We start from the raw sequence: 57,183 nt of genomic DNA, 5'->3' as shown, positions 1-57,183 counted from the left end.
ACGAAGAGCGCCGCCATGGCGGCCAGCGTGCCGGTGCGGACCAGGCCGACGTCCGCGCGCGCCTCGTTGCCCAGCCAGGCGTACGAGGACCAGGAGAACCACAGCAGCAGGATGAGGATCAGCCCACGGAGCATGGTGACGGCCGTGGGGGTCTGCGCCATGAACTCGACGATCCGGGTGAGCGCGAAGACGAAGACGAGATCGAAGAAGATCTCGAAGTTCGTCGTCCGGTGCGTCTCCTCGGTCGTCTCGTACCTGGTCCGGGAGATGCGCACCCCGTCATCCTCGTGGCGGCACCGGGGCGACGAGGCCGGTTCGGCGAAGGGGAGGGCTCAGTCCTGGTGTTCGGCGCGCTCGATCTCGGCGAACGCCGCGGCGAGGTAGGCGTCGAGGGACCGGCCGGTGCCGGCCGCCAGGTCGGCGACGAGCAGCGGGGCGTGCCGGGCGATCGCCTGTGGATCGGGCGGAGCGTCGTCGCCGTCCGGGTCGTACACCCCGAGCGCGCCGGCGAGCAGGACCAGCAGCACGTGCGGATCGACACCCGAGCACCACTGCGCGGCACCGCGGGCGCAGCGCTCCAACACCTGCCGGACGTCGTCGCCGGCCACGCCGTCCGGGTGGCTCTCCTCGAGCAAGAGCCGGACCACCGCACCGAGCACCAGCCCGGACCGTTCGGCCGTCGCGAGCCGGGCCACCGCCTCGTCGTACGCCGGCACGTCGCGCTGCTGCGCGGCGGTGACCGCCTCGACGGCGCTCTCCGCGATCTCCCGGGCCGATGCGGGCAGGTGGCGCCAGGTGGTGGTCACCCCGCCAGCATCGCAGAGGGTTCGGACATCGCCTCGGGTGGTCTCCGTCACGAACCGGCCGGCACGGCGCAGGCCGGCCGTTAATCGAGTCGCAGGTTGTCGCAGCCACCGCAGAGAATGCGGTCATGCTGCGCCGCGCCCTACCCCGCCGTTCCGAAGCCCGACGCATCCTCGTCGGCACCCTGCTCTCGGCGATCGGGCGTGGTCTCACCCTGCCGTTCCTCTTCATCTACCTGACCGACGTACGGGGGCTCACCGACGCGCGCGCCGGCCTGGTGATCGGCTGGTACGGCGCGGTCACGCTGGCGCTGTCGCCGCTCGGCGGCACCCTGATCGATCGTTTCGGTGCGCGCCGGGTGGTGCTCCCCTGCCTGCTGATCGAGGCGGTCGGCACCGGTTCCCTGGCCCTGGTCCACTCGACCGGCTCCGCGTTCCTGGTGGCCACGGTGATCGCGGTGGGCAGTTCGGCCATCTGGTCGGGGCAGAACACCATCCTCGCCTCGCTGACCGACGACGGGGAACGACAGCGCGTCTTCGGCCTGAACTTCGCCCTGCTCAACCTCGGCATCGGCATCGGCGGGATGACCTCGGGCGCGATCGTCGACACCGGCCGCCCGGTGACCTTCCAGATGATCTATCTGCTGGACGCGGTGAGCTATCTGATGCCGGCCCTGATCCTGCTCACCCTGCCCGGCGTCGGCCGCCGGATCAGCTCGGCCCCGGCCGGCGAGCGGTCGTCCGGCGGCGGCTACCTCACGGTGCTGCGGGACCGTCCGTTCCGCCGACTGGTGATCTTCGGCCTGATCCTCACCACCTGCGGCTACGCGCAGATCGAGGTGGGTTTCACCGCGTACGCCATCCGGGTCGTCGAGGTGAGCCCCCGGGTGGTGGCCTGGGCTCTCGCCGCCAACACCGTGATGATCGTGCTGGCGCAGCTGGTGGTGATCCGGCGCTTGGAGGGGCGCAGTCGCACCGGCGCGCTCGCCGTGGTGGGCGCGGTCTTCGCGGCGGCCTGGCTCATCCTCGGCGCCGCCGGGGTGGTCGGTACGAGCAACGCGATCGTCGCCGCGCTCGGCGTGATGGCCTGCTCCGCGATCTTCGGCTTCGGCGAGACGATGCTCTCGCCGGTGATGCCGGCGTTGACCAACGCGCTCGCCACCGACGAGCTTCGGGGCCGCTACAACGCGATGAGTTCCATGATCTTCGGGGTGAGCGGAGTGATCGGTCCGGTGACCGCCGGTCCACTGATCGGGGCGGCCGACGGCAAGGTCTGGGTCGCGGCCGTCGTCGGCGGTTGCCTGCTCGCCTCGTTGGTGGCGCTCTCCCTGCGCCGCCTGCTCGCCCCCGCCGTGGACGGCCGCGTCGCCGCAGACCAGAGCGTCTCGAAAACGCCCGAGCCGACCCCGGCCACCGCCTGACCCCCCGGCCCCCGCCCCGCCCGGGCCTGCCCCCGCCCCGCGGTTCGTGCACTTTCACCGAAAGTGTCGTCTCCGGGGCACGCGAGGCAGCACTTTCACCGAAAGTGTTGTCTCCGGGCCAGGCGAGGCAACACTTTCACCGAAAGTGCGCGGACAACTCCCGCGCGCGGGACGCGGGGCGCGCGGCGCGCGCGGGGTGGGGGTGGCGGCGGGTCCACTGGGGAGGGCGGAGACGGCTCGGGCCCCGGAGCGGGGTGCTCCGGGGCCCGATCGTTGGCGGGTCGTCCGTCAGGCGGCTTCGGCGGTGGTGCGGATCCGGTCCAGCGCCGGGGCGGAGACCGGGCTCTCGGCGGTCAGGTACGCGACGAACGCGTCCAGGTCGATCAGGCCGGTGACCAGGTTCGTGCCGGCGGTGAGGGCGCTGAAGCCGTCACCTCCACCGGCCAGGAAGTTGTTCACCGTCACCCGGTAGGTGGCGGCCGGATCGACGGCGACGCCGCCCAGCGTGAGGCTGCCCCGGACCACCCGGGTGCCGGCGCACGGATCGGCAGCGCCGCCCGTGGTGCCGTTCGGGTCGACCACGTAGCGCACGCTCGACGACGGATAGAGGACCCGGTTGACCGCGAACTGCTGCTCCAGCACGCAGTAGAGCTGCGCGCCGGTGAGGTCGAGCGTCACCAGGTTGTTGGCGAACGGCTGAACCGTGAACGCCTCCTCGTAGGTGACCGGGCCGGCGTCCAGGTCGGCGCGGACACCGCCGGGGTTCATGAACGCGGCGACCGCGTCCTGCTCGTCGTCGGTCGCGGCGAGCTGCGCGTCCGCGATCAGGTTGCCGAGCGCGGACTCGCCCGTCGTCGTACCGAAGAGGGTCTCCTGGCTGCGGGTGATCGGCGCGGTGGTTTCGCCGACCTGGCGGTCGGCGACCGGCCCGAGGACGGTGTTGTAGCGGTCGATCAGCGCGGTCTGCTTCGGGTCCTTGGCCACGTCGCGGGTGACCACGACGTTCTCGGCCTTCGCGCTGAGCACGTCACCGCTGCGCCGGTCGATCTTCAGGTCGATGTCGGTGACCAGCCGGCCGAACGAGCTCGCGCTCGTCACGAGCTTCCCGTCGATCTCGCAGTTGTACGCCTGGTGCGTGTGCCCGCTGACCACCACGTCGATCGACGGGTCCATCCGTTCGGCGATGTCGACGATCGGGCCGGTCATGCCGACGCAGTCGTTGATTCCGCCGCCGGCGGCCTGGGTGCCGCCCTCGTGCAGCAGGACGACGATCGCCTCGACGCCCTTGCGGCGCAGCTCCCGGGCGTACCGGTTGGCGGTCTCCGCCTCGTCGGCGAAGCTCAGGCCGGCGACGCCTTCCTGGCTGACGATCTGCGGGGTGCCCTCCAGGGTCATCCCGATGAAGCCGACCTTGACGCCCTGGACCTTGTGGATGGCGTACGGCGGGAGCAGTGGCCGTCCGGTCGAGGTCTTGAACGCGTTGGCCGAGAGGTACTGGAAGCCGGCGCCGCGGTACGGGGTGCCGTCGGCGCAGCCGTCCACGGGGTGGCAGCCACCGTTCTGGATCCGCAGCAGCTCGGCGGCGCCCTCGTCGAACTCGTGGTTGCCGACGCTGGCGTAGTCGAGCCCGGCCATCGACAGCGCCTCGATAGTCGGTTCGTCGTGGAACGCTGCGGAGAGCAGCGGCGAGGCGCCGATCAGGTCACCGGCGGCCACGGTGACCGTGTTCTTCTTCTTGGCGGCGGCCCGCAGCTCGGCCAGGTGGGTGGCGAGGTATTCGACGCCACCGGCGGACTGACCGTCGATGGTGCCGCTGGAGCCGCTCGGTGGTTCGAGGTTGCCGTGGAGGTCGTTGAGCGCGAGCAGGGTGACGTCGACGGGCTTCGGGCCCGCCTCGGCCTGCTGCGGCGTGCTGGTGACCGCGCCGAAGGCGGCCACCGCGAGCACGGTCAGGCCGACGGCGGCCCGACGCATCGCGGGGATGGTCATGGAACTCCTCGAAGGACTCGGGTACGAGGCCCGGACGACCGGGCCCTGACCGGCACAGTCGGAAGGCGGCAGCTGTCGGAGGTTGCTGCCGTGTGGCCCAGCCTCTCATCGATCGGCCCGCCGGGCGACCGGTGAGACCTGCGAATACGTCGATAACTCGCGGTGTCGGCCGGAGAAGCCCGAGGTGACGGTGCGGCCCGGCCCGAATACACCCGGGGCTGCCGTTGCTCAGAAACCGCAGGTCTCTCCGGCGGAGTGGCTGACTTGGACGGTGTGGGTGACACAGCCGCCGTCGGCCACCAGGTGGAGCAGGAACCCGGTCGGCTCGGTGACCCAGCTGATCGGCTCGTCCGGGGTCATGGTGAGCGACACCTGTCGCCAGGTGCTGGGGGCGGTGGTGAGCACGGTGCCGGCGAAGGCCGCGGTGACCGGCCGGTGCAGGTGGCCCGCCCCGACCCGGACCACGTGCCGGTGCCGGCCGACCACCTCGGCGAGCGCGTCGGCGTCCGCCAGCCTGATCGCGTCGAGGGCGGGCACTCCCACGACCATCGGCGGGTGGTGCAGGAACACCAGTGCCGGCACGTCCGGCCGCCCGGCCAGCACGCCGTCGAGCCAGCTCAGCTGCTCCTCGCCGAGCTGCCCGCCGTCCGCGGCCGGCACCAGGGAGTCCAGGACGATGACGCTGGCCGCCTCGTGGTCGACGTGGTAATACGCGGAGTAGCCCCCACCCAGCCACGGCGTACCGCCGAACTGGTCGAGCAGCGACTCGCGGTCGTCGTGGTTGCCCGCCGCCAGGTGCACCGGAAGCGGGAAGTTGCCGATCACCTCGCGGAGTACGAGGTACTCGTCGGGTCGCCCGCGATCGACCAGGTCACCGGTGATCACCACACAGTCGGGGCGCGGCCGCAGCGCGAGCACCCGCCCGAGCGCCTGGTGCAGGCCGGTCGCGGGGTCGGCGGCGAGCGGGCCGGTGGTCAGGTGCGGGTCGCTGAGCTGGGCGATGAGCATGGCACGCCTCCTCGCAGGCGGGGTCTTCACGCTATCGTCGCGCCGTCCCGCGCGGGGCCCCGCCGGATCCACCGGCCGTATCCACAACCTGTGGATGGCACATGTGTACGAAGACGCTGCGCGATCTTGATCGGGGCGGCGCCGGTCACGTCATGAGTACGCTTGGTCGCAGGTTCGGCACCGGCCGACCCACCCCTACCTGGAACGACGAGCGAGTGGATCACCAGCGGATCATCCGTGACGTCACGGCCGACCTCCCCACTGCCCCGACCGTCCTCGATGCCTGCCAGCGGTTCGTCACCGCCCTCGCCGGGCACACCCCGGCGGCCGTCTCCGTGCTGCTCCAGGTCCAGGACCGGTTGCGCTCCGTCGCGGCCACCGGCGCCTGGCAGGTCTTCTCGACCGTGCCACCGAAGACCGGCATCGTCGGCCGGGTGTACGCCACCGGCGAGACCGCGGTCGTGCCCGACGTCACCGCCGACCCCGACCACCTGCCGGTCCGACCGGACGTCGTCGCCGAGATCTGCGTACCGGTGGTCGACCCGGCCGGACGGTCGGTCGGCGTGCTGGACCTGCAGTGGAGCACGCCGCTCGACCTGACGCCGTGGCGGGTCACCGCCGAGCGGCTGGCCGCCCGCCTCGGCGCCCGGATCATGGCGCTCGGCGGCCCGCCGGCGGAGAGCCGGAGCGAGAAGCTGCTCCGGCACGCCGCCGCGCTCTCCGCCGCGACCACGGAGTGCGACCTGATCACGGCGGTGATCTGCGCCGCTCGCGACGTCTCCGGGCTCGCCGCCCCGGTGCTGCTGCTGACCGGCCGGGGGCAGACCCGGCTCGGCAAGCCGCCGCACACCCCCGGTGAGCTGGAGAACCGGATTCGCGCCGAGCTGACCGAGGCCGGGCCGGCGGCGCTCGACCGGATCGTCGGCCGGGTCCACCGGTACGGCGCCGGCTACACCCTCGGCGAGGCCGGGCAGCCGCCGACGGCGGAGTACGTTCCGCTGGCCCGCGCGGGCGTACGCGCCCTGGTGGCGGTCCCGCTCGGGCCTCCCGACGGCGGAGGGGTGCTGCTCGTCGCCGACGAGCGTCTGATCCGCCCCGATCCCACCACGGTGAGCCTGATGGAGCTCCTCGCCGGCCAGGCCTGGAACAGCCTCGACCGGATCCGTACCCTCGACCGGCTGCGCGAGCAGGCCAGCTCCGATCCGCTCACCGGGCTGCGGCACACCGGGCCGTTCGGCAAGCGGATCGCGGCGGCCACGCCGGGGCGTACGGCGCTGCTGGCGGTCGACGTGGACGGCTTCAAGTCGGTCAACGACACGTACGGCCACCAGGCCGGCGACCGGCTGCTGATCGGCCTGGCCCGGGCGCTGGAGGGCGCGCTGCGGCACGGCGACGAGCTGTACCGGATCGGCGGCGACGAGTTCGTCGCGGTGATCGAGGTGAACCGGCCGGAGGAGGCGGTCCGGATCGCCGAGCGGCTCACCGAGGCGGCCCGGCGTACCGGGCACACGATCAGCGTCGGGGTGGCGCTACCGCGCCCCGGCGAGTCCGCGGAGCTCACTCTCCGCCGCGCCGACCAGGCTCTCTACACGGTCAAGCGGCAGGGCCGCGACGGCGTACGCCTGGCCCCGGCCTGACCCACCCCGCACGATCACCCGGTCGGGCGGCCCGCCACGAGCGACGGGGTCAGGGGCGGGCCAGCTCGACGGCGAGCAGTTCGGCGATCTGGGCGGTGTTCAGGGCCGCACCCTTGCGGAGGTTGTCGCCGGTGATGAAGAGGTCGAGGGCGCGCGGGTCGTCGAGGGCCCGACGGATCCGGCCGACCCAGGACGGGTCGGTGCCGACCGCGTCGATGGGCATCGGGAACTCACCGGCGGCCGGGTCGTCGACCAGGATCACGCCGGGGGCGTTCCGCAGCACCTCGCGAGCGCCCTCGGCGTCCACCTCGGTGGCGAAGACGGCGTGCACGGCGACCGAGTGGCCGGTCACCACGGGCACCCGTACGCAGGTGGCGGAGACCTTCAGGTCGGGCAGGCCGAGGATCTTCCGGGACTCGTTGCGGACCTTCATCTCCTCCGAGGACCAGCCGCCGTCGGCCGGCGAGCCGGCCCAGGGCACCACGTTCAGCGCGAGCGGGGCCGGGAACGGGCCGAGCTCGTCGCCGACCGCCTGGCGGACGTCGCCCGGCCGGGAACCGAGCACCCGATCGCCGGCGATCTTCCCGAGCTGGGTGTGCAGGGCGTCCACGCCGGCCTGACCGGCGCCGGAGACCGCCTGGTACGAGGAGAGCACCAGCTCCCGCAGGCCGTACTCGCGGTGCAGCGGGGCGACCGCGACGATCATCGCGAGGGTGGTGCAGTTGGCGTTGGCGATGATGCCCTTCGGCCGGTTGCGTACCTGCTCGGGGTTGATCTCGGGCACCACCAGCGGCACGTCCCGGTCCATCCGGAAGGCCCCGGAGTTGTCGACGACGATCGCGCCCCGGTCGACCGCGACCGAGGCCCACTGCGCGGAGACCTCGTCGGGCACGTCGAACATCGCGACGTCGACGCCGTCGAACGCCTCCGGCGTGACGGCCTGGACGGTCAGCTCGTCGCCCCGGCACCGGACCTGCCGCCCGACCGATCGCTCGGAGGCGAGCAGCCGGATCTCACCCCAGACGTTGCGGCGGGCGCTGAGCAGCTCACACATGACGGTGCCCACGGCACCGGTCGCACCGACGACGGCGAGGGTGGGCAGCTCGCCCATCGGCCCTACCGCCCGGTGCCCGCGTAGACCACGGCCTCGGTGTCGCCACCGAGGTCGAATGCGTCGTGGATGGCACGGACCGCCGCGTCGAGGTCGGTGTCCCGGCAGACCACGGAGACCCGGATCTCGGAGGTCGAGATCATCTCGATGTTGACGCCGGCAGCGCCGAGGGCGGCGAAGAAGCCGGCCGCCACCCCCGGGTGGGAGCGCATGCCCGCGCCGATGAGGGAGACCTTGCCGACGTGGTCGTCGTAGAGCAGGCCCTTGAACTTGACCGACTCCTGGATCTTGCTGAGCGCGGCCATCGCGGTCGGACCGTCGGTCTTGGGCAGTGTGAAGGAGATGTCGGTGCGCCCGGTGCCCTCGGTCGACACGTTCTGCACGATCATGTCGATGTTGATCTCGGCGCTCGCGGCGGTGTCGAAGATCCGCGCGGCGGCGCCCGGCTCGTCCGGTACGCCGACGATCGTGATCTTCGCCTCGCTGCGGTCGTGGGCGACCCCGGTGATCAGCGCTTGCTCCACAGGAAGGTCCTCCATCGATCCGGTGACCATCGTGCCGGTGTTGGTCGAGTATGACGAACGGACGTGGATCGGCAACCCCGCCCGGCGGGCGTACTCCACGCTGCGCAGATGCAGGACCTTGGCGCCGCAGGCAGCCAGCTCCAGCATCTCCTCGTAGGTGATCTGCTTGATGTGCCGGGCGTTGGGCACGATCCGCGGGTCGGCGCTGAAGATGCCGTCCACGTCGGTGTAGATCTCGCAGACGTCGGCGTGCAGCGCCGCGGCGAGCGCGACGGCGGTGGTGTCCGAGCCGCCCCGGCCCAGCGTGGTGACGTCCTTGGTGTCCTGAGAGACGCCCTGGAAGCCGGCGACGATCACCACCGAGCCCTCGTCGAGCGCGCCCTTGAGGCGGCCCGGCGTGACGTCGATGATCCGCGCCTTGCCGTGCACCGAGGTGGTGATCACGCCGGCCTGGGAGCCGGTGAACGAGCGGGCTTCGTACCCCAGGTTGTGAATGGCCATGGCGAGCAGCGCCATGGAGATCCGCTCCCCGGCGGTGAGCAGCATGTCCAGCTCACGGCCCGGCGGCAGCGGGCTGACCTGGTTGGCCAGGTCGAGCAGCTCGTCGGTGGTGTCGCCCATCGCGGAGACGACCACCACGACGTCGTCGCCGGCCTTGCGCGCGGCGACGATCCGCTCCGCGACCCGCTTGATCCGCTCCGCGTTCCCGACGGAGGACCCGCCGTACTTCTGCACCACGAGTGCCACGACGGTGCGCTCCCTCCCAGTGACCCTGAGCGTGCCGACGCCGCCGGTCACGGGGCCGGCGGCGCGCGTCAGACCTCCCCAGGGTATCGGGCCGCTCGGGCCGCCGGGTCAGGTGATCCCACCATCCGGCCCCGACGCCCCGGCCCGCACCGCCTCGCAGCCGCCGCGACCAGCGTCGATTCGGACACCGGGAACACCCGGTCCGAGAAGGGCCTCGGCGCGCCGGTCCCGGTCGCCCTCCGCGACACGCCGATCGCCGATGGCGGGCGGACCGGCGCAGCGGGCTCGTGCGCCGGAGAATGAGGCGGTGTACGACCTCTCCCGACCGAACCGGCCCGCGACCGGCCCGCGCACCCTCGACCGCCACACGACCGGTACGCCCACGGTCGAGGCGGTGGCGGCCCGCCCGCGACTGTCCGCCCCGATGGCGCTCCTCGCGCTCGCCCTGCCGGCGCTCCTCGTCGCCTGCTCCGCCGACCCGCCGCCGGCTCCCCCACCGATCAGCGCCGGCCCGGTCGCGGTCGACGCCGCCCGGGACGAGCTGGCCGCGCTCGCCGCGGCGGCGCAGGACCGGCACCTGACCGCCCACTACCGGTTCAGCCGCGGCGGCGAGTCGGACCGGACGATCGTCGTCACCAGCGCGAACGACGGCAGCTGGCGGGTCGACGTGCCCGGTGGCGCGCTCGGCGGCGCCTCGGACATCTCGCTGGCGGCCAACACCGAGGGGCTCTTCCAGTGCGCCCTGCCCTCGGCCGCCCGCCCGGAGCCGCCGGGCTGCGTACGCCTCGGCGACCCCGACGACGCGATCCCGCGCCGGCTGGATCCCCGGGTGCAGCACCCGTTCACCGACTGGCTGGAGGTGCTCACCGACCGGCGCGCCCCGCTGTCGGTCTCACCGGCCCAGCCACTTCCGGACGCGCCCGGCGCCTGCTACTCGGTGGAGACCACCTCGGCCTCGCTGAACGCCCCGCTCGACGTGGGCATCTACTGCTACGACCGGGACGGCACGCCGACGGCGGTCCGCACCGAGTACGGCACGCTCACGCTGGCCGGTACGCCCGCTCCGGCACCGTCCACCGTGCAGCTGGCCGGTCCGATCGTCGAGGGTGAGCCGCTCGGCACGGCCGCGCCGCCATCGCCCGACTCACCCGACTCACCCAACTCGCCCGATTCGCCCGATTCGCCCGACAGCCGGAGCCCCCAAACGCAGTGATCTTCATACCGTTACGGGTGCTATTGCCCACATTCGGCACCCCAGGTCGCTAGGGCGAATCGACCATACGGGACGCTTCATCCCATGCCCGACCTCACCCCGCTGCTCGCCTTCCGCTGGAGCCCTCGGGCGTTCGACCCGAGCACCGAGCTCAACCCGGAGGAGGCCGCCTCGCTGCTGGAGGCGGCCCGCTGGGCCCCCTCGGCGGGCAACCGCCAACCCTGGCGGTTCGCGCTCGGCCACCGCGACGACGAGACGTGGAAGCGGATCCTGACCTGCCTGCCGGTCGACGACCAGGGCTGGGCGCGGCACGCCTCCGCGCTGCTGGTGGGGGCGCACACGGGCGACGACGAGCGGGCCGCGTACGACCTGGGCCAGGCCGTTGCCCACCTCACCGTGCAGGCCACCGCGCTCGGCCTGCACGTGCACCAACTCACCCGCTTCGACCGGCCGGGCCTCGCCCTGGAGCTCGACCTTCCCGGCGAGGTCCACCCGCTGGTCGTCGCGGCCGTCGGCCGGATCGGTGACCCGTTCACGCTGCCGGAGGAGCTGCGTCGTCGGGAGGTCGGCCTGCGGCATCGCCACCCCGTCGCGGACCTGCTGCTCGCCTGACTACCCGATCGGGTCACCGCCGCGGCTGGCCCGGAGCAGAACCCTCGCGGCGTCGGTGTTGCGATAGAGGACGTGCCGGCCCTGCCGGGACCGGGAGACCAGACCCGCGGCGTGCAGCGCGCCGAGGTGCTGGGAGACACCTCCGGCGGACATCGCGGTGAGTCGGGCCAGGTCAGTGGTGGTGGTCGCCGTCTCGAGCAGGTGCAGCAGCGCGGCTCGGCCGGGGCCGACCACCCGCGCCAGCGAGTCGCCGGGCGGCGGCGGGGTCGCCTCCCAGAGCGTCCCGACCGCCCGCACCGGGTACGCCCCGGCCGGCAGCGAGTCCTCCAACAGGTTCCACAGCACCTGCTGCCCGCTGAACACCGTCGGGTTCAGCGCCAGTCCGCGACCGCGGAGGTCGAAGTCCCGTTCGAACGGGTCGTCGCTGACCACCCGGTCGCCGAGCCAGCGCAGGCTCGGGTGGAGCTGTTCGAAGAACCGGCCGGCGCCGTTCTCGGCGAGCTGGGTGGCCCGGTACGCCACGTCGGCGTCGAGCACGGCCCGCATCCGTGGCCAGTCCGGGGCGATCGCCTCGTCGTACCAGACCCGCACCGCGTCGACGAGCTGCGGCAACAGCCCACGCGGGTCGGCGAGGAGCGCCTGCCCGAACGGGTTCAGCGGCCGGCGCGGGGTGGTCGCCAGCAGGTCCTGGACCACCACGGCCGGTGGTGTCGCCGAGATCTGGTCGAGCTGCTCGGCGATCTCCACGTTCGGTCGGGCCGCCGGGGTGAGGAAGTCGGGCAGCCAGCAACCCCGCCGGGCCAACGCCCGCAGCGGTCGGACCCGCTCGGCGACCTCGGGACGGCGCACTGTCACCCGGGCCCGGTCGATCCAGGGCAGGTGCACCGCGTAGCGGACCGGACTGGCCAGCGCCCACATGCTCATGACCGTCTCGTTGATCGGTGACACGGCGAGCCGGACACCCGCCACGTCGGCCAGGCTGAACCGCAACTCGGACACGCGCCCTCCCCCGGGAGCAGGATTCGGCCCAGCCTAAAAGGCTCGACCGATGTCGTGGGGCCCGGTTCACTTCCCGGCCATGGGGACCAGAGACACCATCCGTACCGCTGTCGCAAACGTCGTACCGCCGGCCGGCTTGACCCGCGCGCTGGCCGTGCAGGCCATGGTCTATGCCGTCGGCAGCGGCCTGTTCCACGCCGGCAGCGCCGTCTTCTTCACCCGGGCGCTGGGGCTCAGCGCCGCCCAGGTCGGGCTGGGCCTGTCCATCGCGGCAGGGGTGTCGCTGCTCGGCACGGTGCCGCTGGGCGGGCTCACCGACCGGTACGGACCGCAGCGGGTCTGGATCATCGGGCTGGTGCTGAACGCGGCGCTCTTCGCGACGTACCCGTTCGTGGGCGGCTTCGCCGGTTTCCTCGCCGTGGTGGTGGCGCTGGCGGCGGTGGACGCGTCGACCGGCGTGGCCCGCCAGGTCTACTCGATCAACGCGCTCCCCCCGGCCGAACGGGTCACGGCGATGGCGTACCAGCGTTCGTCGTTGAACGTCGGGTTCGGGCTGGGCGCGGTGATCAGTGGTGTGGTGCTGGCCGTGGACACGATCGAGGCGTACCGGGGAATGGTCTGGTTCATCGCGACCGTGATCCTGGTGACGGCCCTGTTCGTACGACGACTGCCCCGGCTGCCGCAGGTGACCCGGCCGGTGGAACCGATGGGTCGGCTCGCCGTGCTGCGGGACCGGCCGTTCATGACGGTGTCCCTGCTCTCCGGGCTGCTCACCGCGCACGGAGTGCTCTACCTGACGGTCATGCCGCTCTGGATCCTCACCCACACCGACGCCCCGAAGGCGGTGATCGCCGCTCTGGTGCTGCTCAACACGGTTCTGATCGTGCTGCTCCAGGTGCGCGTCAGCCGGGGCGCCGACACCGCCGCGGGTGCGGCGCGGGCCTCCCGTCGTGGGGGTCTGCTGATCGCCCTGTTCTGTCTGGTCCTGCCGATCTCCGGGGTCACCCGGGGGCTGCTCACCGTGGTGGTGCTGGTGGCTGCCGCGACGCTGCTGATCCTGGCCGAGCTGATCGAGTCGGCGGGCACCTGGGGGCTCACCGCCACCCTGCCGCCGGACGACCAGCGCGGCGCGTACGTGGGGGCGCTGCGGCTCGGCGAGCAGGTGCAGTACCTGATCGCTCCGGCGGGGTTGACCGCGCTCGGGGTGACCACCGGGGGCTGGGGCTGGTTCCCGGCGGCGGCGATCTTCGTGCTTATCGGGCTGGCGATCGTACCCGCGGTGGCCTGGGCGGGACGGACGCCGAGGCTGGGCTCCCCGGCCCCGGAGCCGGCCATGACGCCGGTCCCATAATCCGGACCTACCTTTCCACCCCCGGTTCCATCACGTACGGTGACTTGGTCATGTGGCGGGCGCTTCTTCTCCTTGGCCGCCGCGACGAGGCCTGACCGGCCGGCACCTCGTCGCGGAGTCGCTTCGCGCCGTCCAGCACATCCGAACTTCCCATCGGCACCGCCGGAGCATCGTGGCCCGGCACCAGCCGACACCTTCCGATTGCTGACGCCACCTGTTCAGGAGACCACTCCGTCATGACTGACACCGTCACCGACGTCGAGACCGATCCGTTCGCCCGGCAGCGCCCCAGCGGCATGCCGTTCCAGCGTTACGAGCCCTACCAACGGCAGTTCCGCGTCGACCTGCCGGACCGGACCTGGCCGACCCGGCACGTCGGCGCCGCACCCCGCTGGTGCGCCGTCGACCTGCGCGACGGCAACCAGGCCCTGATCGACCCGATGTCGCCCGAACGCAAGCGGCGGATGTTCCAGCTGCTCGTGCAGATGGGCTACAAGGAGATCGAGGTGGGCTTCCCGTCGGCGAGCCAGACCGACTTCGACTTCGTACGGCAGCTCATCGAGCAGGACCTGATCCCGGACGACGTGACGATCCAGGTGCTCACCCAGTGCCGGGAGCACCTCATCGAGCGGACGTTCGAGTCGCTGCGCGGCGCCAAGCGGGCGATCGTGCACTTCTACAACTCCACCTCGACGCTCCAGCGCCGGGTGGTCTTCGGCCTGGACCGTGACGGCATCACCGACATCGCCACCACCGGCGCCCGGCTGTGCCGCAAGTACGCCGAGATCCACACTCCGGACACCGACATCCACTACGAGTACTCGCCGGAGTCGTACACCGGCACCGAGCTGGAGTACGCGCTGGAGGTCTGCTCCAGGGTGATCGACGTCATCGACCCGACGCCGGACCGCAAACTGATCATCAACCTGCCGGCCACCGTCGAGATGGCCACCCCGAACGTCTACGCGGACTCCATCGAGTGGATGCACCGCCACCTGCCCCGCCGGGACAGCCTGGTGCTCAGCCTGCACCCGCACAACGACCGCGGCACCGGCGTGGCCGCCGCCGAGCTGGGCCTGCTGGCCGGCGCGGACCGGATCGAGGGCTGCCTCTTCGGCAACGGTGAGCGTACGGGCAACGTCGACCTGGTCACCCTCGGGCTGAACCTCTTCGCCCAGGGCATCGACCCGATGATCGACTTCTCGCGGATCGACGAGGTCAAGCGGACCGTCGAGTACTGCAACCAGCTGCCGGTGCACGAGCGCCACCCGTACGCGGGCGACCTCGTCTACACCGCCTTCTCCGGCTCGCACCAGGACGCCATCAAGAAGGGCTTCGACGCCCTCACGGCGGACGCCGCGGCGGCCGGAACCCCCGTCGACGAGCACCCCTGGGCGGTGCCCTACCTGCCGATCGACCCGAAGGACCTGGGCCGCACCTACGAGGCGGTCATCCGGGTCAACTCGCAGTCCGGCAAGGGCGGCGTCGCGTACATCATGAAGACCGAGCACCAGCTCGACCTGCCGCGCCGGCTCCAGATCGAGTTCTCCGGAGTGGTCCAGCAGGTCACCGACCACGGCGGCGGCGAGGTCGAGCCGGCCGCCATGTGGGAGATCTTCGCCCGCAACTACCTGGTGGACCACCAGCCCGAGCCGGCGGTCACGCTGGCCGGCTACACGATCGGCACCGCCGACGGCAAGGTAGAGATCGAGGCCCGGGCCGGCGTCGACGGCGAGCACCGGACGCTCACCGCCGTCGGGAACGGCCCGATCGACGCGTACGTCAATGCGCTGCACTCGGTGGGCGTGGGCGTACGAGTCCTCGACTACCACGAGCACGCGCTCTCCTCCGGCGGGGACGCGCAGGCCGCCGCGTACGTGGAGTGCGAGGTCGACGGCGGAACCGTCTGGGGTGTCGGCGTCGACGCGAACATCGTCACCGCTTCGATCAAGGCGGTGACCAGCGCGGTGAACCGCGCCCGCCGCTGACACCGGGCAGGGGCCTCCGTCCGCCGGAGGCCCCTGCGCCTCAGCTCTTCGCCGGCGGGGTCGAGACCGGGAGCGTGGGGCAGGGCTGGGAGGGTGGCGCCTCCCGCGGCGGCCGGTGGATCAGCAGGAGGGCCAGCACCGAGCCGGCCAGCAGCAGACCCGCACACCAGAGCAGCGCGCCGCGGAACGCGTCGGCCAGGGCGGCGTGCTGCTCGTACCCCTCGCCGGAGAGCCCGACCAGCAGCGGCAGCGCGGCCACCGCGAGCAGGCCGCCGGCCCGGGCCGCGGCGTTGTTGAACCCGCTGGCCACGCCCGCGAACCGGTCCGCCGCCGCGGCCAGCACGGACGCGGTGAGCGGCGCCACGACCAGGGTCAGCCCGGCGCCGAAGAGCAGCACTCCGGGCAGCACGTCCGTCCAGTACGACGCGCCGGGGCTGACCCGCCGCAACAGCAGCAGCCCGGCGGCGGCCACCACCGGACCCACGGTCAGCGGCAGCCGAGGCCCGATCCGGGCCGCGAGCGCCCCCGCCCGGGCCGAGCCCACCAGCATCAGCAGGGTCCACGGCAGCAGCGCGACCCCGGTGAGCAGCGCCGACCAGCCGAGCACGTTCTGCAGGTAGACGGCGAAGAAGAAGGTGAAGCCGCTGAGCGCGGCGTAGACGACCACCGTGAAGATGTTCAGCACCGAGAAGAGCCGGCTGCCGAAGAGCCCGGTGGGCAGCATCGCGGCCTCGCCCCGGTGCCGTTCCAGCAGCACGAACGCCACTCCCGCGACCAGCCCGAGCAGCGCCGAACCCCACACCGGCGGCGCGCCGAAGCCACGGTCGGGCGCGTCGATCAGCGCGTACGTGACCCCGCCCAGGGCCAGCGCCCCGAGCAGGGCGCCGGCCACGTCGAACCGCCGGTGCCGGTCGCCCTCGACGCGGGTCCGCGACGCGTCCTCGTCGCGGCTCTCCGGCACCCAGCGCAGCGTGGCCAGCACCACGAGGACCGCGAGCGGCAGGTTCAGGAAGAAGATCCATCGCCAGGAGAGCGCGTCGATCAACCAGCCGCCGATGAACGGGCCGATCGCCGTGGAGACGCCGGAGAGCCCCGACCAGGCGCCGATCGCCCGGCCCCGGTCGTCCGGGTGGAAGCTGGCCTGGAGCACCGAGAGTGAGCCGGGGGTGAGCAGGGCGCCGCCGGCGCCCTGGAGGAACCGGGCGCCGATCAGCCAGCCGGTTCCCTGCGCCAGGCCGCAGAGCATGGACGCGGCGGTGAACCAGACCACCCCGAGCAGGAAGATCCGGCGTCGGCCGAACCGGTCCCCGAGCGACCCGCCGAGCAGCACGAACGCGGCGAGCATCAGCATGTAGCCGTTGACGGTCCACTGGAGGTCGGCCACGGTGGCGTGCAGGTCGGAGCCGAGCCGGGGCAGCGCCACGTTGACCACGGTGCTGTCGAGGAAGACGATTCCGGAGGCGAGGACCGTGGCGAGCAGGGTCCCGCGACCAGCGGCGGTACCTATCCGCAGGGCAGGTGAGGGTTGAGACACGGGTACCCATCATCCACTCACCATCTGTGAGACGCCACGAAACGCCGAAACCGTGCTTGGGTACTGTGCGGGATCGCCGGAAGCCCGCAAGCTGGAGAGGTGTCGTCTGTGCGTACCAGATCAGGACCGCGCGCGGCCGCGGCGGCCGTGCTCGCCGCGACGCTGACGCTCGGCGTGACCGGCTGCATGCCCGTGGACGAGCCGGAGGCCGCGCCGAGCAGCACCGGCGGCAACGCGGCGGAGATGCTCGGCCAGCTCACCGTCGCCAGCGCCGGCTCGATGAAGGGCTACAGCCGGGCGCGGTTCCCGCACTGGCGGGACACCGGCACGAACTGCGACGTACGCGACACCGTGCTGAAGCGTGACGGGGAGAACATCAAGCTCTCCGGCTGCAACGTGGTCGGCGGCCGGTGGGAGAGCGCCTACGACGGCCGGACCTTCACCGACCCCTCCGACGTCGACATCGACCACGTCGTCCCGCTGGCCAACGCGTGGCGCTCGGGCGCGGACGAGTGGGACGACACCGATCGCGGCGACTTCGCCAACGACACCAGCCGTCCGCAGCTCATCGCGGTCTCCGCATCCTCCAACCGGTCGAAGGGCGACCAGGACCCGGCCCAGTGGAAACCGGCGAACCGGTCGTACTGGTGCCAGTACGCCGAAGACTGGGTAACCGTCAAGCACCACTGGCGGTTGACGGTGACCAGCGCCGAGAAGACCGCCCTGACCGACATGCTGGAGGGCTGTGCATGAGTGCGCGCGGGGGAACCGGGCCGGAGCCGACGACGGCCGGCATGAACGCGGACGGCGACGCCGGAGCGCCGGGAACGGTGCCCGGCGCCGGCATGAACGCCGACGGGCCGGCGGCCGCCACCACGGCGGTGCCCGGCGCCGGAATGCAGGCGGACGCGGAGAGCGGCGTCCCCGCGGCGGGTGCCGGCACCTCCGTCGCGGGTGCCCCGCAGAGCCGGAGTACCGATATCGTGGCCGGTCCGGGTGGGGTGATGACCGACGAGGTCGGCGTCGTCACCGGCGAGCTGACCCTGCGGACCGAGTACACCGACGGGCAGGTCGCCCTCACGGTGCAGTACAAGGACGCCGACGAGTGGTACACGGTCACCGGCGGTCGGGCCGCCCTGCCGGATCCGGCCGGACTGGACGCGGTGCACGGCATCGCCGTCGGCCTGCTCGACCGCCCGGAGGGCTGAGCGCTTCCGGCAGGTCAAGCCGTCCCGCCCGGAGGGCTGAGCGCTCCCGGCAGGTCTCCGGGCCATCCCGCTCGGAGGGCTGAACGCTCCCGGCAGGTTGCAAGGCCGTCCCGGCCCGCGCACCGGGGCTCGGACGCCGGATGCCGCAGAGGCATCGAGCTGCCTCTGCGGCATCACGTTCCGCCGGTGGCGGCCGGCGGCGCGACCACCGGCCGGGCGGTCAGAGCGTCGGGATCAGTTCGCCCGGGTCACCGGGGGCCGCCCCGTCGGCCGGCCGGACCAGCTCCGGCTCCACCTCGTGCGGCCGGATCCGTCCGGCGGCGATCTCCTCGGCGAAGTGGCAGGCCACCCGGTGGCCCGAGGTCACCTCGCGCAGCGCCGGCCGTTCGTCGCCGCAGCGGGTCGGCTGCGCCCAGGGGCAGCGGGTGTGGAAGCGGCAGCCGGCCGGCGGGTTCGACGGCGAAGGCAGGTCGCCGGCGAGCAGGATCCGCTCGCGGCGATCCTCCACCACCGGGTCCGGCACCGGCACCGCCGACATCAGCGCCCGGGTGTACGGGTGCATCGGCTCGCGGTAGAGATCCTCGCTGGAGGCCTCCTCGACCAGCCCGCCCAGGTACATCACCCCGACGATGTCCGCGACGTGCCGGACCACCGCCAGGTCGTGCGCGATGATCAGATACGTGAGGCCCCGCTCGGCCTGCAGGTCCTTGAGCAGGTTGAGCACCTGTGCCTGGATCGACACGTCGAGCGCGGAGACCGGCTCGTCGGCGACGATCAGGTCCGGGTCGAGCACCAGCGCCCGGGCGATCCCGATCCGCTGACGCTGGCCGCCGGAGAACTCGTGCGGGTACTTCGTGAGCGCCGAGGCGGGCAGGCCGACCGCCTCCAGCGCCTCGCGCAGCCGCCGGCTCGTCTCCGCCTTGTCGTTCGCCAGCCCGTGCGCCTTGAGACCCTCCACCAGCAACGACTCCACGGACTGGCGCGGGTCCAGGCTGGAGAGCGGGTCCTGGAAGATCATCTGCATCCGCCGTCGGGCCCGGCGCATCGTCTCGCCCTTGAGCGCGCGGACGTCCGTGCCGTCGAAGACGATCTCGCCGTCCGTCGGCTCGACCAGCCGCAGCAGGCCCCGGCCGAGCGTCGACTTGCCGCAGCCCGACTCGCCGACGAGCCCGTACGTCTCACCCGCGTTGATGGAGAGCGAGACGCCGTCCACCGCGTAGACGTAGCCGACGGTGCGGTCGAAGACCACGCCGCTCTTGATCGGGAAGTGGACCTTCACGTCACGCAGTTCGACCAGTGGTCCGGTCCGCTCGGTCACGGTACCGCCACCTCCTCGGAAACGGGGTTGTTGCAGCGCAGGTCGCCGCCGGTGGCGGTGGGTTCGAGCGGGGGCGGTCCTTCGAGGCACGCGTCGACAACGTTGTCGCAGCGCGGCGCGAAGGCGCAGCCCTCCCCCCACGGGATGTTGTCGGCCACCGAGCCGCGGATCGCGTGCAGCCGCTCGCCGCGGATCGAGTCGAGCCGGGGCACGGAGTTGAGCAGCCCGTGCGTGTACGGGTGCCGGGGCTGCGCGAACAGCTCGTGCCGCCGGGCCCGCTCCACCACCTTGCCGCCGTAGAGCACGTTGACCGTGTCGCAGAGGCCGGCCACCACACCCAGATCGTGAGTGATCATGATGAGCGCGGTCCCGGTGTCGTCCACCAACTGCTTGAGCAGCGTCAGGATCTGCGCCTGGATGGTCACGTCCAGCGCGGTGGTCGGCTCGTCGGCGATCAGCAGCCGCGGCTTGCAGGCCAGCGCGATGGCGATCAGCGCCCGCTGGCGCATACCGCCGGAGATCTGGTGCGGGTACTCCTTGAGCCGCCGGTCCGGGTCGGGGATGCCGACCGCGTCCAGCAGCTCGCGTGCCTCGCGCAGCGCCTGCTTGCGGTCGCGCCCCTGGTGCCGTTCGAGGACCTCGGCGACCTGGACGCCGATCGGGATGACCGGGTTCAGCGAGGAGAGCGGGTCCTGGAAGATCATGCCGATGTCCCGGCCGCGCCGGTCCCGCATGTCGTCGCGCCGCAACTTCAGCAGGTCGGTGCCGTCGAAGAGCACCTCCCCGTCGACCTTGTTGCCGCGCTTGGGGAGCAGACCCATGATCGCCAGGCTGGTCACGCTCTTGCCGCAGCCCGACTCGCCGACCAGGCCGACGGTCTGCCCCGGCTCCACCGTGAAGCTGACCTTGTCGACCGCCGTGAACGGCTGCTCGCCGCGCCGCTGGAACACGACGCTCAGATCTCGTACGTCGAGCAGGCTCATCGGGTCACTTCCTCACCGTGCTGGTCCGTTCCTCGCGGCCGCCGTCGGCCGACGCTGTCGTCTCGCATCGTCGTCACCGCCGGTTCTTCGGGTCGATGGCCTCACGCATCGCCTCACCGAGCAGGGTGAAGCCGAGCGCGACGACGATGATCGCCAGCGCCGGGTAGTAGGCCAGTTCGGGGCGTACCTCGAAGTAGCGGACGCCGGCGTCGCCGAGCATCGCGCCCCACTCGGCCCGGTCCCGGTCCGGGTCGCCGAGGCCGAGGAAGGAGAGCGACGCGGCCTCGATGATCGCGACGGAGAGCGTCAGCGTGGCCTGCACGATCACCGCCGTCATGGCGTTGGGGAGCATGTGGCGCAGGACGATGCTGCGCTGCTTCACGCCGAGCGCCCGGGCGGCCAACACGTGGTCGCTCTCCCGCTGGGCGAGCATCGATCCGCGCAGCAGCCGAGCGAAGATCGGCACGTTGACGATGGCCACCGCCATGATGACCGTCCACTGGCTCGACCGACTGGCGAGGGCGACCAGCGTGATCGCCAGCAGCAGGGCGGGCAGGGCCAGCATCACGTCGGTGACCCGCATGAGGATGTTGTCCACCCAGCCGCCGAAGGCGCCGGCGATCGCGCCGAACAGCACACCGATGGCGAGCCCGATGAGGGTGGCGAGGACGCCCACGAAGAGCGTCTGTCGGCTGCCGTAGATCAGGCGGGAGAGCAGGTCCCGGCCCAGCTCGTCGGAGCCGAGCGGGAATCCGTCGGTGGGTCCGGGGATGTTGTCGGCCGCGAGCTTGCTGGTCAACTCGTCGAAGCGCTGCACCGGGTCGTGCGGGGCGATGAGCGGCGCGAAGATCGCCACGAGCACGAAGAGCCCGATGATGGTGGCGCCGACGATCGCGGCGGGGTTCCGCCGCAGCCGGCGCAGCGCGTCCCGGAAGAGGCTGACGCCGCCCTTGCCGGAGCTGGCCCGGGCCAGCTCCTCCAGGCGCGCCTTCTTGCGGTCGCCGAGCCGGTTGAGGTTCCCGCCGCCCGGACGCTCGTCCTTGCGCCGGGGAGCCGGGGTACCTGCCTGCGTGGTGGGTTCGGTCATCGCACACGCACCCTCGGGTCGATGAAGGCGTAGGAGAGGTCGACCAGCAGGTTGACCACCACGAAGACAAACGCGGCCAGCAGGATCAGTGCCTGGAGCACGGGGTAGTCACGGCTGCCGGTGATCGAGTCGGTGATCAGGGTGCCGAGGCCGCCCCAGTTGTAGACCTTCTCGGTGAGGACCGCGCCGGAGAGCAGCGCGCCGGTCTGCAGACCGATGGTCGTGACCACCGGCAGCAGCGCGTTGCGCAGGATGTGTCGCTTCCGGATGGTGCGGTGCCGAAGGCCCTTGGCCTCGGCGGTGCGTACGTAGTCCTCGTTGAGCACGTCGAGCACGCTCGCCCGGGTCATCCGGACGATGACCGCCAGCGGGATGGTGGCGAGGGTGAGTGCCGGCAGGATCAGATGCCAGAGCGCGTCCGCCGCCGCGTCGAACTCCCGGGTGAGCAGTCCGTCGAGGACGAAGAAGCCGGTGATGTTGGTGTTGTCCAGCCCGATGCCGACCCGACCGGACGGGGGGAACCAGTGGATGTTCTGGGTGAAGACGTCCTTGAGCAGGTAGCCCAGGAAGAAGATCGGGATCGAGATGCCGAGCAGCGTGCCCACCACGGTCAGGTGGTCGAGCGACCGGCCGCGCCAGCGGGCCGCGAGGTAGCCGAGCGGGATGCCGAGGCCGACCGCGATGACCATCGCGGCAAGGGCCAGCTCGAAGGTGGCGGGGAAGGCCCGGCCGATCACCTCGATGACGGGATCGCCGGTGCGGATCGAGTTGCCGAAGTCCCCGGTCAGGATCCGCTGCATGAACTTGCCGTACTGCACGTGGATCGGCTGGTCGTAGCCGAGCGCCTTCGTCAGCAGGGCGCGGGTCTCAGGGGTGGCCCGCTCACCGAGCAGCGCGTCGACCGGGCCGCCGGGCAGGTTCCGCAGCCAGATGAAGATCAGCGCCGACAGCGCTATCAGCGTCACCACCAGCTGTAGCAGGCGGCGGACTATGACTCGCAACATCTCTCACACACCAGACTCTCGATGGTCGCGGAATCGGCCCGGGCGGGGGAAACCCCCAACCCGGGCCGATTCCGCCTACGGCGTCAGCCGATCGGCGTCACTGCTTGACGCTGACGGTGTTGAACCGCTCGTCGGTCAGCGGGCTCGCCACCATGCCCTCGACGTCCTTGGTGACGACGATGGCCGGCGGGGCGTGCCAGACCGGAACGGCCGGCAGCCACTTGCTGGCGATGTCCCGGTTGACCTGCTCCCAGGCGGCCTTCTTGGCCGCCTCGTCGACGGTGCCGTCGGCCTTGGTGATGGCCTCGAACATCTCGGTCATCGCCTGGTCGCCGAACTCCGCCTTGGCCCGGCCGAAGAACGTCCCGACGAAGTTGCCCGGGTCGTTGTAGTCACCGGTCCAGCCGAGGATGTGCAGGTCGTGCTTGCCGAACGTCTGCACGTCGTCCTTGAAGCCACCGTTCCACGGACGCGGCACACCGTTCACCTTGATGCCGACGGCCTGCAGGTCGTTGGCGAGGATGGTGAAGATCTCCTGCGGGTTCGGCATGTACGGCCGGGTGACGTCCGGCGGGTAGTAGAAGTTCAGCGTCAGGTTCTCGGCGCCGGCCTCCTTGAGCAGCTGCTTGGCCTTCTCCGGGTCGTACGCGTACTTCTGCACGTCCGGGGCGTAGCCGAGCACGGTGTCCGGCAGGAACTCGTCGGCGACCTTCGAGCCACCCGGGCCCTTGGTCTGCACCAGCTGCTGACGGTTGAGCGCGTAGGCGATCGCCTGGCGCACCCGCAGGTCCTTCAGCTTCGGGTTCTTCTGGTTGATGCCCAGGTAGAGGATGTTGAAGGCCGGGCGGTCGATGACCTGGAAGCCCTCGTCGGCGAGCGCCTTGCGGTCGGCGGGGGCCGGGAAGTCGATGCCGTGGACGGTACCGGCCCGCAGCTCCTGCTTGCGGGTGTTCTCGTCCTTGATGATCTTGATGATCAGCTTGTCGACCTTGGCCTTGTCACCCCAGTAGTCCGGGTTCTTGTTCAGGGTGATCTCACCCTTGGCCTTGTCCCAGCCGCCGAAGGTGAACGGACCGGTGCCCACCGGGTGCTCGTTGGCGAACGCGCTGTACGCGAACGAGTCACCGTTCTGCGTGACCGTGTCGGCGTCGTACTTCTTCAGCGCCTCGGGGCTCGCGATCGAGAGCGAGGTCAGCGCGAAGGCGCCGGGGAAGGCACCCTTGTACCGGTTCAAGGTCAGGACGGCGGTGCCGTCGTCCTTGGCCTCGCACTTGTTGTAGATCGACTCGCCGGCACCCTCGGCCTCGTTCTTGGCGAACCCGCCGAAGGTGTCCATGTAGTAGATCATGTTCGCCTGGGCCGCGGCGCCCTTCATGTTGTACCAGCGGTCGAAGTTGTAGCAGACCGCTGCCGCGTTGAGCGGCGTACCGTCGTGGAACTTCACGCCCTGGCGCAGCTTGAAGGTCCAGACCTTGCCGGACGCGTCGTGCTCCCAGCTCTCGGCCAGGCCGCCCGTCAGCTCCGCGGTGCCCGGCTTGTGGGTGACCAGGGTGTCGAACATCTGCCGGATTACCCGGAACGACTCCCCGTCGTCGTTGAAGCTCGGATCGAAGTTCTTCGGGTCACCGGCACCCGCGAAGATGAAGGTGCCGCCGGTCTTGGCCTCTCCGCTGTCGCCGTCACGCTCACTCTCCGCGCACCCGGCGGCCCCTACCGCCAGGGCGGTGACGGCCGCGATCGCGACGGCCGTTCTAAGCCTTCTCGCCTGCATCTCTCACCTCTGTCATGCGCCTGACCACACGAAGTCGTGGCTCGGTCCGTGTGCGGGAGGCTATGACAGGTCAACCAGGAAGTGGAACGCCCGTGAGGTAATCGCTATCAAGCCGACACCTTCTGACACCCGAAGGCCCGCCAGAGGTTGAGGGCGACACATGCCTGACTACGGAGATAAGCGATTTGTCGACTGTGCAAGGCATCGAGACGTACGCCCGCCGGGGCGTACGGCGGCAGTGCCTGAGTTGCGGCTCAGACGGCGCGGCGACCCTCGAAGGCACGACCGAGCGTGATCTCGTCGGCGTACTCCAGGTCGCCACCGACCGGCAGACCGCTCGCGAGCCGGGTGACGGCGATCCCCATCGGCTTCACCATCAGCGCCAGATAGGTGGCGGTCGCCTCACCCTCCGTGTTCGGGTCGGTGGCGAGGATCAGCTCGCGGACCGCACCGGTGCCGAGCCGGGTCATCAGCTCGCGGATGCGCAGATTGTCCGGCCCGACCCCCTCCAGCGGATTGATGGCCCCGCCGAGCACGTGGTAGCGACCGCGGAACTCACCGGTCCGCTCGATCGCCACCACGTCCTTCGGCTCCTCGACCACGCAGATCACCTCGTCGGCGCGGCGCGGGTCGCGGCAGATCCGGCACTGCTCGGACTCGGCGACGTTGTAGCAGCTGGTGCAGAAGCGCACCAGCTCCTTGACCTTGCGCAGGGCGCCGGCCAGCCGGTTGACGTCGGCCGGGTCGGCGGAGAGGACGTGGAAGGCGATCCGCTGGGCGCTCTTCGGGCCCACGCCCGGCAGCCGGCCCAGCTCGTCGATCAGGTCCTGGATGGCGCCTTCATACATCTGCGGCTCAGAAACCCGGCAGGCCGAGGCCGCCCATGCCGCCGGCGACCGGGCCCATCTTCCGCTCGGTCAGCTCCCGGGCCGCCTCGGCGGCGTTGTGCAGGGCCGCGACGACCAGATCCTCCAGGGTCTCCACGTCCTCCGGGTCGACCGCCTTCGGGTCGATCTTGATGCTCTTGACCTCGCCGGTGCCGGCGACGGTCGCGGTGACCAGCCCACCGCCGGCGGTGCCGGTCAGCTCGGCCTCGGCGAGTTCGGCCTGCGCCTGGGCGATCTGCTGCTGCATCTTCTGCGCCTGCTTCAGCATCTGCTGCATGTTCGGCTGTCCACCTGGGCGCACGATGGCTCCTTCTCGCACTCGTCTGCTGGGCCGTCGCTCAGCCTATCCGCTGGGTCCGACCGATCCGCTCTCCGGTACGTCCACCCGCGTCGCTCAGCGGGCGTCCACCTCGTTGATCTTTTCGGCGCCGAAGGCCTCGCGGAGCAGCCGTACCGCCTGCTCCTCGCTCGACTCCCGGGCCGTCTTCTCGTCCATCACGTCGTCCAACGGCTCGTCGCCGGGGTCGAACCCGTCGTAGACCGGAGTCGCCGGGGCCGCCTGCGGTCGCCCGTCGCCGGGTCGGACCGGCCCGTCGTACTCCGGGTCGTACGGCGGTTCGCCCGCCCAGTCGTTGTCCGCGGTGGGCCGGGCCGGCTGGGCGGTACGCGGACCACGGCCCGCGGCGGCCGCTCGCGCCGCGGCGATGGCGCTGCTCACCGGCGCGCCGTTGCCGTTCTGCGCGACCGGCTGCCGTGGTGCGGCCGAACCGCCGGTGTTCGCCGGGGCGGCGCTGCGGGTGGCCGGGGCGCTCGCGGTGGCACCGCCCGGGGAGGTCGCCGAGCCGGAGACCTCCGCCGAGCCGGGCGCGGCCGCGCGCTGTCCGGGCCGGCCGCCGTCGACGGGGCCCGTCTGATCAGCCGCGAGGGCGCCACCCGGGCGGGCCGGCTCGGGCCAGTCGTCCCCCGCGTCCCCGGCCGGAGCGGAGCCGCCGGCCGCGACGGGGGCAGCCCCGCCGGGGCGAGCCGGCTCCGGCCAGTCCTCCTCGTCGTCGCCCCCGGCCGCGCCGTCCACGGCCGGACCGGGCGCACCGCCGCCGGCCCGGCCGGCAGCCGAGCCGGTCACGCCATGGGCGGCGGGCACCGGGCCGGGAGCGGGAGCCGGGGCGGGGGCGGGGGCGGGGGCGGCCGAACGCGGCGGGCCGGAGAGCGTGACCCCACCCCGCTCGCCGGCCACCTCGCAGCGGATCTGCCAGCGCCCACCCAGCTCCTCGTAGAGGGCGTCGGTGAGCACCGCGGCGTGGTCGGACATCATCCGGGCCAGCACACCGGACTTCACCGTGAGCACCAGCGTGTCGCCGTCAAGCTCCCGCACCACGGCGTCCCGCATCAGCGCGGCGATCCGCTTGTTCGTCCGGTTGACCTTGCCTACCACGTCCGGCCAGACCCGCCGCACGGCGACCGCGTCGAGGGCGCCGGGCGTCTCCGCCCCGGGTCGGGGCGGCTCCGGGGTGACCGGGTCGGGCAGCACCGCCGAAGGCGACACGACCCGCCGGGGCGCGTCGTCCGCGCGGGCGGTCGCCGCGGGCTGAGCGGTCGGGCCGGCCTCGGCGGGAGAGTGCGGGCGGGGCGCGCCGGCAGCCGGGACGTGCTCCGCGGCGGGGGCCGGTGCGGGGGTGGCGGCAGCCGCCGTGGCGGGGTCGGCCGGTGCCGCGGCGGCAGCCGCGGGCGGGGCGGAAGGCGTCGGGCGTACGGCCGGGGCCGGGGCCGGGGCGACCGGCGCGGAGCCGGCGGCGTCGGCACCGCCCAGGGTGAGCCGGCGCTCCATGCGTTCGAGGCGTTGGAGCAGGCCGGCGGTCGAGTCGTCGGCGCCGGGAAGCAGCATCCGGGCGCAGATCAGCTCCAGCAGCAGCCGGGGCGCGGTGGCGCCGCGCATCTCCACCAGGCCGTTGTGCACGATGTCGGCGCAGCGGGACAGGGTGCCCGGCCCGAGCTGCTGGGCCTGCGCGGTCATCCGCTCGATCTGGTCGGCCGGGCCGTCGATGAGGCCCTTCGCGACGGCGTCGGGCACCTGCTGGAGCACGATCAGGTCGCGCAGCCGTTCCAACAGGTCGGAGGCGAACCGGCGGGGATCGTGCCCGGCCTCGGCCACCTGGTCGACGGTGGCGTACGCGGCCGCGCCGTCCCCGGCGGCGAGGGCGTCACACATCTCGTCGATCAGCGCCGAGTCGGTGACACCGAGCAGCGCGGCGGCCTGGGCGTAGGTGACCCCCTCCGCGCCGGCGCCCGCGATGAGCTGGTCGAGCACCGAGAGACTGTCCCGGGCGCTGCCGCCGCCGGCTCGCACCACCAGCGGAAAGACCGCCGGCTCGACGGAGATGCCCTCGGCCTCGGTGAGCTGCTCGAGGTACGGCCGGAGCACCTTCGGTGGCATGAGTCGGAACGGATAGTGGTGGGTCCGCGACTTGATCGTGCCGAGGACCTTCTCCGGCTCGGTGGTGGCGAAGATGAACTTGACGTACTCCGGCGGCTCCTCGACCAGCTTGAGCAGGGCGTTGAAGCCGGCCGACGAGACCATGTGCGCCTCGTCGATGACGTAGATCTTGAAGCGGCTGCGGGCCGGCGCGAAGACCGCCTTCTCCCGCAGTTCGCGGGCGTCGTCGACGCCACCGTGGCTGGCCGCGTCGATCTCGATGACGTCGATCGAGCCGGCGCCGTCGTTCGCCAGCGAGCGGCAGGACTCACACTGCCCGCACGGCTCCGGGGTGGGGCCCTGCTCGCAGTTGAGCGAGCGGGCGAGGATCCGGGCGCTGGAGGTCTTGCCGCAGCCGCGGGGGCCGGAGAAGAGGTAGGCGTGGTTGAGCCGCCCGCTCCGCAGCGCCTGCGACAACGGCTCGGTGACGTGCTCCTGGCCGATGACCTCGGCGAACGTACGCGGCCGGTACTTGCGGTAGAGCGCCAGTGCCACCCGTCCCGCCTCCTCTCGACCGAGCCATTCTGCGCCGGTACGCGCCGGGTGACCACCCACCCCGCCGCTGACGTACGCCCAAGCACTCGATCAACTGCTTGATCGACTCGACTTCACGGATGTCGGGCCATCAGCGCGCCGGGGACACCCCGACTTCACTGAAGCCGAGTCGATCAGGGGGCCCGAGACAGAAAGGCCTCCCGTGCACCCGGCAGAGCTCGCTTATCCTTGCTGCCTTCCGGCCCTGGGGAGGTTCACGAGATACCGCCGCACGGGAGGTGGCCCAAGCCTACCCGACCCGGCGTCGATCTTCAGGGGGTGGTGGGGTGGGCGATCCGACGGAGACCTGTATCCTGATCCGCGGAGGATTCGCCTAGAGGCCTAGGGCGCACGCTTGGAAAGCGTGTTGGGTTTACACCCTCACGAGTTCGAATCTCGTATCCTCCGCTCTCCTGAGCAGCAAGAACGACAGGGTCGGCCCCACGGGGACCGGCCCTTCGTCGTACCCGGGGTCACTCCCGCCCCGACCGGGATCAGGGGCCGGTGGAATGGCGCCCCGCACGGCCACCCGGCGATACTGGCGGCGTGGGGGAACCGGCGCGGAGAACCGTCGTACACATGTTCTATCCACAGGCTGTGGATCGCGGAGTGGAGAGGTGAGTTACCAGCTCAGTGCGGTGATCGCGGACGTCGAGCTGCTGCGCGAGCAGACCGCCGAGCTGGATCACGCGGTCCTCGGCGAGCTGCGGCAGGACTTCGCACTGCTCCCGGTCACGCCGCAGCTGGTCGAGGAGCTGACCGGCGCGCTACCGAACTACTCGCTCGAGGAACGTGCCGACGAGCACCCGTTCGACCTGGTCCTCGGCCCGGCCCTGACCGCGACGCTGGCCGGCTGGTCGAGGCGGGGCCCGGTGGCGTACGTCGAGGCGGAGTTCTTCGGCGGGCTCGGATACCAGTCGGCGGCGGTCTGGCTCGGCGGGACGCTGCACTGGGGGCCGCGCGTCGACACCACCCTCGACGGCCCGCGCGAGGGCTGGCCGATCAACAGCGCCCTCGTCGAGCTGGGCGTCGAGCCGGGATCCTGGATCGACGCGTTCGCGGAGCTGGGGCTGCACCTGGAGCGGAACACCGCCGGCTGGTTGGCCCATGGCCGGCGGCGGTTGAGCGCGGACTACTGGGACGAGCTCGCCGAGCAGTGGGAAGAGGAGCAATCCGGGCGTTGAGAGCAACCTAGCCGCGTCCCGGGCGTTAGGGACCCCGGGGGAAAACTATGAGATTGCGCCAATTTGCCCTTATTGCTGGGCTGCTGACGGCTGCCGTCATCTCGGGAAGTCCGCCGAACACGTCACCCGTGAGTCCACAACGGATCATTCCGGCCGGCGAGGTCCTCGACCTCAACGGCCTGCGCGACATCGAGTTCGGCGACAGCGAGGACGAGCTGACCCGACGCGGCATCCTGCGTACGGATGTGCAAGGTTGCGGGCAGACGCTGGCCGGACACGCCGCGATCAGCCCCGTCTTCGTCGACGACCGGCTGGTGCTGCTCTGGCTCGCCGATTCGACGCGGACCACGGAGGGCGTCGGCGTCGGCAGCCCACTTCGGCAGGTCCGGGTCCGCTACCCCGAACTGACACCACTGCACCCTCCACAGGGGACGTACCGGCTCGATGGGCTGCTCGCCCGCGACGGCGACCGCGCCTACCTCTTCCTGCACGACGGCCGGACCGTGCGGAAGGTCATCGCGGGGTACGCGGACTGGGCCGAACGCCTCTTCTCCGAGGGTCACGGCCCCTGCTGAGACGTCGAGGTCTTCACACCGGTCGCAGCGCGGCGGCGCGCGCACGGTCGGTCCTCGGGGCGGCTCGCGTTCAGCCGCCCAGTGCGCGGCGGATGTAACCCTTCCGGCCGGAGGGACGCCTGACAGATAGACCGGGTCAAGATCCCGGCCGGGTCCGGTGACCGCCTTCAGCAAGCGCGTGTCCCGGCCCTCGTCCTGTTCCCCGACCAGACAAGGAACCCATGGTCAACCACGTGTTCCGCCCGACCGTGCGCCGCGCGCTGCACGCCGGGTCCCTCGCGACCGCCGTCGTCGCGTCGATGCTCACCGCTCTCCCGGGCGCGGCGGTGGCCGCGCCCAACCCCGCCGATGTCGTCCTCGGTCTGCAGACCGACCCCGGCCAGGTCGGTGCGGACGGCGGTCGCGTCCGCCTCCACGTCTCGGTCCGCAACGCGGGGGGCGCCGAGGCCGCCGGCGTCACCGTCAAGCTGCAGCCGCCGACCGGCGTCACCCTCGGCTGGGGCGGCGAAGGACCCGCCGACTGGACCTGTGAAGCCGGCGCCGCGAAGTGCAAGTGGGGCGACCTCGCCGCGGGCGCCACCGCCGCGTTCGACGTCTGGGCGACCCTGCCCCCCGGCACGGACGGCCAGAAGGCGGACATCTCCGCCACCGCCGCCACCGACAGCCGTGAGTCGTCCAGCACCAACAACACCGGCACCGCCACGATCGCGTACGTGGTGAAGCCCGACCTCGCCTTCACCTTCCTCGAGTCGGACGGCGGGAAGATCTCCACCTACGGCGGCAACGGCGCGCGCGGCTCCGTGAGCGCCCGGGCGGTCAACGAGGGCACCGTTCCCGCCCCCGGCGCCCGCTTCACCTTCCACATGCCGGCGGACGCCTTCGCCGGCGCCTCGACCCCGAGCGACCCGTCGTGGCAGTGCGACTTCTCCACCTCCACCTGGGTCTGCGAGAACGACCAGGAGATCCCACCGGGCGAGGCGGCGCAGTTCAACCTCTACCCGTACTTCCCGGCCGGCACGGCCGGCGACACCCGGACGGTGACCGGCTCGGTGTCGACCCCGGCGCCGGAGAAAACGCTGGCCAACAACAGCGACACCACCACCTTCACCTACGCGGTGCCGCCACCGGGTGACCTGAACGTCTACGGGCTCAACGTGGTCGGCACGGACGAACTGCGGGCGAACCAGGAGTTCGAGGTGTCGGCGGCCGTGTTCACCGAGGGCGGCAGCCCGGTGGAGGACGTCGCGGTCCGGATCTCGCTCCCGCCGACCGTCGAATTCCTCTCCGCCGACGCCGGCGACCCCGCCTGGGCCTGCCGGCTGGAGGAGACGACCGACCGGTTCGCCGAGTGCACCCGTGACCACTGGGACATCGCCACCGACGGGCTCCACATGGAGGTGAAGCTACGGGCGCTGCCCGGCACGCCGGCCGGCCCGCTGACCTTCACCGCCACCGCGTCCGCCGGCACGCCGGAGTCCTCGGCGGAGAACAACACCGCCTCGGACACCGCCACCTACATCGCCGAGGGCGCCGTCACCGGCCGCGTCTGGCTCGACCTCGACCGGGACGGCCAGCGCGACGCCGACGAGCCGCTGGCCTTCAACAAGATCTCGGGGCTGACCGTCGTACCCGAGACCGGCTCGCTGCCGTGGGACTGGCCGGGCATCTACACCAACACGGTCAGCGGCACGTACTGGGGTGGCCGGCTGCAGCCGGGCCGCTACGCCGTAAAGGTCTTCCTTCCGGACGGCAGCGGCACCCAGTTCACCACGCCCGACGTGGGCGACGACGCCACCGACTCGGACATCGTCACCCGCGTCGGCGACTACTACTCGTACGGGCTCAGCGCCCTGGTCGAGGTGCGTGACGGCGCCGAGACCGCGGTGGACGTCGGCATCCTGCCGCAGTCCTGACGCCGTGCTGGGAGGGCCCGGGTCCGTTTCGGGGCCCGAGTCCTCCCAGCACGCATCCCGGAACGACGGAACGCCCGGCCGGTCCTCACGGACCGACCGGGCGTTCTCGCATCTCACGAGCGGTGGCGGCGGGATTTGAACCCGCGGAGGGCGTAAACCCTCACACGCTTTCGAGGTCTGCGATCACGTGTTCGCAATGATGCAGCAGCAGCCGTGACAGGCTGGACGGAGCTAAGCCCGCCACCGTCGCAGGGCACTGGGCAACTATGACCCACACCCGGCCGCGGGCCATCACAAGAGTTGGTCACGACTAATTGGGGGGGTTCAATGCTGGCACCGGATAATGACATGGTCGCATCCCGAGTGAGCGGGCTGCAGGAAACGTCAAGACATCTGTCGCATTACCGACCACCCGCCGCGGAGGGTCTCCTGCAAGGCAGCGCACAGGCTAGTTTCGCAATGCGCTAGTTGACTCTGACTAGCGCACCAACCTCCATCCGTAGGGGGAGAATTATGGCACTTCCGGAAGCGCTGCTGACTCTCGCCGCAACCGCGGGGACCGGATTGGTTAGCGCCGCGACTACAGATGCTTGGAGCTCGATCAAGGAGGCTTGCGTCCGTGTGTTCGCCGGAGAGAGTGCCCCGCGAAGAGCTGTTATCGAAGGCCGACTGGAATCGACTCGCGCCACACTCGAGGCAGCACCGCCAGAGCAAATCGACGACGTTCGCAAACAAGAAGCATACCGGTGGCGGGTACGCATATCTGACTTGATCGAGGAGAACCCGGACTCCGTTCCCGCTCTTCGCTCATTAATCGACATGCTGGCTAACGACAGTGGCCCCCGTGCGGCTGCTACGGGCGTGGGTTCGCTCGCCGTGGGTGGAAGCCTATCCAACCAAGCTTCGACAAGCGGCGTGGCTGCGGGGGTTATCAATGGGCCAGTCCATTCCGCAAACCCTCCACTGCCGGGGCGGCGACAGGCCTAGCCGCGCCCGGCGGAACTACGGCCCTGAGTGCATCCGCACACTCAGCCGCTCTCGCTGCCTTTGGTGGAATCGCGGCAAACGAGATTGGCACCATTGAGGTTCACCATGAGCATATCGACGTGGCTAATACTCGCTCGCTTGAGCAGATGGTTAGGGACGGCTCCGTCCTGACCCATGCCTTCGGTGACTACGACCCAGTAGGCGACTTGGGTGTCCATCCCTCGATTCAAGGAGAAGGGCTTCCGCGTCTGCCACCCTATGTGCAGAGAGCAGTAGATGCAGAGATCGACGCACATATGCGTACGGGTGGGCTTGTCATTTTGGAGGGCGCCTCGGCAGCCGGCAAGACCCGCTCAGCGTACGAGGCAGCCGCCAGATGGTTCCGCGATCACCCAAGCTGGAAATTCTTACGGCCACGAGATGGACTGTCGCTCCGGCGAGCGGTTGAAGCGCGCTACGCCTTCGAGAACGTTGTGATTTGGCTCGACGATTTGGAAAATTACCTGTCAAGGGAGGGTCTTGATGCGTCTCTCCTGCGAGTGGTTTCTCCTCCGGGACGGGTTGATGTCATTCTCTTAGCCACCATTCGCTCGTTGGCGAGAAGTGCGTTCGGCGACGCTGCGAACTATCCCAATATTCCAACATTCGCCCCCGACACTCGCCGTGTATTCTCGCTTGCTCGCATTGTAAGGCTTCCACGTGAGTTGAATGCTCGCGAGCGGACAAGAGCAGCATCTCTCCGTCATGACAGCCGCATGGCAGCGGCCCTCGACACTGTCGACGGAGTCGGGCTAGCAGAATTTCTCTCTGCGGGGCCGGCTGTTGTCGAAAGATGGAACGGCGGCAGAGACGGAGTGAAGCCTTGGGGCGCAGCCCTCGTTTCTGCGGCTATTGACTTCCGCCGCGCAGGCTACCTTGCCCCAGTGCCTCGATCTTGGCTCAAGAAAGCATCTGCCGCATACATCGACAGACGCGAGGCTCGGCGCGTGAATCACTTCAAAATATCGGAGGGATTCAGTTGGGCGACCGAACCTGTGCATGGGGCTAGTGCTTGCTTGGAAGAAGTTGAGAACGGGAAGTTTCGCGCCTTCGACTATCTTGTGGACTTCGTGCAGGCCCAAGCCCGTAGCGAAGAAGATGAGCAACGCGAAGGCGGCAAGGGCGGCCTGGTGCTGACATCGGTACCTGATGACGTTTGGCACACAATCCTGCATAACATTCGCCCCAACGACCCACAGTTCTTGAACTGTGTGTCGGCCTCAGCAATGTCACCTCATCCGGGTTTGGCCTTGATGTTCAAGAACGGCGTGAAAAGTGGCGTTCTCGATATCTCCGAGTTCAATAGCGAAGGGCAGCTGTTTGGGCTCGCGCAGGTGTGCCTGCGAGCGGGGATCTGCGTCGTGTGTCAGATGTTGACTCTTGGCCTCGATCTTACGCTTCTCGTGAAGATGCTAATCGAGATTGTTGAGCCAGTCCTCGACGGAACGGATGTGGAGCCGACCGCGCGGCGGCGTGACGCGATGCAGGTCCTTCACAGCTTCGCTGAAGATGAACACTTCAATGACAGCGACGCACCCATATTCAAGGCTATAGCTTCCGTTGATCCCGAAAAAATTGCGGCTATCGGCGCGTTTATGACTGCCATCGGCGCAGGGGAAGTCGGACGTCGGTGGGAGAGAGCCGCCGAGCAGTCTATCGCTTAAACCCCTGTGGACGATTCCCTGTGATCCGACCAAGAAAGAGCGCCCCGGCGACCGCCCACCAAGCGCACCGCACCATCCGAACCGCACTCAACGAGGCCGTGCGCCGAGGGCACCTCGCCAAGAACCCGGCCACCCGCGCCAAGGCACCGCGCCTGCCGGAGAGTGAGATCGAGCCGTACACGGTCGCTGAGGTACAGCGGTTCATGGCTGCCACCCATGGCCGGGCGCAACAGCGCACGGTGGGCGGTCGCGCTGGCCCTCGGCCTGCGCCAGGGGGAAGCGCTCGGCCTGCGCTGGTCAGATGTTGACCTGGACGCCGGGACCCTGACCGTCCGGCGCGGCCGCCAAAGGCCGAGGTGGGAGCACGGGTGCCGCTCACCTTGCGGCCGAAAGCACGGCGGCCACTGTCCCGACCGCCGCCAGATACGGGCCGATACCGCCGATACCAAGTCTCGGGCCGGTCGGCGCAGCATCGGCCTCCCTGACGAGCTGGTGGCGCTGCTCCGCAAGCACCGCGACGAGCAGGACCAGGAGCGCGTTACCGCCGCCCAACTCTGGCAGGGAGGTGACTGGCTGTTCGCCACGCCGACCGGCGGCCCGGTCAACGCTCGCACCGACTACGACGAGTGGAAGCGGCTGCTTCGGCTTGCCGGACTTCGCGACGGCCGGTTGCATGATGCCCGGCACACCGCGGCGACGGTGCTGCTGATTCTCGGCGTGGCCGAACGTGCGGTGATGGGCATCATGGGCTGGTCGAACTTGGCGATGGCGACTCGCTATCAGCACCTGACCACACAAGTACGGCGCGACATTGCCCGCCGCGTCGGCGGCCTGCTCTGGAGCGGCACCACAGACGCCGAGAGGGTTGGACGAGACTCAGGGTCAAGCGGCTGGTGGCCTGTCGGTACGGCGCACCCGATGCAGCTCGCGTCGGGTGCGCCTACGTCACGAACCACATTTACCCCTCGAAGGCAAGTGTCGATATAACGACAATCGTTTACCTTCCCAACCCACCACACTCGCCATAACGTGGCGGCCATGCAGGCGGGGGTATCGAATGAGCAAGAATGGGCCGATGTAGTCAACGACGAATCTACGGCCTGGCAGCCCGACCACGTTCGCAGCTTGATTATCGACGCAGAGGAAAAGCTCCATCTTCAAGAAATTTGGCGCAAGGTCGGACTGACCTGGATATTCCTCGGCAACCTCACGCTTATCTCTCTCGCCGCAATCGCAACCCTGAAGCTATCCGAGCATATTTCCCGATTCACCATTCCTCTCTACGTTGTAGCAGGCGTATCCCTCCTGGGTTCGCCCGCGCTTGCCTACTGGCAGTACAAGCGCGCACGCTCCACCCGCATCACCATCAAGAAACTGCACGTGGTTCGCCGGAGGACTCAGGCAGAGTCAGACACTGAAAGCAGTGGCGACCAGGATTCCGCCCTGCCTGCACAGAAGCGGTATAGAGATGACGTCCCCGACCTGATCTCTCAGTTCAGGGAGGATGCAGGCCGAACCCGCAGAGTGCACAATCGCTTCCAAAGCATCATCATCGTCGGGTCGGTGATCACCTCGGCCATTGCTACGGCATCCGTCTCCTTCGTCCAGGCAAGGTGGCTTACCGTTGGGGCTAGCGCGGCAGTCGGTCTCGCCGCCGGCTTTACTGGCTACTTCAAATACCACGAGCGCAGCTTCAATTCGCAGCAGACGGCTGACGCCATTGAGCGGGAGTACGAAGCGGTTGAACTTCGGGTGGGAAAGTATGCCAACCTGAAGGAGCCTGACGCATACGCACTCTTCGCCGACACAGTCGAGCGCCTACGCGACGAACAGAACAAGCGGCAACAGCAGCTCGACCAGCCGGTCGAGGTGACACGCGAGGAGTGAGCCCGGCTTGTCGTGATCTTGTGTTACACGGCCCCCGCAGGGGCAACTGAGACCGCACTGAGACCACAAGGCGGAACGCCCGGCCGATCCTCACGGACCGACCGGGCGTTCTCGCATTTCACGAGCGGTGGCGGCGGGATTTGAACCCGCGGAGGGCGTAAACCCTCACACGCTTTCGAGGCGTGCTCCTTAGGCCACTCGGACACGCCACCGCCGAGTAGGCTACAGGACCGCGGCTTCCGGTGCCGAACCGGTATGGCTCCGCGCAGCCTGGCAGGATCCTTGCCATGAGTACGCACATCGGCGCGAAGCCGGGAGAGATCGCCGAGCGGGTCCTGATGCCGGGTGACCCGCTGCGGGCCAAGTGGATCGCGGAGACCTACCTCGAGGACGCCCAGTGCTACTCGACCGTCCGGGGGATGCTGGGCTTCACCGGCCGCTGGAAGGGCGTGGACGTCTCGATCCAGGGCTCCGGCATGGGTATGCCCTCCGCCTCGATCTACGCCCACGAACTGATCAACGAGTACGGCGTGAAGTCGCTGATCCGGGTCGGCTCGTGCGGGGCGCTGCGGGAGGACCTGAAGCTGCGGGACGTGATCGCGGCGATCGGCTCGTCCACCGACTCGAACATGAACCGGATGCGCTTCGACGGGTTGATCGACTACGCGCCGGTGGCGGACTTCGGGCTGCTGCGTACGGCCGTCGAGGTGGCCGAGCGGCAGGGCATCACCATGCACGTCGGGCCGATCCTGGCCGCCGACGCGTTCTACACCGACCGGCCTGACCTCTACGACACGCTCGCCGACTACGGCGTGCTGGCCGTGGAGATGGAGTCGGCGGCGCTCTACACGATCGCGGCCCGGTTCAAGGCGCGGGCGTTGACGGTGCTGACGGTCAGCGACCACATCAAGACCGGCGAGAAGACCACCTCCGCCGAGCGTGAGCAGACCTTCAGCCAGATGGTCGAGATCGCGCTGGACACGATCATCAGCTGAGTCCCGTCGTACGTCGCCGCCCCGCCGATCTGAACGGATCGGCGGGGCGGTTCGTCTGAGACGCGGCGCGGAACGGGGTGGCCGGTCAGGCGAGCGCCTCGGTCGGGGCGAGCCGGGCGGCCCGGACGGCCGGGTAGAGACCGGCGAACCCGCCGATCAGCAGGGTCGCGCCGACCCCGCCGGCCATCGCCCAGAGCGGCACCGCCGTGGGCCACTGCCGCCAGAGGGCGTACCCGGCGGTGACCAGGATGCCGAGCAGCACGCCGCCCGTACCGCCAAGCGCGGAGAGCAGCAGCGACTCGGCCAGGAACTGGGCACGGACCTGCCCCCGGGTGGCGCCCAGCGACCGTCGCAGCCCGATCTCGGCCCGCCGTTCCAGCACCGAGATGACCATCGTGTTGGCCACCCCGACCCCGCCGACCAGCAGCGCCACCGCGCCGAGGCCGAGCAGCAGCCCGGTGAACGCCTCGTCGGTGGCCGCCGCGGCGGCGAGCGCATCGGACGGACGAGACACCTGCACCTCCTCCGGTGCCCCCGGGTTCGCGGTCGCGCCGAGTACCGCCCGCACCGCCTCCACCGAGCTCTCCCGGGAGCGGGTGTAGACCGTGGTCGGGTGCCCGTCGAAGCCGAGGTACGTCTCGGCCGCCGGCCAGCCGACCAGCGCCGAGCTGTCCAGCTCCGGCGCGAGCGGCGCGGGAGCGAGGATGCCCACCAGGGTGAACCAGCGACCGCCGAGGTACACCTGCACCTGCGGTCCGGCCGCGCCGAAGCCGAGCCGCCGCGCCGCCGCGTCGCCGAGCACCACCGTCGGGTAGCGCTCGGTCGCCGCGTTCAGCCAGCTGCCGCTGCGTACGGTCGCACCGACCGTGGCGGGCAGGCCGAGCTGGGCGGCCCGGACGGCGATCCCACCCGTCTCGCCGGACGGGATTCGGTCGCTGCGGTAGACGGCGGCGTCTGGCATCTGCGCGGTCGCGGCGACGTCGGTGACCGGGCCGATCCGGCCGATCATCGCCACCGAATCCACCGGCAGCTCGGCCTGGTCACCGAAGATCGTGTTGCCGGGCGCGACGGTGAGCAGGTTGGTGCCGAGCCGGTCGAGGGTCCGGTCCAGGTCGGCGCGGGACGACGACGAGATGCCGACCACGGCGACCATCGCCGCGATACCGATCGCGATGCCCAGCGCGGAGAGGAACGCCCGCAGCGGGCGGGTGCGCAGCCCCACGCCGCCGGCCCGCAGCACGTCGCCCGGCCCGAGCCGGGCCGGGGTGAGACGGGGCCGGATGTCCGTCGCCATCAGCGCGCCCCCTCCCCGTTCGGCGCCACCGGGTCGGCCACCACCCGGCCGTCGCGCATTCCCACCTCGCGGGGGAGCCCGGCGGCGATCTCCCGGTCGTGAGTGATCACCACGACCGTGGTGCCCGCCGTGTGCAGGTCGCGCAGGAGCGCGAGCACGCCGGCGCCGGCCACCGAGTCGAGGTTGCCGGTCGGCTCGTCGGCGAGCAGCACGGCAGGCTCCCCGACCACCGCCCGGGCCACCGCCACCCGCTGCCGTTCACCGCCGGAGAGCTCGTGCGGGTGGTGGGTCAGCCGGTGGCCCAGCCCGACCCGGTCCAGCGTGGCCGCCGCGCGCCGCCGCCGCTCCCGGCGCGGCACCCCGGCGTAGAGCAGCCCGTCGGCCACGTTGTCCAGCACCGGCGTACCGGCGGCCAGGTGGAACTGTTGGAAGACGAAACCGATTCGGCGGGCCCGCAGCGCGGAGAGCTGCCGATCCGGCAGGGCCGCCACGTCGTGGCCGTCGATCCGGACCCGGCCGGTGGACGGCCGGTCGAGGGTGCCGATCAGGTGCAGCATCGTCGACTTGCCCGAACCGGACGGGCCGACGATCGCCACCAGCTCGCCGTACCCGATGCGCAGCGAGACGTCGCGCAGCGCGGTCACCCCGCCCGGGTACGTCCGGCTCACCCGCTCCAGCACCACCGCGTCACCGGTCATGCCGGCGTTCCCACGGTCATGCCCTCGGCGAGGTCGGGCCCGTTCACCTCGACCCGACCGGCCGCGAAGAGGCCGGTGGTGACCGCGACGATCCGGCTCCGCTCCCCCTCGACCACCTCCACGCCGTACCCGCCCTCGGCCAGGGCGAGCAGCGCGGCCACCGGCACGGTGAGCACGTCCGGACGCTCCTCGGCGGTGAAGGTGACCTCCACGCTCGCCTGGTCGTACCCGGCGAGCTTCGCCGGCTCGGCGACCGAGACGGTGACCTCGATCTTCGTCTCGGCCTCGGCGGCCTGCCCGGTGGCGCCGCCCGAGCCGGCGTCGACGACCGTCTGGGCGGACTCGATCCGGCCGCTGAGCGGACCGCCGTCGGGCAGGGCGACCCCGACGGCGGTCCCCTTCTTTGCCAGCCGCTGGTCGTCCATGTCCAGCTCGACGGTGACCAGCCGGCTGGTGCCGGTGTACGTGAGCACGCCCTGGCCGGGCTGCGTCACGGCGCCGACCGCGGCCTGGTGGCTCTCCACCCGCACCTCTCCCTCGGCGTAGCGGACGCGACCCGGCTCCACCCGGCCGGTCTCGGGCAGCCCGAGCTTCTCCTGCCATTCGCGGACGGCGTCGGCGGTGCTGCCGGTGTACTCGTCGTCGACGGTGAATCCGGTCTGCCCGAGCGCCCGCAGGTTCCGTTCGAACTGCTCGACGTCCGCCCCCTGCACCCCCGGTTCGAGCAGCCGGTACGCGGGCAGCGCCCCGTAGAGGAGCACCACCGGCTCGTCGTCCACCGCGTACAGCCGGCCGCCCCGCTTGACGACGGTGCCGGTCTCCGGCAAGGCGGTGATCGTCCCGCTTAGCCGGGCGTCGGCGACGTACGCGGTGCCGTAGCCGAGCTCCCCGTTCACGGTCTGCACGTCGGTCAGGGTCTGACGGGTGACGGTGGCGGTGGCCGGCGGAACGGTTCCGGCGGCCGCCGTACCCCGGTCGGTGCCGGCGAAGCCCACTGCGGCGACGACGCCGGCGGAGGCTGCGACCGCGACGGCGGCGGTCAGCGCGACGGTACGGAGCCGGAGGCGACGTGTGCTCACCTGGCGGCTCCGGGCCGCTTCGGCGCGTGCTGCCGGCACTTCTCCATCGCGGCCTTCACCTCGGGTCCCTTGACGTTCAGCTCGTCGAGGCGCAGCCGGAGCCCGCCGTCCGGCTGCGGGTCGGGGAACTCGGGTACGCCGTTGGCCCGCATGCAGGCGGCGAGCTTGCGGGCCTGTTCGAGCTGCGCCGGGTCGAGTTTGAGCTTCTCCCCGCCGTTGGGCAGGTACTGGCGGCACTTCTCCATGGCCGCCTGCACCTTCGCCGGGTCGGTGCCCTTGCCGAACCGGAGCCGCAGCCCGCTGCCGGCCTCCGGGTCCGGCATCTCGACCCCGTTCTCCCGCATGCATTCGGTGAACTTCAACCGTCGCTCGTCGTCGCTGAGCTGGGCCACCGGGGCGGCGGACGGCTGGGCCGCCCCGGTTCCGCCGCCGGCGGTCGCCACCGCCGGCTCCTGGCCCGACCCGCCGCAGCCCGCGATGCCCAGGGCGAGCAGCAGCGGCAGCGCGAGCAGTCCTCGTCGCATCACACGCTTCCTCTCCTCGGCCCGGCACTCCGCCCGGCCTCTGCCGCCAGTGCACGGCATCTGGCGTATCCCGGGCGTAACCGCAGATGGTTACGCCGGCGTTATGCCGGCACCGGGCACCATTGGGCGGGTGAGAGTGCTGGTGGTAGAGGACGAGAGCGTGCTCGCCGAGAGCATCGCCGAGTGGCTGCGCCGGGAGGCGTTTGCCGTGGACGTCGCGTACGACGGCGACGCGGCGCTGGAACGGCTCGGTGTGAACGACTACGACGTGGTCGTCCTCGACCGTGACCTGCCGGTGGTGCACGGCGACGACGTGTGCCGGGCGATCGTCGACAGCGGCGGGGAGACCCGGGTGCTGATGCTCACCGCGGCGGCAGCCGTACGGGAGCGGGTCGCCGGCCTGGCGCTGGGCGCCGACGACTACCTGACGAAGCCGTTCGCGCTCGTCGAGCTCTCCGCCCGGGTGCACGCGCTGAGCCGGCGGGCTCGCCGGGCCGCTCCGCCCACTCTGACCCGGGCCGGCATCGTGGTCGATCCGGCCCGCCGCGAGGTGCACCGGCAGGGCCGGTACGTGCCGCTGTCCCGCAAGGAGTTCGCCGTGCTGGTCGAGTTGATGCGGGCCGACGGCGCGGTCGTCTCGGCCGAGGAGCTGCTGGAACGGGTCTGGGACGAGCACATCGACCCGTTCACCAACGTGGTCCGCGTCACCGTCATGAAGCTGCGCCGCAAGTTGGGCGAGCCGCAGGTGGTCGAGACGGTCCCCGGCGTGGGATACCGGATAGCGTGAAGCGACTCTCCCTCCGGGCCCGGCTCACCCTGATCTACGGCGGAATCTTCCTGGTCGCCGGGCTGGTCCTGCTCGCGGTCACCTATGTGCTGGTCGACCAGCGCACCGCTGCGCCGTTCGGGGTGGCGCTGCGCGACGTGAAGCCGATCGTGCAGGGGGTGGAGGGGAAGCTCACCGGTGACCAGGCCGAGCAGCTGCGGCTGATCGTCCGGAAGGTTCAGGGCGACGCGCGGAACCAGACGCTCGACTCGCTGCTCACCCAGGGCGGGATCGCGCTGGGCCTGGTCTCCGTGGTCGCGATCGCGTTCGGCTGGCTGGTCGCGGGTCGGGCGCTGCAGCCGCTGCACCAGATCACGGGGACGGCGCGGCGGATCGCCGGTGCCGACGTGGCGGGCCGCGGACTGCACGAACGCATCTCGCTCTCCGGGCCGGCGGACGAGGTACGGGAGCTGGCCGACACCTTCGACGAGATGCTGGAGCGGCTGGACCGCTCCTTCGACGGGCAGCGCCGGTTCGTCGCGAACGCCTCGCACGAGCTGCGGACCCCGCTCGCCCTGAACCGGTCCCTGATCGAGCTGGCGGTGAGCCGGCCCGACGCGTCGGAGGACGTACGCCGGCTGGGTGAGTCGCTGCTGGCGGTGAACGAGCGGCACGAGAGGTTGATCGACGGGCTGCTGACCCTCGCCGACTCGGAGAAGGAGCTGACCGCCCGGTCCCGGATGGACCTGGCCGACGTGGCCGACCACGTGCTGGACCAGGTCGTCGGCGAGGGCGCCGGCCCGACCGTGACCCGGCAGTTGCAGCCGGCGCTGGTGGTCGGCGATCCGGTGTTGCTGGAGCGGCTCACCACCAACCTGGTGGAGAACGCGCTGCGGCACAACGTCCCCGAGGGCGGCCGCGTCGACGTGCGTACCGGCGTGCGGGACGGCCGCGCGACGCTGGTCGTGAGCAACACCGGTCCGACGGTGCCGAGCTACGACGTGGAGGCCATCTTCGAGCCGTTCCGCCGCCTTTCCGGCGAGCGGGTGGGCAGCGGTCGCGGTTTCGGACTGGGGCTCTCCATTGTCCGGGCCGTGGCGCGGGCGCACGGTGGCACGGTCTCCGCCCATCCGCGCGACGGCGGCGGCCTGGTGGTGACGGTACGACTGCCCGAGGCCCCGACCCCCCAACCCTCCGTCCCCGGCGTACCGGATGACCCCGCAGGAACCTGTCGATCATGAGGTGAGCGGCGCGGCACGCCGTGCCGGGCACCGCCAACCTCATGATCGACGCAGGTGGGCGCGAGCAGGGTGCGGCGGGGTCAGCGGAAGAAGGCTCGGAGCACGGCGGCGGTCTCCTTCTCCAGCACTCCGCCGTAGACCTCGGGGCGGTGGTTGAGCCGCCGATCACGCAACACGTCCCAGAGCGACCCCACCGCGCCGGTCTTCGGCTCCCAGGCGCCGAAGACCACCGTCGAGATCCGGGCCAACGCCAACGCGCCGGCGCACATCGTGCAGGGCTCCAGCGTGACCACCAGCGTGCAGTCCTCCAACCGCCACCGCCGCAGTCGCTGCGCCGCCCGGCGCAGCGCCAGCACCTCGGCGTGCGCGGTCGGGTCGCCGGTCAGCTCACGCTCGTTACGCCCGATGGCCAGCTCGGTGCCGTCCGGCCCGTAGACCACCGCGCCGACCGGCACGTCCTCGACGGGGCTCTCCCCGTCCTCCCGGCCGCCGGCCGCCGGGCCGGTCACCGCGACCTCCAGCGCCCGGCGCATCCACAGCTCGTGCCGCTGCCGCCGACCCGGCTCACCCGGATCGGCCAGCCCCTCGTCGGCACCCGGCCCGACCCGCCCGAGGCGGCCGGGTGTCGGCTGCCCGGGACGTACGGTCTCGAACGCCGGATCGGTGGCGTCCGCCGGCTCCCCACCCGAGGGGAGAAGCGGCGCGCCACCAGCCGGGTCAGACCTCACGCAGCTCCTCGACCTCGTCGGCGCAGCCCAGCACCTGGCAGACCTCGGCGGTCACGTCGGCAGGCAGCAGCCCCTCCTCGGCACAGAGCGAGAGCAGCTTCTGCGCGGAGATGCCGAGGTCGGCCAGGAGGTCCGCGTCGCCGACCGGATCGGCCTCGGGGTCGACGGCCGGCTGCTCGCTCTCCTCGCCGCCACCGTCGCCGGAGCGGGGCTCGTCCACCTCGTCCAGCCCGGTGACGGAGGTCTTCAGGTCACCGACGAGCAGCGCGCCCAGCCGGGACTCCTCCGCGTATGCCGAGTCGGAGCCGAAGATCCGCAGGTCCTCGCCCTCGTCGAGACGCATGATCACCAGGTAGGTGTCGTCGGCCTCGACGAAGAGCAGCGACAGGTCGGCGTCCTGATCGACGTCGCGCAGCCGGTCCGCGACCTCGTCGATGTCGGTGGCCCCTCGCAGGTTCACCTCGGCGGCCGTCCAGTCGCCCGCATCGCGCACCACGGCAGCAGCGAAGTACGACACGTTCCCCCCAAAAACCTCGGCACAGCACGCCGCCTCGTTACGCGTGCACGTTAGCCGGTCGGGTCGGCGGGCGGTTGGTCAACGCCCCGAAGGGCAGGTCAATCCTGCCAAAGTCATGGCCGTCTCAGCCGGCCAGCCGCCGCCTCGTGGCGATGAGCTGCCGCAGCCGCGCGGTACGCAGCCGCTGCGGGCGCTCGCGCTGGCGTACCGCCCGGGCCCCGGCCAGATCGGCGAGGAGCTGCAGGCGGCGGCGGCTGCGTTCGGGATCGAGCCGCGGTGTGGTCCAGGCCATGCTGCCGAGCGTGCCGAGTCCACCGGCGCACGTCAAGCCGGGTTCCGGAGCGCAGCCGACCGGCCACGCGACGCAGTCACCAGAGCGGCCAGTTCCCGCTGGTCGCCCACCGTACGGCCACCACCGCGGCCGCGATGCTCCAGCCGCCGGCGGTCACGATCGCGATCCCGGCGGCGACCCCACGATCGCCGTGGCGAACCAGCACCAGGGCCGCGAGCCAGGCCAGCAGCCCGGCCAGCAACGTCCACCAGGCGTAGCCCGACACGTCGGTGCCGAGCAGCCCGAAGAGGAGCAGCCAGACGACGGCCACCCCGCCGCCCACCGCCACGCCGATCCCGGTGACCGGATGCGGCTCGCGGTAGGTGGGCCGGGTCGGCGGCCCGGCCGGAAAGAGCCCCGAGGGGTTACGCGTCGGCGGACGGTAACCGGCACCCGGGTCGTACGGAAGGGGCTGCTGCCCGGTCGTCACGCCTCGCCTCCCCTCAGCCGGAACGCTCGTTCCACCGTACCGACTCTGCCAGGATGACCGGATGCCGTCGCCGACGATCAGACGCCGCGCGTACCCGGTCCTGCTACTGCTCGCCGCGGCCCTCGCCGCGGGCTGCGCGTCGACCCGGCCGGGGGTGCCGCCGGGCGGCACGACACCGAGCCCACCGGGCGCGCCGGCCAGCGCGGACCAGCCGGCCGCGCCGGATCCGACCGGCTCGGCCCCGCCGCGCACCACTCCCGCGACGCCGGCCACCCCCCGTGGCGACCTGCGGCACGTCTTTCCGGTCCGGTCCGGCAAGGTCGCGTACCACAAGACGCACTCCGGCTACCCGGCGACGGACATCTTCGCCGACTGCGGCGAGCCGGTCGTCGCGGTCACCGACGGCACGATCCTCGAGGTGAGCCGGGTGGACCGGTTCGACAAGCGGGGCCCGCTCGGGCCGAACAACGGCGGGCTCTCGGTCGCCCTGCTCGGTGACGACGGGGTGCGGTACTACGGCTCGCACCTCAGCGCGATCGCGGACGGTGTGGCGGCCGGCGTACGGGTCCGCGCCGGCCTCAAGCTGGGCGAGGTGGGCCGCACGGGCAACGCGAACAACGTCTGTCACCTGCACTTCGGCATCTCCCCGCGCTGCTCCGGGCAGGACGGTTGGTGGATCCGGCGGGGCGTCATCTGGCCGGCACGCTACCTCGACTCGTGGCGCAAGGGCGGCAACCGGGCACCGGCCTCCGAGGTCACCGCCTGGCAGCGGCGGCACGGCTGCCCGAAGGCTCCCTGATCGGCGCGGCGGCGACTAGGTTCGACGGAATGAAGGCCCGGGACCCCATCGCCGACCTGCGACGGATCGCGTTCCTGCTGGAGCGGGCGAACGAGGCGACCTACCGGGTGCGGGCGTTCCGCTCCGCGGCCAAGACGCTCGCCGCGCTGCCGCCGGCGGAGGTGGCCGAGCGGGCGAGGGCCGGCACCCTCACCGAGCTGTCCGGCGTCGGTGATGTCACGGCCCGCTGTGTGGCCGAGTCGCTGGCCGGCGAGGAGCCCGTCTACCTGCGCCGACTGCTCGCCACCGAGGGCAGCGACCTGGACGCCGAGGCGACCGCCCTGCGTACCGCGCTGCGCGGTGACTGCCACACGCACTCCGACTGGTCGGACGGTGGTTCGCCGATGGAGGAGATGGCGCTGGCCGCAGTGGAGTTGGGGCACGAGTACGTGGTGCTGACCGACCACTCGCCCCGGTTGACGGTGGCCCGCGGGCTGACCGCCGACCGGCTGCGCCGCCAACTCGACCACGTGCAGACGGTGAACGAGGCGCTCCCCGAGGGGTTCCGGATCCTCACCGGCATCGAGGTGGACATCCTCGCCGACGGCTCGCTCGACCAGGACGAGAAGCTGCTGGCCCGGCTCGACGTGGTGGTCGGCTCTGTGCACAGCGGCCTGAACGACGAGCGGTCGAAGATGACCCGGCGAATGCTGACCGCGATCGCCAACCCGCACCTGGACGTGCTCGGGCACTGCACGGGGCGGATGGTCTCGTCCCGGCCGGCCGGTGTCACCGGGCCGGGCGACCGCGGGCACCGGGCCCGTACCCGCAAGGAGAGCGACTTCGACGCGGACGCCGTCTTCGCCGCCTGCGCGGAGCACGACGTGGCCGTGGAGATCAACTCGCGGCCGGAGCGGCAGGACCCGCCGAAGCGGCTGATTCGTCGCGCGCTGGAGGCGGGCTGTCGCTTCGCCATCAACACGGACGCGCACGCGCCCGGGCAGCTGGACTGGCAGCGGTTCGGCTGCGAGCGCGCGGCCCGCTGCGGCGTGCCCGCCGACCGGGTGATCAACACCTGGTCGGCGGAGCAGCTCGTCGACTGGACCCGCCGGCGCTCCTAGCGATCCCCGAAGCCCCGATCGGCCCGGCTACCGGCCCTTTGCGGCGCTTCGCCGCCGGAGCACGGTCGCCGCCGGCTACCGGCTGTAGCGGCGCTTCGCCGTCGGGGCGCGGTCGCCGGCCGCGATCTCAGCGGCGGGTCGCCGGTTCGACGGCGGGCACGGCGGGCACGCCGACCCCGACCGCCGCCCGCCGACGGCGGCCGATCAGGCCCTGCGACACGGCGACGCCGAAGAGCACGACCAGGGCGCCGGCCGGCTGGTGCCAGTTCATCCGCTCGCCGAGGGCCAGGGCGCCGATCAGCACCGCGAAGACCGGGATCAGGTAGGTCACGGTGGAGGCCGTGCTCGCCCCGGCGACCCGGATGTTGCGCATGTTGATGACGAAGGCGAGGCCGGTGCCGAGCGCACCGAGCGCCAGCACGCTCCCCACCACGCGCGGCGACAGCTCGGTCGGCAGTGGGGGCGCCCCGGCCACCAGCGGTGTGACGATCGCCAACTGCACCGTGGCGAGCAGCAGCTGCGCCGCGGAGAGCGAGAGGCCGGAGTGGTTGCTGCCCGCCACGAACCGCTTCTGGTAGGGGATGGCGACGCCGTAGCAGGCGGCCGCGCCGAAGCACATCAGCTGGCCGGCGAAGTGCGCGCCGCCGACCCCCTCCCAGACACCGAGCACCACGAGCACGCCGGCGAAGCCGAGGGCGAGGCCGACCGCCCGTCGCGTGGTGAGCCGCTCGGTGCGGAAGACGAGCACCGCCAGCGGCAGGACGATCAGCGGCGTGGTGGCGTTCCAGATGCCCGCGAGCATCGACTCGACCCGCTGCTCGCCGTAGCCGAAAAGGGTGAACGGTACGGACACACCGAAGGCGGCTACCACGAAGAGGTGCGCCCAGACGCGGGGCTCGCGGGGCAGCCGGTCGCGGAGCACGGCGAGCACGACGAGCAGGGTGAGGGCTCCGGTGACGACCCGGTAGAGGGTCAGCTGAAGCGGGTGGAGCTCCTCGACCCCGACCTTGATGAAGAGGAAGCTCGACCCCCAGATCGCGGCCAGGGCGAGGAAGCCGGGCAGCCAGCTGCGAAGCGCCGGCCTGTCAGGAGTGAAGTGGTCCGTCACCCCTGACACTTTGCCGAAGGCGTACGACAATGTCGCCCGACTTTCGGACCGAAGGTGCGACAGCACCTACATTGATGGGGCGTTGACCAGCCGAGGAGGTGCATCCCCATGGCGATGCCGATGCGTTTCGACCCGCTCGTCGATTTCGACGGCCTGTGGACCACCCAGCTCGCCGACCGCTACCTCCCGCTGCCCGAGCTGCCGCACGCGCGTTACGAGTGCATCGACGGAAGGCTGGTCATGACCCCCGCAGAGGCCGGCACCAACAGCTACGCCGAGGGCGAGCTGATCCACCTGTTGAAGCCCGCCGCAAAGGCGGCCGGCTTCTACGTGTACGGCCAGGTCAACCTCACCTTCAACCCGCAGCGCTGGATCCAACCGGACGTCACCGTCCTGCACACCGTGCCGGCCACCGACGACGAGGACCGGTGGATCCCGGCGGACTACTGTTCGATGGCGGTGGAGTTCGTCTCGCCGGGCAGCCGGCGACAGGACTTCGTCGACAAGCCGCGCCGCTGCGCGGAGGGCGGCGTGCCGCACTTCATGCGGGTGGAGATCTCCCGTCGCCTACGGCACGTGGCGGTCGAGCTCTTCTCCCTCGCGGGCGGGGCGTACGTGAGCACCGCTCAGGCGGTGAGCGGAGAGTTGCTGAAGGTCGACCTACCGTTCCCGATCGAGTTCGATCCGGCGGACCTGCTGCCCTGAACTCGGTAAACGGGCTCGACACCGGGCGGGACCGGTCCCGTAGGGTCGCCGTGTGGGACGAATCGACGAACTCGCGAACCGCTACGTGGCCGAATGGGCGCCGCTCAGCCCGACCGGCGCCACCTACGTCGGCATCGCCGGCTACGACGACAAGCTCGACGACCTGACGCCCGACGGGTACGCGGCCCGGGCCGACCTGACCCGCCGCACCCTGGCCGACCTGGACGTGGCCGAGCCGGAGACCGAGGCGGAACGGACCGCCAAGGAGGCCATGCAGGAGCGGCTCGGCCTCGACCTCGCCCGCCACGAGGCGGGTGAGACGACCAGCGAGGTCAACGTGATCGCCAGTGGGCTGCACGACCTGCGCATGGTCTTCGACCTGATGCCCAACGAGGGCGCGGACGCCCAGGCGAACATCGCGGCCCGGCTGAACGGCTTCGCGGCCGCCCTCGACGGCTACAAGACCACGCTGCGTGAGGCGGCCGCCGCCGGGCGGGTCAGCTCGAAGGTGCAGCTGGTCGAGGTGGCCAAGCAGTGTGACGTCTGGGTCGACCCGGACGGCGACAACTTCTTCCACGGTCTGGTCGAGCGGCTGGGCGCGGACGGCACGATCGGCGCCGAGCTGCGCCGGGGCGCGGCGGCGGCCACCGCGGCGACCGCCGAGTTCGGCCAGTTCCTGCGCACCGAGCTGGCCCCGAAGGGGCGGGAGAAGCAGGCGGCCGGCCGGGAGCGCTACGAACTGGCCTCGCAGTACTTCCTCGGTGCCAAGATCGACCTGGACGAGACGTACGCCTGGGGCTTCGCGGAGCTGGCCCGGCTGGAGGGCGAGATGCGGGCGGTGGCCGCGCGGATCGTCGGTCCGGGCGCGAGCATCGACGACGCCGTACGGGCGTTGGACGCCGACCCGGCCCGCACCATCCAGGGCAAGGAGGCGTTCCGCGACTGGATGCAGGCGCTCGCCGACAAGGCGATCAGCGAGCTGCACGGCACCCACTTCGACATTCCGGAGCAGGTCCGCCGGATCGAGTGCTGCCTCGCCCCGACCAGCGACGGGGCGATCTACTACACCGGGCCGAGCGAGGACTTCTCCCGCCCGGGACGGATGTGGTGGGCGGTGCCGCAGGGCATCACCGACTTCTCCACCTGGCGCGAGGTGACCACGGTCTACCACGAGGGCGTGCCGGGTCACCATCTCCAGGTCGCGCAGACCGCGGTCCGGGCCGACCTGCTCAACCGCTGGCAGCGGCTGCTCTGCTGGGTCTCCGGGCACGGCGAGGGCTGGGCGCTCTACTCGGAGCGGCTGATGGACGAGCTGGGCTACCTGGAGGATCCGGGCGACAAGCTCGGCATGCTCGACGGGCAGGCGATGCGCGCGGCCCGGGTCATTGTCGACATCGGCATGCACCTGGAGCTGGAGATCCCCCGGGACAACCCGTTCGGCTTCCACCCGGGTGAGCGGTGGACGCCGGAGCTGGGCTGGGAGTTCATGCGGGGGCACTGCCGGGTGCCGGACGAGAACCTGCGGTTCGAGTTGAACCGTTACCTGGGCTGGCCGGGGCAGGCGCCGTCGTACAAGGTGGGCGAGCGGATCTGGCTGCAGGCCCGGGACGAGGCGAAGGCCCGCAAGGGCGCCGACTTCGACCTCAAGGAGTTCCACCGGCAGGCGCTCGACCTGGGCGCGCTCGGTCTGGACCCGCTGCGTCGGGCGCTCGCCCGGCTCTGAGCACCGCTTTGACGGCCGGGGCGGCGGTTGCCGCGCCCCGGCCGTCGCCCGCGTCAGGCCAGGTCGATGTGCAGGGGCCCGGCGGGCTTCTTCGCGGTCAGGGTGTCGCAAGCGATGTACGCCAGGTCGACCTCGACGTCGGTGAAGGTGATGGGCACCGGTGAGGTGACAGGTATCCCGTCCGGGAAGGGCAGGTCCGGGGTGAGCGTGACCTTCACCCCGGCGAGCCGCCCGACGTACCGGGTGGCGTAGAAGGCCACCTCGCCCTTCACGATCAGCTGCTCGGTGACATACCGAACCGTCTTGCCCCGCGGGCCGCCCACCTTCAGGACGAAGTCGTTCGTGACGGCCTTGTCCATGGTGAACATCAGGGTCTTGAGCTTGCCGTCGGCGGTGTCCAGCTCGGCGATCCCCGCGAAGTGCAGGCCGGTCATGGTCTGCTTCGAACCGGTGAGCTTTCCGGGTTTGGCGGCGACCTTCGGCACGTCCGGGTCGGTGGCGACCCGGGGCAGCGGCTTGCCGACCTCGACCGGCTTCGGTCGGCCCGGGGCGGGCGTCGCACACGTGTCGCGGGCCGGCTTGCCCGGCTGCGCCGACGGCGCACCGGGCGAGGCGGCCCGGGTCGGTGTGCTCGCGGCACCGGCACCGGGTCGGGTGGCGGTCGACGGGGACGCCTCGCGGCTCTCGTCGGGATCGTCCGAGTCGTCTCCGGTGAGCAGGCCGGTGATCCCGTCGACGAGGTCGGTCAGCAGGTTGCCGTCCGACGGTTCGTCCGGGGCGGGCGCGGCGCTCGACGTCGACGGGCTCGGCGAGCCCGACGCGGTCGGCTTCACGGTAGGCTCCGCGGTCGCCGTCGGCCTCGGGCAGGCGGGGGCGGCGGCCGCCGGCTCGACCGAGCGGAACCCGACCAGCCCGGCCGCGGCGGAGACCGTGACGACGAGCAGGATCGCGTACGTCTTCGGACCGCGGTGTCGGCCGCCGGCCGGTGGCTGCGGGTCGACGTCGAGCCCCTGCCCGGCCTCCGCATCGCTCTTCGCGGACGGCTCGGCGGGCGCCGGCTCCCGCAGCGGGTTACGCGGCGGCGGCGGCACGTCGGCGAGGACGCCGGTCGGCTCCTCGTCCCGCTGTCGCGGCATCAGCTCGTCCACCAGCGCGGCGTCGTCGACGTCGGCCGGTTCCGTCCCGGCCTCCCGGTCGTGCCCGGCCTCCGCCTCGGACGGCTCCTCGACCTTCGTCGGCGCCGCCGGGGTCTTGCTCGGTACCCAGGCGAAGCCGAGCGCGCTGCCGACCATGCCGAGCAGGAGGCCGAGGAAGAAGCCGCCGAGGTTCACCCCGATCAGGGAGTAGACGGCGGTGATCGCCGCGACCACGGCGTAGAAGGTGCGTTGTGCCGGGCTGAACCAGAAGAGCAGCCCGCAGGTGATCAGGATGGCGGGGATCAACCAGGTCAGGAAGCCGGTCGGCCCCATCTTGAAGACGAGGCCGTTGAGGCTCATCTGGGTGCTGCCGAAGATCACCAGGCCAGCCAGCATGGTGAAGAGACCGCCCCAGAACGGCCGCTGCCGCCGCCAACGGCGGAATCCGCGCCACGCCCGGCCCAGCCAGCCGGACGGGCCGGTGCGGGCTTCTTGCGACTCGGCGGTTGTCACGTGCTCCTCCTGGCGCTGCTGACGGGGTGGGACATGGACGAGGCCCGCGGAGGGCGCCCTCCGCGGGCCTCGGCGTCAGGTCACTTGGGGTCGGGGAAGCACTCCTTGGCCTTGTCGCCCACGTTGACCTTGAGCTTCAGGCCGTTGAGGGTGAACGTGCCGGCGCTGGTGGAGCGGGCCACCTGCCGGAGGTCCTTGATGACCACCTTGTCCGCGCTCTGCCCGAAGGACTTCGGCTGGGCGTGCTCGTTCAGGTCGGTCGCGTCACGGCCGATCTGGATGTTGGTGAACGTCGCGTCGCCCTCGAGGGAGTCCATGTCGATCAGCAGGCCCTTGGCCGTTGCCGGCTTCCCGCCGCCGCCGGCGTTGATGGTGAGCACGATCTTCAGGCCGGGAACGCTGGCGTTGACGGACTGGCAGAGGTCGTAGAGCTTGGCGTCGGCGATCTCGGAGACCGCCACCGGGTGGATGGTGCCGTTCTTCTCCTTGGCCATCCCGCCGTACTGCTCGAAGCCCTCGCCGACCAGTCGCGACGCGCCGACCTTGAAGGTCTGGCCGGACACGTCGAACGAGGCGGCGATGGCGCCGTTCGCCATGCCGAGGATGATGCCGCCGGCGACCGCGGTCGCCGGAACCATCATGGCGGCGAAGCGACGCCACCGGGTACCGCCGTTGGGTTGGCGGTCTTCCGATTCACTCACGGGATCCTCCTCGACGGGAATGTCGTCACGAGTCAGGGACGTGACTCGGGTAGGGAGAGCAAGGCGCTGCGGGGCCGTTGCCAACGGGCGGCGCAGTGCGCGGATGGATGCTCTCGCGAAGCGACCTAGCTCACAAGGGCCTGGCTACTGACCGGTAACCCAGGCGTGACAGGGCCGCCCCCGAGCATCACGAAGCGTCGACGAGCCATCGCGCATCCGTGCGCGACAAAGGGTTCAGATCTGGATGAGCTGGTCGGCGAATTTCACCTGCGGTAGCCGAAGCCGACGGAAGTCACAGTTAAGTAACGAAGAGCTGTCAATGCGCTGGGGATAGCAGATCCTCCGCCGTACGGGCGGCCCGAGTGGACGTACGGGTCAGCCGGGCTGGCCGGCGTTGAGCCACGAACCGAGCAGATGGCGGTCGATCGAGTCCACCCGGCCGAGCCGCCCGGCGGCGGCCCGAGCAGCCAGTTCGTCCCGGGTGAACCAGCGCGCCTCGATCAGCTCCACACCGTCCACCTTGACCTTCACAGACGCCGCCGTGGCGCGGAAGGCGACCATCAAACCGGCCGGAAACGGCCACGCCTGCGAACCCTGGTACGCCAGGTCGGTCACCTCGACACCGACCTCCTCGGTCATCTCCCGGCGTACCGCGTCCTCCAGGCTCTCGCCCACCTCGACGAACCCGGCGAGGGTCGAGTACGACCCCTCCGGCGCGCCCGCGTGCCGCGCCAACAGGCAGCGGTCCACCTCGGGGGCCTGGACCAGCACGATCACCGCCGGCTCGATACGGGGAAAGAACAGCCGCCCGCACTCCGCCCCCGAGCAGACCCGCACGTGCCCGCCACCACCGGCGGTGGTGACGGCGCCGCAACTGCCGCACCAGCGCTGCTGGCGGTGCCAGTAGAACAACCCCCGCGCGTACGCCTGCGCGGCCGCCTCCGCCGGGGCGAGATGACCGGCCAGCTTCCGCACGTCCACCGTCGACACCGCCCCGGCCAGCGCCACCGCGTCCGTCTCCGCGTGCCCGCTGAGATCGGCCGCGAAGACCGCCACGCCGCCGTCCAGACCGAGGAAGGCCGTCTCGGCCGCCGCTTCGAGCACCCGGACCGCGTCGACCCCGCTGAGCCGCACCGGAACGTTCTCGGCGGTCACGAGACAGCGGTCACGCCAGTGCGGCAGCACGACGCTCCGCTCGTCGGCGCGCAACGCCGCCATCCGGTCCTCGTCGGCGCGCAGCGCCCCCGCCCGATCGAGCCACCCACCGCCGTACGCGAACACCCCGTCGTCGATCCGCACCCCGCCACGTTGCCACGTACGGTCGGCGGCCACCAGGACCGCCAGGCCACCGGGTTGCGTGGCAGCCGGGTAGTACCGCCCTTGGTCGACATGTTCGGCGAGCCCTGGCCGGCACGGTGCCGAGGTGGCCGGCGTCGCGTCCGCCGGTCGGCGGAAGTGCCCGACACGCCGGACGACACGCCGGGCAGGGCGGACCCGACGACGACTGCCCGCCCGGCCGGGCGTTGGTTACCGTAGGTGTCCGTTCGGGGAAGGCCCCCGGGGACACGGTCGCGATCGAGGTTGCTGTGACGCTGTACGGCGAGAAGAGTCCGCCCGCCGACGACCGTCCCACCGTCCAGGTCACCGCGGTCACCTGGCCCGTCGACGAGTCCGAACCCACCGCCCCGGTCCCGCCACGCCGTGGACACCGGACCCGGCTGCTGGTCGCGGCCGGCGCCGCAGTCGCCGTGCTCGGCTCGCTGGCCGGAGTCGGCGCCTACGCGTACGCCGGTGACGTGCCACGCGGCACCACGGTGCTCGGGGCGGAGCTGGGCGGTCGCAGTCGCGCGGACGCCGTCCGGGAGCTGCGGGCCGAGCTGGACCGGCGTGCCGCCGCGCTCGCCGAGCCGCTCGCCCTGCGGGTGGGGGAGCGGGATCTCCGGATCGTGCCCGCCGAGGTCGGCCTCACGGTCGACGTGGCGGCTACCGTGGCGGCCGCGGCCGAGGCCGAGGCGCATCCGGTGAGCCGGCTGGTCGGCTCCCGGTCGGTGCAGCCCGTCGTCTCAGTCGACGTCGACCGGCTGCACGCCGCCCTGCAGAAGATGGCCGGTGACCAGGGCCGGAAGATGACCATGCCGGCGATCACGTACGCCGGGACGACCCCGAAGGCGGTGCACCCGAAGCCCGGCCTGGCGCTCGACCCGCAACGCTCCGCCGAGGTGGTCCGGGCCGGCTGGCTCGCCGGAGGACCGGTGACCGTACCGCTGCTCGAGTCGCACCCGGCCACCACCGGCGAGGAGGTGGACCGGCTGATGAAGGAGCTGGCCCGGCCGGCGGTCGCCGCCCCGGTCGAGCTCACCACCGACAAGGGCTCGGTGACCATTGCGCCGAAGGCGATCGCCAAGAGCCTGCGGTTCACGGCGGACCGGACCGGCAAGCTGACTGCACGGGTCGACGTGAAGCGGCTGCGCGCCGCACTCGGCGACGACCTCTCGTCAGTCGAGGTGCCGCCGAAGGACGCGCGGATGGCGGTGACGGCCGGCCGGCCGAAGGTGGTCGACCCGGGCCGTCCCGGTCGGCAGCTGGACACGGCGGGGCTCGCCCGGGACCTGCTCGCCGTTCTGCCGAAGGCGGACGGGCGCGTGGTGACCGGAACGCTCGCACCGGCGCAACCGGAGCTGACCGCGGAGAAGCTCGGTGGCCTGGGTATCAAGGAGAAGGTCTCCTCCTTCACCACCCGATTCACCGGCGGCCTGTCCTCGTCGCGCAGCCACAACATCGTCACCGTCGCCCGGGAGGTCGACGGCACGGTCGTGCTGCCCGGTGAGACCTTCTCGCTGAACGGGCACACCGGTGAGCGCGGCTACGCGCAGGGCTACCGGGACGCGCCCGTCATCCTCGACGGCAAACTGGTGCCCGGCGTCGGCGGCGGCATCTCGCAGTTCACCACCACGTTCTTCAACGCCACCTACTACGCGGGCCTGGAGGACGTCGAGCACAAGCCGCACTCGTACTGGTTCTCCCGGTATCCGGCGGTCATCGAGTCGACCATCTTCTGGCCGAACCTGGACTTCAGGTTCCGGAACGACACCGAGTACGGGCTGCTGATCGACACCTCGTACACGTCCAGCACCATCACCGTGTCGATCTGGAGCACGAAGATCTACGACAGCGTCAAGACGGAGTACGGCCCGCGCCGCGACATCACCACGCCGAAGACCATCTACCTGACGCCCGGGCCCTCCTGCATTGCGAGCAGCGGCATCAACGGCTTCGCCCAGGACGCCTTCCGGGTCATCCGCAAGGACGGCAAGGTCATCAAGCGGGAGAAGTTCAGCTGGCGCTACGACGCCGAGCCGCGCTACATCTGCGGCCAGGAGCCCTGACGGTCGCCGCCGGCACCGTGGTCGGGGCGCGCTCGCCGAGCGGCAACGCGGCTCAGCGCCGCGCCTCGACCAGACCCTGCCGTACGCCGTCCGCGTCCCGGTCGGCCAGGTAGATCGGGGTACCGGGCTGCTGACGCCAGCTGTCGTCGAGGCCGCCGCCGTCGACCGGGTCGAACCCGATCGCGTCGACCAGGTCCATGACCATCCGCTTGGCGTCGGGGTCGTCGCCCGCCACGGGCAGGGCGATCCGTCCAGGAGTGCCGGGCGGGGTGCCGTTCTCCAGCAGGTGCTGGGCGGCGATGGTGTTGAACGCCTTGACCAGGCGGGCGCCGGGGAAGTGGTCGGCCGTCCATCGGCTGGAGGCCGTGCCGTCCATCAGCTCCGGGATGTCGCCGTCGCGGTTCGGGTAGTAGTTGTCTGCGTCGACCACAACCTTCCCGGCGAAGAGCTCGCTCGGCAGGTCGGGGACGGCCACGAGCGGTACGGCGACCACCACCACGTCGGAGTGTTGGATCGCCTCCTCTACCGTGCCGGTCTCCGCGCCGGTCTCGCCGCCCAACGATCGCAGCGTCTGCGGGCCACGTGAGTTCGCCACCGTGACGTCGTGCCCTACTGCGGTCAGCCGGCGGGTCAGGTTGCCGCCGACATGGCCGGAGCCGATGACGCCGATCTTCATGGGCCGCTCCTCTGATCGTCGAGACGTGGTCCGTGCTCGACGCTACCGAGGGGGGCCTGCTGATTCGTGGGTTCGGCGGAGGGCGTCCAGGCCATACCTGAATTGCCCAGAAAACGCGTTCAGGGCCACCCCTGAAAGGGGTGACCCTGAACGGAAAGAATGTCCGGCGGTGTCCTACTCTCCCACACCCTCCCGAGTGCAGTACCATCGGCGCTGGAGGGCTTAGCTTCCGGGTTCGGAATGTGACCGGGCGTTTCCCCTCCGCCATGACCGCCGTAACTCTAT

General features: G+C 71.2%; 50 protein-coding genes, 2 tRNA genes, 1 rRNA gene, 1 other RNA gene and 2 pseudogenes (1 of these 56 only partly in view). 23 read left to right on the top strand and 33 right to left on the bottom strand.

Annotation, left to right across the window (positions count from 1 at the left end; translation table 11 throughout):
- Both D7044_RS16800 and D7044_RS16795 read right to left on the bottom strand, forming a co-directional pair.
- Positions 1-275: the start of a low temperature requirement protein A gene (locus tag D7044_RS16800; RefSeq protein WP_120689490.1), read on the bottom strand. The gene continues 934 nt to the left of window position 1, outside the view; the window shows 275 of its 1,209 coding nt (coding positions 1-275); its start codon is at positions 273-275; its stop codon lies beyond the left edge, outside the window.
- Positions 276-332: 57 nt separating this feature from the next.
- Complete coding sequence (locus D7044_RS16795) at positions 333-806, bottom strand: hypothetical protein (protein WP_199716651.1); 474 nt, start codon at positions 804-806, stop codon at positions 333-335.
- 125 nt (positions 807-931) lie between these two features.
- Between D7044_RS16795 and D7044_RS16790 the strand changes: the two genes are divergently transcribed.
- Entirely contained in the window at positions 932-2,224 is a 1,293-nt protein-coding gene (locus D7044_RS16790; protein ID WP_120689488.1) for an MFS transporter, read from the top strand.
- Between the two features lie 288 nt (positions 2,225-2,512).
- Here D7044_RS16790 and D7044_RS16785 read toward each other — a convergent pair whose 3' ends face one another.
- Both D7044_RS16785 and D7044_RS16780 read right to left on the bottom strand, forming a co-directional pair.
- Complete coding sequence (locus tag D7044_RS16785; RefSeq protein ID WP_120689487.1) at positions 2,513-4,213, bottom strand: bifunctional metallophosphatase/5'-nucleotidase; 1,701 nt, start codon at positions 4,211-4,213, stop codon at positions 2,513-2,515.
- A gap of 228 nt (positions 4,214-4,441) precedes the next feature.
- On the bottom strand, positions 4,442-5,221 hold the full coding sequence (locus D7044_RS16780) for a phosphodiesterase (protein WP_120689486.1): 780 nt from the start codon (positions 5,219-5,221) through the stop codon (positions 4,442-4,444).
- A 215-nt stretch (positions 5,222-5,436) separates the two neighbouring features.
- Here D7044_RS16780 and D7044_RS16775 point away from each other — a divergent pair, with 215 nt between their 5' ends.
- Entirely contained in the window at positions 5,437-6,858 is a 1,422-nt protein-coding gene (locus tag D7044_RS16775; protein WP_120689485.1) for a sensor domain-containing diguanylate cyclase, read from the top strand.
- A 49-nt stretch (positions 6,859-6,907) separates the two neighbouring features.
- On the opposite strand, the gene D7044_RS16770 is transcribed toward D7044_RS16775, so the two are convergent.
- Together D7044_RS16770 and D7044_RS16765 are read right to left on the bottom strand one after the other, a co-directional pair.
- A complete protein-coding gene (locus tag D7044_RS16770) occupies positions 6,908-7,969 on the bottom strand; it encodes an aspartate-semialdehyde dehydrogenase (RefSeq protein ID WP_120689484.1) in 1,062 nt (353 codons plus the stop codon).
- Positions 7,970-7,974: 5 nt separating this feature from the next.
- Entirely contained in the window at positions 7,975-9,240 is a 1,266-nt protein-coding gene (locus D7044_RS16765; RefSeq protein ID WP_120680611.1) for an aspartate kinase, read from the bottom strand.
- Positions 9,241-9,547: 307 nt separating this feature from the next.
- Here D7044_RS16765 and D7044_RS16760 point away from each other — a divergent pair, with 307 nt between their 5' ends.
- Together D7044_RS16760 and D7044_RS16755 are read left to right on the top strand one after the other, a co-directional pair.
- Positions 9,548-10,453: a hypothetical protein gene (locus D7044_RS16760; RefSeq protein ID WP_233565016.1), complete on the top strand. Its 906-nt coding sequence runs from the start codon at positions 9,548-9,550 to the stop codon at positions 10,451-10,453.
- Positions 10,454-10,537: 84 nt separating this feature from the next.
- Complete coding sequence (locus tag D7044_RS16755) at positions 10,538-11,065, top strand: nitroreductase family protein (RefSeq protein WP_120680009.1); 528 nt, start codon at positions 10,538-10,540, stop codon at positions 11,063-11,065.
- Here the strand turns inward: D7044_RS16755 and D7044_RS16750 are convergent, their stop codons facing one another.
- Positions 11,066-12,064, bottom strand: a complete 999-nt coding sequence (locus D7044_RS16750; RefSeq protein ID WP_120689483.1) for an ArsR/SmtB family transcription factor — start codon at positions 12,062-12,064, stop codon at positions 11,066-11,068.
- 79 nt (positions 12,065-12,143) lie between these two features.
- On the opposite strand from D7044_RS16750, the gene D7044_RS16745 reads away from it, so the two are divergent.
- Positions 12,144-13,415, top strand: coding sequence for an MFS transporter (locus D7044_RS16745; protein ID WP_158609368.1), 1,272 nt, complete (start codon positions 12,144-12,146; stop codon positions 13,413-13,415).
- A gap of 236 nt (positions 13,416-13,651) precedes the next feature.
- The gene (leuA, locus tag D7044_RS16740; protein ID WP_120680004.1) at positions 13,652-15,403 is read left to right on the top strand and encodes a 2-isopropylmalate synthase; all 1,752 of its coding nucleotides are present in this window, start codon (positions 13,652-13,654) and stop codon (positions 15,401-15,403) included.
- 40 nt (positions 15,404-15,443) lie between these two features.
- On the opposite strand, the gene D7044_RS16735 is transcribed toward leuA, so the two are convergent.
- Positions 15,444-16,937, bottom strand: coding sequence for an MFS transporter (locus D7044_RS16735; protein WP_120689481.1), 1,494 nt, complete (start codon positions 16,935-16,937; stop codon positions 15,444-15,446).
- A 108-nt stretch (positions 16,938-17,045) separates the two neighbouring features.
- On the opposite strand from D7044_RS16735, the gene D7044_RS16730 reads away from it, so the two are divergent.
- Both D7044_RS16730 and D7044_RS16725 read left to right on the top strand, forming a co-directional pair.
- Positions 17,046-17,690: an HNH endonuclease family protein gene (locus D7044_RS16730; protein ID WP_120680000.1), complete on the top strand. Its 645-nt coding sequence runs from the start codon at positions 17,046-17,048 to the stop codon at positions 17,688-17,690.
- Complete coding sequence (locus D7044_RS16725; protein WP_411710986.1) at positions 17,687-18,145, top strand: hypothetical protein; 459 nt, start codon at positions 17,687-17,689, stop codon at positions 18,143-18,145. The genes D7044_RS16730 and D7044_RS16725 overlap by 4 nt, the downstream gene beginning before the upstream one ends.
- A gap of 220 nt (positions 18,146-18,365) precedes the next feature.
- Here the strand turns inward: D7044_RS16725 and D7044_RS16720 are convergent, their stop codons facing one another.
- The 9 genes from D7044_RS16720 to ffs all read right to left on the bottom strand — a co-directional run bounded on the left by D7044_RS16720 (position 18,366) and on the right by ffs (position 28,441).
- Complete coding sequence (locus D7044_RS16720; protein WP_120679998.1) at positions 18,366-19,463, bottom strand: ABC transporter ATP-binding protein; 1,098 nt, start codon at positions 19,461-19,463, stop codon at positions 18,366-18,368.
- Positions 19,460-20,446 (bottom strand): ABC transporter ATP-binding protein, encoded by a 987-nt coding sequence (locus D7044_RS16715; RefSeq protein WP_120679996.1) that lies wholly within the window; start codon positions 20,444-20,446, stop codon positions 19,460-19,462. The genes D7044_RS16720 and D7044_RS16715 overlap by 4 nt, the downstream gene beginning before the upstream one ends.
- Before the next feature lie 73 nt (positions 20,447-20,519).
- Entirely contained in the window at positions 20,520-21,533 is a 1,014-nt protein-coding gene (locus D7044_RS16710) for an ABC transporter permease (protein WP_120679994.1), read from the bottom strand.
- Entirely contained in the window at positions 21,530-22,537 is a 1,008-nt protein-coding gene (locus D7044_RS16705; RefSeq protein ID WP_120679992.1) for an ABC transporter permease, read from the bottom strand. The genes D7044_RS16710 and D7044_RS16705 overlap by 4 nt, the downstream gene beginning before the upstream one ends.
- Positions 22,538-22,634: 97 nt before the next feature.
- Entirely contained in the window at positions 22,635-24,308 is a 1,674-nt protein-coding gene (locus D7044_RS16700; protein ID WP_120679990.1) for an ABC transporter substrate-binding protein, read from the bottom strand.
- A gap of 254 nt (positions 24,309-24,562) precedes the next feature.
- The gene (recR, locus tag D7044_RS16695; RefSeq protein ID WP_120679988.1) at positions 24,563-25,156 is read right to left on the bottom strand and encodes a recombination mediator RecR; all 594 of its coding nucleotides are present in this window, start codon (positions 25,154-25,156) and stop codon (positions 24,563-24,565) included.
- Between the two features lie 7 nt (positions 25,157-25,163).
- Entirely contained in the window at positions 25,164-25,472 is a 309-nt protein-coding gene (locus tag D7044_RS16690; RefSeq protein WP_233563284.1) for a YbaB/EbfC family nucleoid-associated protein, read from the bottom strand.
- Between the two features lie 117 nt (positions 25,473-25,589).
- Complete coding sequence (locus tag D7044_RS16685; RefSeq protein WP_120689480.1) at positions 25,590-28,160, bottom strand: DNA polymerase III subunit gamma and tau; 2,571 nt, start codon at positions 28,158-28,160, stop codon at positions 25,590-25,592.
- 191 nt (positions 28,161-28,351) lie between these two features.
- Positions 28,352-28,441: signal recognition particle sRNA small type (ffs, locus tag D7044_RS16680), an RNA gene on the bottom strand.
- Between the two features lie 81 nt (positions 28,442-28,522).
- Here ffs and D7044_RS16675 point away from each other — a divergent pair.
- From D7044_RS16675 to D7044_RS16660, 4 genes are all read left to right on the top strand, one after another.
- Positions 28,523-28,607, top strand: a tRNA-Ser gene (locus tag D7044_RS16675).
- A gap of 209 nt (positions 28,608-28,816) precedes the next feature.
- Positions 28,817-29,383 carry a hypothetical protein gene (locus D7044_RS16670; protein WP_120679982.1) on the top strand — a complete coding sequence of 189 codons (567 nt, stop codon included), beginning with the start codon at positions 28,817-28,819 and terminating at the stop codon, positions 29,381-29,383.
- A gap of 83 nt (positions 29,384-29,466) precedes the next feature.
- Positions 29,467-29,958, top strand: a complete 492-nt coding sequence (locus D7044_RS16665) for a hypothetical protein (RefSeq protein ID WP_411710989.1) — start codon at positions 29,467-29,469, stop codon at positions 29,956-29,958.
- A 221-nt stretch (positions 29,959-30,179) separates the two neighbouring features.
- Positions 30,180-31,871 carry an SdrD B-like domain-containing protein gene (locus D7044_RS16660; protein WP_120689478.1) on the top strand — a complete coding sequence of 564 codons (1,692 nt, stop codon included), beginning with the start codon at positions 30,180-30,182 and terminating at the stop codon, positions 31,869-31,871.
- 1,028 nt (positions 31,872-32,899) lie between these two features.
- Here the strand turns inward: D7044_RS16660 and D7044_RS32435 are convergent.
- Entirely contained in the window at positions 32,900-33,076 is a 177-nt protein-coding gene (locus tag D7044_RS32435; protein WP_158610014.1) for a hypothetical protein, read from the bottom strand.
- Positions 33,077-33,844: 768 nt separating this feature from the next.
- Here D7044_RS32435 and D7044_RS32155 point away from each other — a divergent pair.
- The 3 genes and pseudogenes from D7044_RS32155 (at position 33,845) to D7044_RS33000 (ending at position 36,448) form a co-directional block, all read left to right on the top strand.
- On the top strand, positions 33,845-34,561 hold the full coding sequence (locus tag D7044_RS32155; protein ID WP_147434679.1) for a hypothetical protein: 717 nt from the start codon (positions 33,845-33,847) through the stop codon (positions 34,559-34,561).
- Positions 34,562-34,599: 38 nt separating this feature from the next.
- Positions 34,600-35,404: pseudogene (locus tag D7044_RS16645) on the top strand (tyrosine-type recombinase/integrase); the annotation flags it as partial.
- Positions 35,405-35,599: 195 nt separating this feature from the next.
- Positions 35,600-36,448: a DUF4231 domain-containing protein gene (locus D7044_RS33000; RefSeq protein WP_233565014.1), complete on the top strand. Its 849-nt coding sequence runs from the start codon at positions 35,600-35,602 to the stop codon at positions 36,446-36,448.
- A 125-nt stretch (positions 36,449-36,573) separates the two neighbouring features.
- Here D7044_RS33000 and D7044_RS16635 read toward each other — a convergent pair.
- A tRNA-Ser gene (locus D7044_RS16635) sits at positions 36,574-36,660 on the bottom strand.
- Positions 36,661-36,735: 75 nt separating this feature from the next.
- Here D7044_RS16635 and deoD point away from each other — a divergent pair.
- Positions 36,736-37,443, top strand: a complete 708-nt coding sequence (deoD, locus tag D7044_RS16630) for a purine-nucleoside phosphorylase (RefSeq protein WP_120679978.1) — start codon at positions 36,736-36,738, stop codon at positions 37,441-37,443.
- An 85-nt stretch (positions 37,444-37,528) separates the two neighbouring features.
- On the opposite strand, the gene D7044_RS16625 is transcribed toward deoD, so the two are convergent.
- Genes D7044_RS16625 through D7044_RS16610 form a run of 4 tightly spaced genes read right to left on the bottom strand, consistent with a single transcriptional unit; the run spans position 37,529 to position 41,038 of the window.
- Entirely contained in the window at positions 37,529-38,737 is a 1,209-nt protein-coding gene (locus D7044_RS16625) for an ABC transporter permease (protein ID WP_120689475.1), read from the bottom strand.
- A complete protein-coding gene (locus tag D7044_RS16620; protein WP_120679974.1) occupies positions 38,737-39,435 on the bottom strand; it encodes an ABC transporter ATP-binding protein in 699 nt (232 codons plus the stop codon). The genes D7044_RS16625 and D7044_RS16620 overlap by 1 nt, the downstream gene beginning before the upstream one ends.
- Positions 39,432-40,514: a peptidoglycan-binding protein gene (locus tag D7044_RS16615; RefSeq protein WP_233565013.1), complete on the bottom strand. Its 1,083-nt coding sequence runs from the start codon at positions 40,512-40,514 to the stop codon at positions 39,432-39,434. Before D7044_RS16615 ends, D7044_RS16620 begins: the two co-directional genes overlap by 4 nt.
- Positions 40,511-41,038 carry a hypothetical protein gene (locus D7044_RS16610; RefSeq protein ID WP_120689473.1) on the bottom strand — a complete coding sequence of 176 codons (528 nt, stop codon included), beginning with the start codon at positions 41,036-41,038 and terminating at the stop codon, positions 40,511-40,513. The genes D7044_RS16615 and D7044_RS16610 overlap by 4 nt, the downstream gene beginning before the upstream one ends.
- A 130-nt stretch (positions 41,039-41,168) precedes the next feature.
- Here D7044_RS16610 and D7044_RS16605 point away from each other — a divergent pair, with 130 nt between their 5' ends.
- Together D7044_RS16605 and D7044_RS16600 are read left to right on the top strand one after the other, a co-directional pair.
- Complete coding sequence (locus D7044_RS16605; protein ID WP_199716649.1) at positions 41,169-41,825, top strand: response regulator transcription factor; 657 nt, start codon at positions 41,169-41,171, stop codon at positions 41,823-41,825.
- Positions 41,822-43,045, top strand: a complete 1,224-nt coding sequence (locus D7044_RS16600; RefSeq protein ID WP_120689472.1) for a sensor histidine kinase — start codon at positions 41,822-41,824, stop codon at positions 43,043-43,045. Before D7044_RS16605 ends, D7044_RS16600 begins: the two co-directional genes overlap by 4 nt.
- Positions 43,046-43,125: 80 nt before the next feature.
- On the opposite strand, the gene D7044_RS16595 is transcribed toward D7044_RS16600, so the two are convergent.
- From D7044_RS16595 to D7044_RS16580, 4 genes are all read right to left on the bottom strand, one after another.
- Positions 43,126-43,578: a nucleoside deaminase gene (locus tag D7044_RS16595; protein WP_199716670.1), complete on the bottom strand. Its 453-nt coding sequence runs from the start codon at positions 43,576-43,578 to the stop codon at positions 43,126-43,128.
- 184 nt (positions 43,579-43,762) lie between these two features.
- Entirely contained in the window at positions 43,763-44,290 is a 528-nt protein-coding gene (locus D7044_RS16590) for a tRNA adenosine deaminase-associated protein (protein WP_120679962.1), read from the bottom strand.
- A 124-nt stretch (positions 44,291-44,414) separates the two neighbouring features.
- Positions 44,415-44,582: a hypothetical protein gene (locus D7044_RS32660; protein ID WP_199716648.1), complete on the bottom strand. Its 168-nt coding sequence runs from the start codon at positions 44,580-44,582 to the stop codon at positions 44,415-44,417.
- A gap of 76 nt (positions 44,583-44,658) precedes the next feature.
- Entirely contained in the window at positions 44,659-45,051 is a 393-nt protein-coding gene (locus tag D7044_RS16580; protein ID WP_120679958.1) for a hypothetical protein, read from the bottom strand.
- Between the two features lie 61 nt (positions 45,052-45,112).
- Here D7044_RS16580 and D7044_RS16575 point away from each other — a divergent pair, with 61 nt between their 5' ends.
- Positions 45,113-45,850, top strand: coding sequence for a M23 family metallopeptidase (locus tag D7044_RS16575; protein ID WP_120679956.1), 738 nt, complete (start codon positions 45,113-45,115; stop codon positions 45,848-45,850).
- A gap of 29 nt (positions 45,851-45,879) precedes the next feature.
- Positions 45,880-46,950, top strand: coding sequence for a PHP domain-containing protein (locus D7044_RS16570; RefSeq protein ID WP_120689471.1), 1,071 nt, complete (start codon positions 45,880-45,882; stop codon positions 46,948-46,950).
- Between the two features lie 127 nt (positions 46,951-47,077).
- Here the strand turns inward: D7044_RS16570 and D7044_RS16565 are convergent, their stop codons facing one another.
- Entirely contained in the window at positions 47,078-48,058 is a 981-nt protein-coding gene (locus D7044_RS16565; RefSeq protein ID WP_120679952.1) for a DMT family transporter, read from the bottom strand.
- Positions 48,059-48,166: 108 nt separating this feature from the next.
- Between D7044_RS16565 and D7044_RS16560 the strand changes: the two genes are divergently transcribed.
- Both D7044_RS16560 and D7044_RS16555 read left to right on the top strand, forming a co-directional pair.
- Positions 48,167-48,763 carry a Uma2 family endonuclease gene (locus D7044_RS16560; RefSeq protein ID WP_120679950.1) on the top strand — a complete coding sequence of 199 codons (597 nt, stop codon included), beginning with the start codon at positions 48,167-48,169 and terminating at the stop codon, positions 48,761-48,763.
- Between the two features lie 52 nt (positions 48,764-48,815).
- On the top strand, positions 48,816-50,486 hold the full coding sequence (locus tag D7044_RS16555; protein ID WP_120689470.1) for a DUF885 domain-containing protein: 1,671 nt from the start codon (positions 48,816-48,818) through the stop codon (positions 50,484-50,486).
- A gap of 53 nt (positions 50,487-50,539) precedes the next feature.
- Here the strand turns inward: D7044_RS16555 and D7044_RS16550 are convergent, their stop codons facing one another.
- The 3 genes from D7044_RS16550 to nudC form a co-directional block, all read right to left on the bottom strand.
- A complete protein-coding gene (locus tag D7044_RS16550; protein ID WP_120689469.1) occupies positions 50,540-52,135 on the bottom strand; it encodes a DUF6114 domain-containing protein in 1,596 nt (531 codons plus the stop codon).
- Positions 52,136-52,215: 80 nt separating this feature from the next.
- Positions 52,216-52,776 carry a DUF6230 family protein gene (locus D7044_RS16545; RefSeq protein WP_120680605.1) on the bottom strand — a complete coding sequence of 187 codons (561 nt, stop codon included), beginning with the start codon at positions 52,774-52,776 and terminating at the stop codon, positions 52,216-52,218.
- A gap of 435 nt (positions 52,777-53,211) precedes the next feature.
- Positions 53,212-54,135, bottom strand: coding sequence for an NAD(+) diphosphatase (gene nudC / locus D7044_RS16540; RefSeq protein ID WP_233565012.1), 924 nt, complete (start codon positions 54,133-54,135; stop codon positions 53,212-53,214).
- A gap of 287 nt (positions 54,136-54,422) precedes the next feature.
- On the opposite strand from nudC, the gene D7044_RS16535 reads away from it, so the two are divergent.
- Complete coding sequence (locus D7044_RS16535) at positions 54,423-56,222, top strand: VanW family protein (RefSeq protein WP_120689468.1); 1,800 nt, start codon at positions 54,423-54,425, stop codon at positions 56,220-56,222.
- A gap of 52 nt (positions 56,223-56,274) precedes the next feature.
- Here D7044_RS16535 and D7044_RS16530 read toward each other — a convergent pair.
- Both D7044_RS16530 and rrf read right to left on the bottom strand, forming a co-directional pair.
- Positions 56,275-56,901, bottom strand: a pseudogene (locus D7044_RS16530) (NADPH-dependent F420 reductase); the annotation flags it as partial.
- Positions 56,902-57,059: 158 nt separating this feature from the next.
- Positions 57,060-57,176 (bottom strand): 5S ribosomal RNA (gene rrf / locus D7044_RS16525).
- Positions 57,177-57,183 lie beyond the last annotated feature (7 nt).

Source organism: Micromonospora musae, assembly GCF_003626635.1.
In the GTDB taxonomy this organism is placed as follows: Bacteria; Actinomycetota; Actinomycetes; order Mycobacteriales; family Micromonosporaceae; genus Micromonospora; species Micromonospora musae.
The sequence above is the reverse complement of the archived record's forward strand: the minus strand, read 5'-3'. Positions and strand labels throughout refer to the sequence as shown.

Bases quoted from the DNA above. Each gene is read 5' to 3' on its own strand.
- D7044_RS16610 (WP_120689473.1), bottom strand. From the start codon at position 41,038: ATGCGACGAGGACTGCTCGCGCTGCCGCTGCTGCTCGCCCTGGGCATC.
- D7044_RS16710 (WP_120679994.1), bottom strand. From the start codon at position 21,533: ATGACCGAACCCACCACGCAGGCAGGTACCCCGGCTCCCCGGCGCAAG.
- D7044_RS16625 (WP_120689475.1), bottom strand. From the start codon at position 38,737: ATGGCGACGGACATCCGGCCCCGTCTCACCCCGGCCCGGCTCGGGCCG.
- D7044_RS16715 (WP_120679996.1), bottom strand. From the start codon at position 20,446: ATGAGCCTGCTCGACGTACGAGATCTGAGCGTCGTGTTCCAGCGGCGC.
- D7044_RS16690 (WP_233563284.1), bottom strand. From the start codon at position 25,472: ATGCAGCAGATGCTGAAGCAGGCGCAGAAGATGCAGCAGCAGATCGCC.
- D7044_RS16660 (WP_120689478.1), top strand. From the start codon at position 30,180: ATGGTCAACCACGTGTTCCGCCCGACCGTGCGCCGCGCGCTGCACGCC.
- D7044_RS16560 (WP_120679950.1), top strand. From the start codon at position 48,167: ATGGCGATGCCGATGCGTTTCGACCCGCTCGTCGATTTCGACGGCCTG.
- D7044_RS16725 (WP_411710986.1), top strand. From the start codon at position 17,687: ATGAGTGCGCGCGGGGGAACCGGGCCGGAGCCGACGACGGCCGGCATG.
- D7044_RS16595 (WP_199716670.1), bottom strand. From the start codon at position 43,578: ATGCGCCGGGCGCTGGAGGTCGCGGTGACCGGCCCGGCGGCCGGCGGC.
- D7044_RS16705 (WP_120679992.1), bottom strand. From the start codon at position 22,537: ATGTTGCGAGTCATAGTCCGCCGCCTGCTACAGCTGGTGGTGACGCTG.
- D7044_RS16700 (WP_120679990.1), bottom strand. From the start codon at position 24,308: ATGCAGGCGAGAAGGCTTAGAACGGCCGTCGCGATCGCGGCCGTCACC.
- recR (WP_120679988.1), bottom strand. From the start codon at position 25,156: ATGTATGAAGGCGCCATCCAGGACCTGATCGACGAGCTGGGCCGGCTG.
- D7044_RS16745 (WP_158609368.1), top strand. From the start codon at position 12,144: ATGGGGACCAGAGACACCATCCGTACCGCTGTCGCAAACGTCGTACCG.
- deoD (WP_120679978.1), top strand. From the start codon at position 36,736: ATGAGTACGCACATCGGCGCGAAGCCGGGAGAGATCGCCGAGCGGGTC.
- D7044_RS33000 (WP_233565014.1), top strand. From the start codon at position 35,600: ATGCAGGCGGGGGTATCGAATGAGCAAGAATGGGCCGATGTAGTCAAC.
- leuA (WP_120680004.1), top strand. From the start codon at position 13,652: ATGACTGACACCGTCACCGACGTCGAGACCGATCCGTTCGCCCGGCAG.
- D7044_RS16575 (WP_120679956.1), top strand. From the start codon at position 45,113: ATGCCGTCGCCGACGATCAGACGCCGCGCGTACCCGGTCCTGCTACTG.
- D7044_RS16770 (WP_120689484.1), bottom strand. From the start codon at position 7,969: ATGGGCGAGCTGCCCACCCTCGCCGTCGTCGGTGCGACCGGTGCCGTG.
- D7044_RS16570 (WP_120689471.1), top strand. From the start codon at position 45,880: ATGAAGGCCCGGGACCCCATCGCCGACCTGCGACGGATCGCGTTCCTG.
- D7044_RS16545 (WP_120680605.1), bottom strand. From the start codon at position 52,776: ATGATGGTTCCGGCGACCGCGGTCGCCGGCGGCATCATCCTCGGCATG.
- D7044_RS16790 (WP_120689488.1), top strand. From the start codon at position 932: ATGCTGCGCCGCGCCCTACCCCGCCGTTCCGAAGCCCGACGCATCCTC.
- D7044_RS16780 (WP_120689486.1), bottom strand. From the start codon at position 5,221: ATGCTCATCGCCCAGCTCAGCGACCCGCACCTGACCACCGGCCCGCTC.
- D7044_RS16620 (WP_120679974.1), bottom strand. From the start codon at position 39,435: ATGACCGGTGACGCGGTGGTGCTGGAGCGGGTGAGCCGGACGTACCCG.
- D7044_RS16785 (WP_120689487.1), bottom strand. From the start codon at position 4,213: ATGACCATCCCCGCGATGCGTCGGGCCGCCGTCGGCCTGACCGTGCTC.
- D7044_RS32435 (WP_158610014.1), bottom strand. From the start codon at position 33,076: ATGGACACCCAAGTCGCCTACTGGGTCGTAGTCACCGAAGGCATGGGT.
- D7044_RS16755 (WP_120680009.1), top strand. From the start codon at position 10,538: ATGCCCGACCTCACCCCGCTGCTCGCCTTCCGCTGGAGCCCTCGGGCG.
- D7044_RS32660 (WP_199716648.1), bottom strand. From the start codon at position 44,582: ATGGCCTGGACCACACCGCGGCTCGATCCCGAACGCAGCCGCCGCCGC.